The following is a 51,252-nucleotide window of genomic DNA, read 5'->3' on the forward strand; positions in this document are numbered from 1 at the left end:
AAGAACGGCATCAGCCAGCGTTCAAGTTCGTCTTCCCATCCCGGCATGGTCAGCCCTCCAAGAGCCGACCACCCATGAATCATTGAAAAATTGATTCGGGAATCCTATAAAACGCGACAAAATCAAAAATCTGCCAAAGTAGTGCTAGTTGCGTCGGATATGATCTTTCGCGCCGCGGAGCTTGGCCGCGTAGTCAAACGCGGCGCACTTCTCCAGAGAATTCCTCAACTGTTCAAGCTCGGCGAAGCGGGCGATGTCTTCGTTTATTTCTGGCACGGCGTGCTTGAAAGCATCGTAGGCAGCGCGCATCAGTTGCTCGCGCCGCTGATATTCCTGGAACCCTCCGCCCAAACTGGTTTGGTAGGTGCGGCACTCTGTATCGTCGCTATCGCTACCGCGGCAGCGAAGCATTGCGGCATGCATGTCGAAGCTGAAGTTCTGTTTGCTCGCATAGGTCAGGTGCGTGCTCGACAGGTGCTGCATCACCTCTTCGTTCGAGAACGGGGTATACTCAAGCAGCACATCGTCAAATTGGCCTGTTCCTTGTGATGCGCAGCTTGGCGCGAGCGGGCATTAGACCATTGAAGTAGGTGCCTTCATTTGTGAGGTTATCGACTTCCATCGGACGGGTTGTGAAATTGGTGTAGCTGTTTGCGAGCTCGCTGGTCAAAGTGAAGTAGCGTGTCGCGAATTTCTTGACCAGATCATCCATGAGCAAATTAAGAAACACAATGCGTTTGCGGAGGCAGCTGCGCAGGAAATCCTGGTATTCGCCTTTATCGATAAAGTTCATGAACTCGACGTAGTGAACAAACTTGGCAATGTTGCTGATCCTCGTTTCGGCCTCTGCGAGTGCGAAGAACTCGTCCCGGATCTTCTCGAGATCCTGCGGGAAAACGCGATGGGCAGAATTACTGACGAACTTCTGCATGTTTGACTCGATCAGCGCATAATGATCGTTCAGGCGTTCGTCGCGGACGATGTGTTGAATGGTCACAGGTAGGGCGTTCAAAGCATGCAGGATTGCTGCAGCTGTTTGATTTAGAGCGTCGAGCCGGTCACGAATATCGTTGAGCAGATCAATCTGTTGTCTGAGTAGAGCGCGTTCTTTTGCTGCATTGAACAACGACGCAAAGACACTGAAAGCTGTGCTCGCAGCGAACGAGACAGGATTGAAGTTTCCCGAGATCTTTAGAAGGCTCTCAACACTGACGTGGACGCCATCGACTTCAACATTGACGGGGATGCTGCCAATGTTGACGGAATTGCCGTTGAAATCAAACATGTTGCCCCTCACCTGAAATGTTTAAAGGTAAACTTTGGCCCGCCCGCTGTTCGGGTTGCGGATCGTCACTATGATCATTTCTCCGAGGGACCACAACTCCGGCGAGAGACTTGAGCTGCGATGATTGGGCGAAACGAAACCCGCTCGTTTCCGAAGCGGGGCATGATGTGATGACGTGCCGTTCAAATGGGGGCTGGTCTACGCCGCATGCTTGTCAACGTTCGGCACCTCCATCTGCTTGTCCGGCGCGATCGCGTAGTGCTACACGCCGGCTTCGCGGCGCCGCTCGATCGTCTCGCCTTTCTTGAGGGAGTCCCCCTCACCCGCATCGCATCTTCGATGCGCTGCAGCCTCTCCCCGCATGCGGGGAGAGGCGAAGGAAACACCGCCGCGCCCTGCTTATTTCTCCACCCCCTCACGCATCTTTGGCTTAGCTGCCGCGACCGATTGTCGCTAGAACTGTCCCTGCAACAACGCCCCAACAACAACACACAGGGAGAGACATATGCAAAAACTCATCGCCGCGGTTGCGGCCGGCCTCGCTCTCGCCGCCTCGTCAGGCGCGGCGCAGGCGCAGATTTCCGACGATGTCGTCAAGATCGGCGTGCTCACGGACATGTCGAGCCTCTATGCGGACGCGACCGGCAAGGGCTCGCTCGCCGCCGTCGAGATGGCGGTTGCCGATTACGGCGCCAAGGTCGCGGGCAAGCCGGTGCAGGTGGTCGCCGCCGATCACCAGAACAAGCCCGACGTCGGCGTCAACATCGCCCGCAACTGGTACGACAACGACAAGGTCGACGCGATCTTCGACGTGCCGACATCCTCGGTGGCACTGCCGATCTCGGCGCTGACGCGCGAGAAGAACAAGATCAACATCAACTCCGGCGGCGGGTCATCGGACATCACCGGCGTCGCCTGCTCGCCCAACACCGTGCACTGGACCTACGACACCTATGCCCTGTCGAACGTCGCCGGCAAGGCGATGGTGAAGCGCGGCGAGGACACCTGGTTCTTCGTCACCGCCGACTACGCCTTCGGCATGGCGCTGCAGCGCGACGCCGCCAACGTGGTCAAGGAGAGCGGCGGCAAGGTGCTCGGCGAGGTCCGCCATCCGCTCAATTCCTCGGACTTCTCGTCCTTCCTGCTGCAGGCCCAGGCCTCCAAGGCCAAGGTGGTCGCGCTGGCGAATGCCGGCGGCGATACCACCAACGCGCTGAAGCAGGCGGCCGAATTCGGTCTCGTTCAGGGTGGCCAGAAGATGATCGCGCTGCTCCAGGAGATCACCGACACCCATTCGCTCGGCATCAAGGCGACGCAAGGCCTGATCGTCACCGACGCGTTCTACTGGGACATGAACGAGGAGACGCGCGCCTTCTCGAAGCGGTTCAACGAGAAGGTCGGTCATATGCCGACCATGATCCAGGCCGGTCTCTACTCGGCGACCATGCACTATCTGAAGGCGATCGAGGCCATCAAGACCGACGAGGCGCCGAAGGTGATGGAGCAGATGCGCAAAACGCCGGTCAACGACTTCTTCGCCAGGAACGGCAAGATCCGCATCGACGGCCGCATGGTGCACGACATGTATCTGTTCGAGGTGAAGAAGCCGGAGGAGTCCAAGGGCGAGTGGGACCTCTACAAGCTGATCGCCACCGTCCCCGGCGACGAAGCCTTCCGTCCGCTCGACAAGGGTGGCTGCCCGCTGGTGACGCACTGAACGTCTTCTCCCTCTCCCCGCTTGCGGGGAGAGGTGAAAGACGAAAGACACGACAGCGCGCCCGGTGAAAACCGGGCGCGCTTCGTTTCGGCCGTCACGTGAGCAGCATTACTCCGAGTACTTGAACTCGGGCATGTTCTTCAGCTCGTCCTTGCTGGCATTGAACACGGCGTGGTCCGGATACCATTTCGACGTGGACGAGGCGGTCGTAGCCGTCGTCGTCGTGGTCTTCTCGGTGCCGGTCGCAGCGCCGGTGGTCGTGGTCGCCGCAGGCTTCGCGCCCGTGCCGGTGTAGGCGACGGCCTCGTTGACGAACTTCAGCTTCTCGTAGGGGACGGCGACCAGATGCTCGCCCATGCCGAGGAAGCCGCCGACGCCGATCACGGCAATCTTGATGTTGCCGCTCTTGTCCATCAGCAGGTCGTTGATCGAGCCAATGTTCTCGTTGGCGTCGTTGTAGATCTTCAGGCCCGACATCTTCGAGGCACGCCACTCGCCCGACGCAGTCGTCGTCGTTGTGGTGGTGGTGGTGGTGGCCGCGGGCGCTGCCTTGTCGGTGGTGGCGGTCGGGTTTTGCGCGAACGCAACGGTCGCAAGCAGTGCGGTGCCGGCAAGGCCGGCGGCGATCGATTTCATCAACATTGTTGTCCTCTCCTTCAGCAGAAAGCTTATGCGGAGAGAACAGCGGCGATCATCCGCAGTTCCTTTTCTGCGGCAATTTCGTCACGCGATGATGGCGCTGCGCTGCGATGAAAGTTCCTGCGTCACTCAGGAACGTTCGATGAGGAACGTTCCTGATGCACAGTTCCCCGCCGACGATCATGCGCCCTGGGTGAAGCACGATCGCGGCGAGGAACGCGCCGACCTGCGTCGCTCAGGTCAGCTCTTGAAGTCGATTAGAAGTGCGGAGAAATCCGAACCGCCGAATGAGCTGCCGTTGGCGCCGTAGGACGCGCTCGACGATTGCGACTGCTGGAGCGCCTGGAGGAATTGCTGGAGAATGTCCGCCGTGGTCGTGTTGGTCGACGTGCTGCTGGTCGAGTCCGTCGAGGACGAATCCGACGAGCTGTCATCCGGCGGCGGACCGGGCGGCGGTCCGCCCGCACCACCCGGACCACCGGGGCCACCGGCGCCGCCGGGCCCCTTGGCGAAAGCGGACTGAAACACGTTCTTCAGTTCGTCCGCCTGGTCCGAGGTCAGCGTCCCGTTCGACACTTCGTTGGCGATGAGATCGTCGATCTTCGACTTCATCTCGTCCTTGGAAGGACGCGTGCCGCTCGACTGATCGCTGGATCGGCTCGACTGCAAGGCGGTGTCGATATCGGTCAGCGCCGTCGAGAGCGCCGACTGGTCCGACGACGAGATCGTGCCGTCGGAAACGTCCGATTGCAATTGCTGCTGAAGCCGCTGCAGGGGCGACTGGTAGTTACCGGCGGAGGCCGCCGAAATCGAGGTCATAATGGCTCCGTGGCTTTTGCGGGGTTTCGTAAGCGACACCGCCACGGTATGGTTAGCGGCCTTAACGAGACCTTGCCGCTTCCCCGCCCGGGTATTGCCTGCTGTTGCGCCCGGACAGGCAGAAACAATCCGAAACAAAAATCTTCGCCTTTTGGCCCGAATCTTGGACAAACAAAGCGCATGGCCAATCCCAACATCCTGGTCGTCGAGGACGACCGCGAAACCCGGACGTTGATTGCAAAGTACCTGCGCAACAACGCCTGCAACGTCACCACCGTGAGCGATGGTCGGGAGATGTCGCGTGCCTTGGCCGATCACAGGGTCGACCTCATCATCCTCGACGTCATGCTGCCCGGCGAGGACGGCTTGAGCCTGTGCCGCAAGGTACGCTCGGAGGCGCAGACGCCGATCATCATGCTGACCGCGCGCGGCGAGGACGTCGATCGCATCGTCGGCCTCGAGATGGGCGCGGACGACTATCTGCCGAAGCCGTTCAACCCGCGCGAGCTGCTCGCACGCATCAACGCGGTGCTGCGCCGCCAGGCCGCAGCCCAGGCGGCAAGCTCGATCGAGGGCGCCTCCACGCTCGTCTTCGAGGGCTGGCGCATCGATCTGCGCCTGCGCGAATTGCGCAATCCGGAAGGCGCGCGCGTCGCGGTGACCAGCGCCGAGTTCGATCTTTTGCGGACGTTCTGCGAACGGCCCGGCCGCGTGCTGTCGCGCGACAGCCTGCTCGACCTCACGCAAGGGCGCAACACCGGCTCGTTCGAGCGCTCGATCGACGTGCTGGTCAGCCGCATCCGCCGCAAGATCGAGCCCAATCCGGCCGATCCCACCATCATCAAGACGGTGCGCTCCGGCGGCTATCTGTTCACGCCCAGAACCGAAGCGGCCGGGACTGAAGCAGCTGGCAATGAAGCGGTCGCGGCGACCCTGGGCAGTTAGTGGAGCGGTCGTCATGACGCCGTTCCGCTTCTTCCACCTCAAAAGCATCGGTGGACAGATCGCCGCGCTGGTGGTGGCGTCGATCGTCGCGCTGCATCTGATCCTCACCGCCAGCTTTCTGATCAGCCGGCCGGACCGGGCCGAGCCGCCGCCCGACGCCGCCCATCAGCTCGCGGACGCGGCGCTGCTGCTCAACGGCACGGATGCGAGCGAGCGGCCGCGCATCCTCGCCAATATCGTGCGTGCGTTTCCGAAGGCCGGCATCGAGCTCCTCGCGCCGGGGACCTTCTCCGTCGCCGACGACAGGGAGGGCCCGCATCTGCGCAACGTGCGCCGGCATCTCGGCCATCAGTACAAGGTGGTCGCGCTGCCCCCGAATTTCGGCGTGCACCGCGTCGCGGTCGAGCTTCCCGACGGCAGCGTGATCGCAGGCCGCGTCGAGCAGGGCCCGCATCCGCCGCGGTTCTGGGGCGGCCCCTGGATGATAACGCTGCTGTTCGCGCTGATCAGCGTCACGATGCTCGGCCTGTGGGCGGCCTACGCGCTGGCCGCGCCGCTGTCCTCGTTTGCCAGGGCCGCCGAGAATTTCAGCCTGGACGGGGCGGCCGATCCGCTGCCCGAGCGCGGCCCGGAGGAGATCCGCTCGGTCGCGCGCGCGCTCAACCRCATGCATGAGCGGATCGCGCGGCTGATGTCGGATCGCACCCGGATGCTGGCGGCGATCAGCCACGACCTGCGAACGCCGATCACCCGGCTGCGCCTGCGCGCCGAGTTCATCGAGGACGAGGGCAACCGAAGGCGCATGCTGATCGATCTCGACCAGATGCGCTCGATGCTGGAATCCGTGTTGTCGCTGCTGCGCAACGACCGCAAGATCGAGGCGGTGACGCTGGTCGACATCGCGAGCACGCTCCAGGTCATCGCCGACCAGTTCGGCGACATGGGCCATGTCGTGCACTATGACGGCCCCGCTTCGGCTACGGCCGCCGCGCGGCCCGACGAGCTGCATCGGGGCGTCACCAACCTCGTCGAGAACGCGGTTCGCTTCGGCGCCGAAGTGACGATCCGCCTCGACGTATCAGGCACCAGGCTCGTCATCGACGTCGAGGACGACGGCCCCGGCATCTCGGATGCGCGCAAGCAGGAGATGCTGGAGCCGTTCGCGCRCGGCGACGACGCGCGCACCATGGACGAGCACACCGGCTTCGGGCTCGGCCTGTCGATCGCGCGCGCCATCGCGATCGCTCATGGCGGCGAATTGTCGTTGCACGACCGCGCGCCGCACGGGCTGATCGTGCGGATGCAGTTGCCGGTATGGCAGCAGCCGCGGCGGGCGGCGTAAGGCACGCCTCAGGCGGCGAGCGGCGGATGCTCGATCGGGTGCTCATCGAAGATCGCCACCGCCTCAAAGCGGTAGCCGCAGGCGTGGCATTTCCAGAGATAGGAAACGCGGCCTTCGCCCGGCTCGATCCAGTCCGGAGACGGGATCGGTGCCCCACATTGCGCACAGGGGTTCTGCTTGGGGATGTCGCCGATGTCTGCTCGGGTCATGGACGTTCTCCCGAATTTTGAATAGCGATTTTTGGGCGAATGCACGAATAGACAGACCTGCTGTCGCGTAACGCACATCGCCAAGTGCAATCCTAACCTGGGTTTGAGTCGTAAAAACGACGGCCCCGCGAAAATCGCCGCTGGCGGCGTTTCGCCACATCATCGCCGTGTTCCCACGGCCTAACGCGCACGGGTGCAGGTTCGTTCTGCCGAGGAATAATTCAATGAAAATTTTGCGTATTGCCGTGGTCGCTGCGGCCGGGCTGATGTTGCCCCAGGCCGCATTCGCGGGCGAAGCCGAATATGCCGAGATGGTCGCGGCCCATGCCCGCGCCAACGGCGTGCCGGAAGCGCTGGTGCATCGCGTCATCATGCGCGAGAGCCGCTATCAGCCCGGCCTGATCGGTCGCGGCGGCACCATCGGCCTGATGCAGATCAAGCTCGCGACCGCCCGCGGGGTCGGCTACACCGGCGACGCCGCCGGCCTGCGCGATCCCAACACCAACCTCACCTACGCCGTCAAATACCTCGCCGGCGCCTATCGCGCCGCCAACGGCGACCACGCCCGAGCCGTGCGTTATTTCGCGGGCGGCTATTACTACGTTGCAAAGCGGCAGCGTCAGGAGGCCATGCAGGTCGCCAATATGGGCGACACCTGGCTCGAGCCGAACGGCAATCCGCAGCCGATGCTCGGGACGGCGCCGCATAAGAAGCTGGCCCAGCGCGTCAGCAATGCGCGGGCGCAGGTTCCCAACCACTAGCCACCGTCATTCCGGGGCGATGCGAAGCATCGAGCCCGGAATCTCGAGCTTCCCCGGTGCGCAATTGCGCACCCGGGGTTCGGTCCGGCGGACCGCGCCGGAATGTCAGCCCTGTGGCTAGCGCGTTGACCACCCCGTCCCGCTGGCATACATTAGAGCCGTTCCGAGGGGTGCTCCGAGGAGGAGCTGAGATACCGCTAAATGGGTCAGAAGGCCCAGGACCGCGGTGACCCTTTGAACCTGATCCGGGTCATGCCGGCGAAGGGACAGGGATGTTGCAGACCACCAAGCGACCGGATTCCCCGGTATCCATCATCGGCGCAGGCATTGCAGGTGCCTGGCAGGCGCTTTTGTTCGCGCAGGCCGGCCATGCCGTGACGCTACACGAGCGCGGTGACGCCGCGATGACCGATTCCACCAGCCATTGGGCCGGCGGGATGCTCGCGCCCTGGTGCGAGGCGGAGGTCGCCGAACCCATCATCTCCAGGCTCGGCCAGCGCTCCCTGGACATCTGGCGGCGCGAGCTGCCGGACACCCCCTTCAATGGCTCGCTCGTCGTCGCCCACCCGCGCGAGCGCAACGATTTCGAGCGCTTTGCGCGGATGACCGAAGGCCACCGCCGGCTAGATGCGACCAGCCTTGCCGAGCTCGAGCCGTCGCTGGAGGGCCGCTTCCGCGACGCGCTGTTCTTCCCGACCGAGGGCCATGTCGAGCCGCGCCGCGTGCTGCCGAAGCTGCACGAGCGCATCCGCGCCGCCGGCGGCATCATCAAGTTCTCCAGCGACGTCTCCGCCAAAGACCTCGACGGTATCGTGATCGACTGCCGCGGCCTCGGCGCGCGCGACGAGCAGCCGGAGTTGCGCGGCGTCAAGGGCGAGATGATTTTGATCGAGACCGGCGAGGTGCGGCTGGCGCGCCCGGTGCGGCTGATCCATCCGCGCTGGCCGCTCTACGTGATCCCGCGCGAGGACAATCTGTTCATGCTGGGCGCGACCTCGATCGAGGCCGAGGACACCGGCGTCAGCGTGCGCTCCGCGCTGGAGCTGCTGGGTGCGGCCTATGCCGTGCATCCTGCTTTCGGCGAGGCCCGCATCGTCGAATTCGGCTCGGGCTTGCGCCCCGCTTTCCCCGACAATCTGCCGCGCATCGGCATTCGTGGCGGCCAGATCAGCGTTAACGGGCTCTACCGCCACGGCTTCCTGATCGCACCGGCGCTCGCCGAGCTGACGCTGCAATACGTCCAGCGCGGCCAGATCGACAATGAGGTGATGCAATGCGCGTGATCGTCAACGGCGAGCAGCGCGAGGTGAATTCCGCAAGCGTCGACGCGCTGCTGGCCGAGCTCGACTACGAGGGCACCCATTTCGCGATCGCGCTCAATTACGACGTCGTGCCGAAAAGCCGCTGGGCCGAGACCCACCTCAAGGCCGGCGACGAGATCGAGATCATCACGCCGCGGCAGGGAGGGTGAGGGAGATGATGGCACGCTCTCTCCACTTGTCGTCCCCGCGAAGGCGGGGACCCATAACCACAGGGAGCGGTTATGGCGGCCGGTCTCTCCCCACGTGCCCCAAGAGAAATCACGCGGTATGGGTCCCCGCCTTCGCGGGGACGACAGTTGAACTTGAGGAGACACCTCGGACATGGTGACCTTCTACGGCAAATCCTTCCCCTCCCGCCTCCTGATCGGCAGCGCGCTGTATCCCTCGCCTGCGATCATGCAGGCGGCGATCCGTGCCTCCGGCTCGAACATCGTCACGGTATCGCTGCGCCGCGAAGCCGCCGGCGGCAAGACCGGGGACGCATTCTGGAATCTGATCCGCGAGCTCGACGTCAGCGTGCTGCCGAACACCGCCGGCTGCCGCAGCGTGCGCGAAGCCGTGACCACCGCAAAACTCGCGCGCGAATTGTTCGGCACATCCTGGATCAAGCTGGAAGTGATCGCCGACAACGACACGCTGCAGCCCGACGTCGTCGGCCTGGTCGAAGCCGCCACCATCCTGATCAAGGACGGCTTTGAGGTGTTCCCCTATTGCACCGAGGATCTCTCGGTCGCGAACCGCCTGGTCGATGCCGGCTGCAAGGTCGTCATGCCCTGGGCCGCGCCGATCGGCTCGGCCCGCGGCATCACCAACCGCGACGCGCTGAAACTGCTGCGCGAGCGCCTGCCTGATATCACGCTGGTGGTCGATGCCGGCATCGGCGCGCCGTCGCATGCGGCCGAGGCGCTCGAACTCGGCTACGACGCCGTGCTGCTCAACACCGCCATCGCTAAAGCCGCCGATCCCGTCGCGATGGCCAATGCCTTCCGTCTCGTCTGTGATGCCGGCCGCACCGCCTACGAAGCCGGGCTGATGAACGCCCGCGACTTCGCTTCCCCCTCCACCCCTGTCGTTGGGACACCATTCTGGCATGCCGTATCCTGATCGCTTCTATCCCGTCGTCGACAGCCTCAAATGGGTCGAACGCCTGACCAAGCTCGGCGTCGGCACCATCCAGCTGCGCGCGAAAGACCTCAACGATGCCGACGCGCTCCAGATCGTCACCGATGCGCTGGCGATCACGAAGGACACGCAGGCCAAGCTGGTCGTGAACGACTATTGGCGCGCGGCCGTCGTCGCCGGCGCAAAATATCTGCACCTCGGTCAGGAAGACCTGGCGGAAGCGGACCTCAAGGCCATCCGCGAGGCCGGCCTGTCGCTCGGCATCTCCACCCATGACGACGCGGAGCTAGAGACCGCGCGTGCCGCAGAGCCCGACTACGTCGCGCTCGGTCCGATCTTCTTCACCACGCTCAAATCGATGCGCTTCGAACCGCAGGGCATTCCGAAGATCACGGAATGGAAGAAGCGGATCGGCAGCATCCCGCTGGTCGCGATCGGCGGCATCAAGTTCGAGCACGCCGCGGAGATCTTTGCCGCCGGCGCAGATTCCATCGCCGTCGTCAGCGACGTCACCCAAAACGCCGACCCGGACGCGCGAGTCAAACAATGGCTTGGCGATTCCGCCAAAGCCGCCTGAACGAGAGATACAACGGAGGATCCCATGAACATCCGCTCCAACCCCGACAAGACCGTTCCCGCCGTCACCACCGGCCCGCTGCCCTCGTCGCGAAAAATCTTCGCGTCTCCGGACGCTGCGCCCGACATCCGCGTGCCGTTGCGCGAGATCATCCTCTCCGAGGGCGCCGGCGAGCCCAACCTGCCGGTCTACGACACCTCGGGCCCCTACACCGACCCGACCGTTACCATCGACGTCAACGCCGGCCTGTCGCGCAACCGTCTCGCCTGGGTCAAGGAGCGAGGCGGCGTCGAGGAGTATCAGGGCCGCGATATCAAGCCGGAGGACAATGGCAACGTCGGCGCCTCGCATGCCGCAAAGGCCTTCACCGCGCACCACAAGCCGCTGCGCGGCCTCGACGGCCACAAGATCACCCAGCTCGAATTCGCCCGCGCCGGCATCATCACCAAGGAAATGATCTACGTCGCCGAGCGCGAAAACCTCGGCCGCAAAAAACAGCTCGATCGCGCGGAGGCAGCGCTGGCCGACGGCGAAAGCTTTGGCGCCGAAGTCCCTGCCTTCATCACCCCGGAATTCGTCCGCTCCGAGATCGCGCGCGGCCGCGCCATCATCCCCTGCAACATCAACCACGCTGAGTTGGAGCCGATGATCATCGGCCGCAACTTCCTCACCAAGATCAACGCCAATATTGGCAACTCCGCCGTGACGTCGTCGGTGGAAGAGGAAGTCGACAAGATGGTGTGGGCGATCCGCTGGGGCGCCGACACCGTGATGGACCTCTCCACCGGCCGCAACATCCACACCACCCGGGAATGGATTCTGCGCAACGCGCCGATCCCGATCGGCACCGTGCCGATTTACCAGGCGCTGGAGAAGTGCGAAGGCGATCCCGTCAAACTGACCTGGGAGCTCTACAAGGACACGCTGATCGAGCAGTGCGAGCAGGGCGTCGACTACTTCACCATCCACGCCGGCGTGCGCCTGTCCTATATCCACCTCACCGCCAACCGCGTCACCGGCATCGTCAGCCGCGGCGGCTCGATCATGGCGAAGTGGTGCCTGGCGCATCACAAGGAGAGCTTCCTCTACACCCATTTCGACGAGATCTGCGACCTCATGCGCAAGTATGACGTCTCGTTCTCGCTCGGCGACGGCCTGCGCCCCGGCTCGATCGCGGATGCCAACGACCGCGCGCAGTTCGCCGAACTCGAGACGCTCGGTGAACTGACCAAGATCGCGTGGGACAAGGGCTGTCAGGTCATGATCGAGGGCCCCGGCCACGTGCCGATGCACAAGATCAAGATCAACATGGACAAGCAGCTCAAGGAGTGCGGCGAGGCGCCGTTCTACACGCTTGGACCGCTGACCACCGACATCGCGCCGGGCTACGACCACATCACCTCGGGCATTGGCGCCGCCATGATCGGCTGGTTCGGCTGCGCCATGCTCTGCTACGTCACGCCGAAGGAGCATCTCGGCCTGCCTGATCGCAACGACGTCAAGGTCGGCGTCATCACCTACAAGATCGCTGCGCACGCCTCCGACCTCGCCAAGGGCCACCCGGCCGCCCAGCTCCGCGACGACGCGCTCTCCCGCGCCCGTTTCGACTTCCGCTGGAGCGACCAGTTCAACCTCGGCCTCGACCCCGACACCGCCAAGAACTTCCACGACGAGACCCTGCCGAAGGAAGCCCACAAGGTCGCGCATTTCTGCTCGATGTGCGGACCAAAATTCTGCTCGATGAAGATCACCCAGGACGTGCGGGACTATGCGGCGACGCTGAACGACCCGAACAGCGTGGGCATGTCGATGAGCGGCACCGCCGAGGACGGCATGGCGAAGATGAGCGCGAAGTTCAAGGAGATGGGCTCAAGCGTGTATCTGGATGCGGAGAAGGTGAAGGAGAGCAATCGGGTGCTGTGAAGGATATCCCTACTCCATCGAACTCAGGGGCCGGGTGAAAGTCCGGCCCCTCTCATTATGAGACTATCTTGTAACTAGAGCCTCCTACCATCGCTCTTTGACCGAGCGCCTTCGCGGAACGGCTAGCCTTAGCGTCCGCTAGCTCAACTCCAGCGCCCGCATTAGAACTTGATTGGCATTCTCGAAATTTTGGCGTTGATCCCGAATTCCGTAGGCCCACTTTTCGCCGTGGAATAAATTATTCCTCAGCCGATACGTGATCAACAATAACGCCGCAATCATGTCCTTCGGAGTTGGCTGTTCTTGGCTCAGAGCCTCCTCGACCAACTTCCGGCAATCGCTCCGTCCAAATCTTAGTCCTTCGAAGAGATCACCGAAGGTTCCATTCAAGAAATAGCGAGACCTGAAATAGTGAAACGCACCTTCAAATGGATCGCGCTGGAGTCCTCTCGTCGAATCCCAATCCTCTACTTTCCTAACAAGACCCACAGCGTTTGCCCGCGCGTTCATTACCTGTAACTCAAACAGGCCCCATAGAAGAGAAAAGTGCGCAATGGCAGCCCGTTCTCGCTCATTCAGTTGAGCGTAGCCAAGAGCACGATTTGCGAGCCAATTTTCGGGATCAATCACGTTAAGCACTCCAGTCGAGTTAGCAAGCGCAGCCCGGATGAGCGCAGCGATATCCGGGGTCTTTGCTTTCCCGCATATCGCTCCGCTCATGCGGGCTACAACAGCTCAAGCTAAGAATTCGGTATCRAAGACTCATCGAATGGAGACGTACTCGGCTAGGTTAACTCCCTTTCGAATTTCGGTTCCGTACGATTCGTGGATGCCAGCTCTGATAGCGACCTCCTTACAAGATATTCCTTCGAGTTGACTCGCCCACCGAATGCCGAACAGATGAATAGCTATCACTTTCTTGCCTTCTTCGGCGGTGTCATAGTCTTGGCGCAACTGATCCGCCAACTCTTGAACGATCACGGAGAGCTCCCTCTTAATCTTTTAGTGCGCTTGTTGGTGTCACGGGTTGAATGGACGCATTTGTGACCGGCTGAGCTTTCTTATGCAACTGGCAAACCTAGAAGCTGTCGACTTGCCTGAAATCCCCCACCGCCTCCCCGATCAGCTCCGCCCCAACCTCCGCCTCGTCTTCGTCGGCACCGCCGCCAGCACGCGCTCGGCCGCGGTCGGACACTACTACGCCCATCCCGGCAACCGGTTCTGGCGCGCGATCCATGAAGCCGGCATCACGCCGCGGCGGTATCAGCCGGGCGAGTTCGCCATGCTGCTCGAACTCGGGATCGGCTTCACCGATCTCTCCAAGTCGGGCGCCGGGATGGATCATCAGATCGCGACTGAAACGATCGACGTGCCCGGCTTCAGGGCCAAGATCGAAACATATCGGCCGCGGACGATTGCGTTCACGAGCAAGAAGGCCGCGAGCTTGTTTTACGGCAGGCCGTCGAGTGGGATCGCGCTGGGGCGGCAGCCGCGCGAGGAGAAGCTCCCCGACGTGTTCGTGCTGCCCTCGCCGTCCGGCGCTGCGTCCGGTCACTGGACGCTGGAGCCTTGGCGGGAGCTTGCGGCGTGGATCGCTGCGTTGGACGCTCAACCCCCACAGACCTCATCCTGAGGAGACCGCGCAGCGGTCGTCTCGAAGGATGGCCGCAGGCGACATCCGGGCCTGCATGGTTCGAGACGGCGCTTCGCGCCTCCTCACCATGAGGAGTTAGAACACCCGTTGCCGCCCTAAAGATCGAAATTGGTCGGCAGCATGACCACGTCGCGAATGGTCATGCCGCGCGGCCGTGTCAGCATGAACATCACGACCTCAGCCACGTCACTGGCCTCCAGCAGGCTACCCGTTTCCCTGGCTTCCTTCAGCTTCTCCGGCGGCCAGTCCGCGAGCAATGAGGTGACGACCGGGCCGGGCGAGATCGAGCCGACGCGAATGCCGTGCTTGAAGACCTGGCGCCGCACCGTCTGGACGAAGCAGTTGATCGCCCATTTGGACGACGCATAGACCGGCTCCCAGGGCGTCGGAAAATGCGCCGCCAGCGAGCTCGTGACGATGATGTCGCCGCTCCGGCGCGCGATCATGTGCGGCAGCACGTCGTGCACGTTCTTCATCACGACGTTGACATTCAGGTTCAGCATCCGGTCGATGGCCATAGTGTCGGCATCGACCAGATCGCCGCCGACATAGGTGCCAGCATTCGCATGCAGGATGTCGAGCTGGCCTGCCTTCTCCAGGACGCGCGGCAGCAACGATGCGCAGTCCCTGGGATCCAGGAGGTCGACGACCAGCGGGATCACGGCGTCGCCATGCCTGTTGCTGAGCGCCTTCAGCGCGGCCTCGTCGCGGTCGACCATCACCACGCGCGCGCCCGCGGCCAGCATTGCTTCAGTGCTCGCCAACCCGATGCCCGACGCGGCCCCGGTCACGGCAGCAACCTTGCCTTCCAATTCGTTTCCCATGGGATCACCATCCTGCTGATGGTCGTCAGTATAGCGATGCAAGGCGAATTGGCGATGCGGATGGTTGGCTTCGTAGGGTGGGCAAAGGCGCTCTTGCGCCGTGCCCACCATCTCTCAACAAATCCGGAAGAACGGTGGGCACGGCGCGCGAAGAGCGCGCCTTTGCCCACCCTACGGCACCGTCACCCCGCATACGCCCTATCGAGGTCCGCGATGATGATCTTCCGCATCTCCATCATCGCCTGCATGACGCGGTTCGCTCTGGTACGGTCGGGATCGCCGAGGTAGCGGCCGAGCGCCGACGGGATCACCTGCCAGGACAGTCCAAATTTGTCCTTGAGCCATCCGCATCGGGATTCCTCGCCACCGTCGGCAGTGAGGCGGCTCCAGAAGTAGTCGACCTCGGCCTGCGTCTCCACGCTGATGAAGAACGAGACCGCCTCGGTGAAGCGGTATTGCGGCCCGCCGTTGAGCGCGTGGAAGCGCTGGCCTTCGAGTTCGAACACCGCCATGAGGTCGCTGACGGTCTCGACTTTTGCGTTGGGGAACACCGCTTTGTAGAAGGCGACGGCTTCCTGGACGTTGTTGGCGAACCAGAGGAACGGCGTGATTGACGTCATGAAATTGTATCCTTTCGTCTTGGACCGGACGCGCGACCATCGCTGCAAGGACGAGCGGCGGAACGGTGTTCCGACACGGGCGCCGGACTTTTTACGGCGCCCCTGTCGGAACCCGAGCCGGCCGTTCGTCCTTTGAATGCAACGCCGATCACCCCGGAGCCGCCAGATGCCCACCATCACAGCCTTCGAAAACTCACCCGACCGCGGCAAGGGGCAGGCGCGCGACATGCGCGTTCGCTGGGCGCTCGAGGAAGTGGGCCTGCCCTGCGACGTCCGCCTCGTGTCGTTCGCGGCGATGAAGGACCCCGCCCATCTTGCGCTGCATCCGTTCGGGCAGATTCCGACCTATGAGGACGGCGATCTCGCCTTGTTCGAGTCCGGCGCGATCGTGCTCCATATCGCCGAACGCCATGATGGATTGTTGCCAAAGGATGCGAATGCGAGGAGCCGCGCGATCGCATGGATGTTTGCCGCGCTCAACACGCTGGAGCCGCCGATCGTCGAGTTCGGGATGACGATGCTGTTCGAGCGCGACAAGGGCTGGTACGAGGAGCGGCTGCCGGTCCTGAAGGATCGGGTCCGTATCAGGCTCGGCGAATTGTCGCGTCGCCTCGGCGAGGCCGAGTGGCTCGACGGCGCGTTCAGCGCCGGCGATCTCATGATGGTGACGGTGCTGCGCCGGTTGAATGCATCTCGCCTGCTGGAGGAATATCCCGACCTCTCGGCCTATGTCGCCCGCGGCGAAGCGCGGCCTGCATTCCGGCGGGCGTTCGATGCGCAACTGGCGGTGTTCACCGCCGCATCGACCAGCAGATAGAGGCCGCGCCTCTCACTGAAGCGGTACATCACCCCGAATTAATACGTCGAACGGGCGACGCCGGGCGTCCTCCGATCGAATGACGCTGCGCACAATGCGCAAGGACAGTTGCCAGCCCGTCGCTCCGGCGATACGACTTGAGGTGGAAGAGCCTGATATCAACCGGCCCGCAGGAAGGCACCGCCATGAGCGACGATCTCTCCGGCGTCTGGGATGGCAGCTACATTCAACCGGGCACCGGAATGGTCACCTTCACCGCAACTCTGGTCGAAACCGGCGGCGCGCTCAGCGGAAGCGTGACCGAGCCCTGCTCGAACCCGCGATGCCCGCTGCGCACCCACAACGCCTCGATCGCGGGTCAGCGCTCCGGCAACGCGGTCTCGTTCGTCAAACACTACGAGCCGCCCGGCCACGGCTACGACACGGTCCATTACGAAGGCACGGTGAACGCCGAGGCGACCGAAATCGACGGGCGCTGGCAGCTGCAGGGCTCTTCCGGCGCGTTCCTGATGATCCGCGCCAGCAAGGCCGCGCAAGCGGCCACGACGGAGCAACACGCCAAGGTGCCATCGCGCTGAAGGGAGCGACCATGCTGACCCTCTATTCCTATCCGGAACTGTTCGGCGTCGCCGACAACAACGGCTACGGCCTCAAGGTCTACGCGTTCCTGAAGCTAGCAGGCGTGCCGTTCGTGCACGAGCACGTCTTCGATGCCTCTGCCGCGCCGCGCGGGCAGCTGCCTTACGTCGTCGACGACGGCGAGACCATCGGCGACAGCGAGACAATCATTGCGCATGCGATCGCCAAATATCGTCTGAGCATCGATGCCGCGCTGTCGCCGGACGCACGGCGGACCAATCATCTCGTCACCCGCATGCTGGACGATCTCTACTGGGTGATGTCGTATTCGCGCTGGAAGGACGATCGGTTCTATCCGGCATTCCGCGACGCCTTCATCGCGCAGCATCCGCAGATCGACGCGGCCGGATTCGAGAAAGCCAAGGCCTACAACGCGCAGCGCTATTATTACCAGGGCATCGGCCGCTACACGCCCGAACAGGCCTACGCGCGGGGGCTTGCCGATCTGCAAGTGCTGGCCGAGATCGTGCCTACGGCAGGCTTCGTCCACGGCGCAGCGCCGACCAGCTGTGATGCCGGCATCTACGGCTTCATCGCCAACATCTATTATTTTCCGATCCCGACGCCGCTGAAGGCCTTCGTCGATGCGCACGCCAATCTCGTCGCGCATTGCGAGCGGATTCATGCGGCGGTGAGTTCGTAGTTCGTAGGGTGGGCAAAGGCGCGCTCCTTGCGCGCCGTGCCCACCATGCATCCGCATTTGCGGTACGAATGGTGGGCACGCTTCGCTTTGCCCACCCTACGCCTCGCGCCTTACCGCATCGTGATCGCGAGCCCGCTCAGATCCGCATTCGCCATCAGGCCGGTCTGGTAGCCCGACAGCTCCAGCACCGCGCCCTTCTGGTTGGTCAGCACGATGGCGCGAGCGCCACGGCCGACGGCAAGACCGGCACCGGCCGCGCCATAGACGCCGGCGACGTCGGAAGGACGGTTGATGTTGGAGACGCGGCCACGCAGCACGGTCTTGGAGCCGCCGAACACGAGGCCGTAGTCGAGCCCGCCGGTCGAGAGCCCATACGAGCGACCGCGGAAGTTCAGCACGCCCGAGCCGCCCGAACCGCCGATGATCCAGCCCGCCTTGTAGATCGTCAGCACCACGGTGCCGCCGTCGGCCAGCGCCGAGGTCGAAAGGCCGGCCAGAGCGGCAATGGCGACCAGCGCGGCGCGGAAGGTGGTAGCGAGCTTCATGGGGCGTCTCCGGGGGCTATTTTTCAAGGGAGGATTCGAATCAGACGCAGCGAATGTATCCGATGGATCGCGGCGGCAACATGATGGAGCAGCCGTGAGGCGTCTGCCGCAGCAGCGCATTCAACTGTCATCGCCCGGCTCGACCGGGCGATCCAGTACGCCGAGACGGCAATGAGATGCGAAGAAGCCGAGGCGTACTGGATGCCCCGCCTGCCGCCTACGCTAAAGCTTCGGCGCCCCTGGACCTCAGCCCCGGCGAAGCCTTGGCGTAGCCGGGTCGCGGGGCATGACGGCGGAGTTTGAGGCCGCCTACCGGCACCACCGCCATGATGCCATTCTGCCCCTGTTTTGCCCGACGGAGCAAGCGAATTGTTCGGCTATACCGAATTTGAAACGCTCCCGATTTCTACGGTGCATGGGGTTGTTTTCGCGTTTTTGTTTTACCAGCCTTCCCCAATGCCGATTGCAACTCCCCCGCATGTCGCTACGCTCGTGTGGGCGACGCGACCGTTCCATCCGAGGTGATCCCATGTCGATCCAGCATTTCGCACCCCCGCCGCACGTCAAGGCGCCGCCGCTGTCCTTTGCCACGCGTGTCGGCGATCTCCTGTTCGTCTCCGGCATTCCCGGCTTCGACGGCAATGGCGCGCTGCCGGACGGTTTCGAGGCGCAGTTCGCCAACGTCGCCGTCAACATCAAGCGCGTGCTGGACGAGGCCGGCGCGACGGTCCGCGATCTCGTCAAGGTCAACGTGCTGCTCACGCGCGCTTCCGACGTCGCCGCGATGAACGCACTCTATGCCGGCGCGTTCGGCCCGCCGCCCTACCCGGCGCGCACCACCTGCGTCGTGCAGGCCCTGCCCGACCCGAAAATGCTGATCGAGATCGAGGCAATTGCATCACTGGCGAAGTGAGCCACGCTTAGCGTATGTGTCTTGGCGCATGTGTCTTGGCGTATGAGTCTTGGCGTATGTGTCTTGTCGGGCACTCGGCCGAACCAAGTGCACGGCTCCCTCTGACATATCCGTGAAACGGCCGCCCCTCGGCTTGCCAAGGACCTGCTTTTACCGCACGGATTTTCGGGTCCCACATCCCCACAAGGAGATTTTTCATGCGTCGCGTTCTCGCCCTCTGTGCCGTTGCCGGCATCGCCACCTCCGTGTTTGCCGTGCCGGCGTCGGCGGCGGTCGGCTATTACGTGATCCGCTGGGACAACACCGGCATCTGCCAGGTCTGGAACGAGGACCTGAAGTACAAGCCGTTCCAGTGGGGCGCGTCGACCTACAAGGTCGTCAGCAAGCCGGTCCCGACCTTCACCGCGGCTTCGGATCTCCAGATCAAGCTGCGTTCGGAGCGCCGCTGCACGCTCTGAGCGTCACGCGACCAATTTGATTTTGAGGGCGGGCCGCGCGAGCGACCCGCCCTTTTCCTTTGCAGGCGCGCGCTGGTTTTCCGGCTCAAATGACGCATTTCCTGCGCGCACGCTTTGAACCTGATCGGCCGGCGGAGCTACTCACAACTTGTCCGGGGCGCATCCCCAAAAGCGCCCCACACCATGCCTCCCCGTCATTGTCGGGAGGCGCATCACATCTTTCATTTGAGGAGCTGATCATGCGTCGTATTTCCGTGCTGTGCGCTGCTGCCGGTCTTGCCGTCACTGCCTTCGTCGCCGCGAGCCCTGCCGAAGCCAGCTATCACCTGATCCGCTGGCAGGACACCGGCTTCTGCCAGATCTGGGACGAGAGCATCCCGACCGCGCCGTGGCCCTCCGACTACGCCCGCGTCAGCACGACCGTGCCGACCTTCGTCGACGCACTCGTGCTGAAGGATCACGCGTTGAAGAGCGGTCACTGCACCTGGTAAGATTTCGATCGGCGGATCGACGAGCGGGCAAGGGCGCGACGCGTTCTTGCCCGCTCTTTTTTTGCCTGCACAGAGCGGACCGACGAGGCGCAGCGACAGCGCGCCCTCACGCGTCCTTGTGCGCGCCGGGATGGATCAGGATGTCGCGCGCAGCGGCGAGGTCGATGAAGGCTTGCGCGCTTCCGCCCTGGTCGGGATGCTTGCCCTTGGCGGCGCGACGGTAGGCCTGGTTGATGTCGTCGCAGGTGAGCTGCACGGCAAGCGGCAGGCCGAGCATCCTGCGGGCACGATCTTCGCTCGAGAGCTTCTTCGGCATGGCGTTGCGGCGGCCGAAGCGTGGCGCGGTGAGATCATGGACGACCTCGAGGATCACGCCGATGCGGCGCTGGGCCGCCAGCGTGACGCTGTGATCGTCATTGTCCACGGCCTGGCGCAGCACCGGAAGCGCCTGCTCGGCCGCCTGGCGCAGCGTGGCATCCGTGCTCATGCGCACGATCTCGGCGACGAGCCGGCCCGCCTCGGCCCAGCCGGCCGGCTGCGCCGACCGCAGGCGTTCGAGAGCGAGTTTCCAGGATTCAAGCCGTCCCATCATGCGCGCAACGTTTAGCAATGAAGATCAGTATGCCAAGGCGGCCGTTTCCGACCCCTTAATTTCGAGTTAGCCTTTCATGAAACTTCGAAACGAATCCAGGGGGAAATTGTCATGGCATTGCTCGCAAACCATATCGCCGTCGTCACGGGCGCCGGATCCGGCATCGGCCGGGCGATCGCGGCCGGCTACGCCCGCGAGGGCGCGCGAGTGGTGCTGCTCGACGTCAACGCCGACACGGTCGCGGAGGCCGCGCAGGAGATCCGCAAGGCCGGCGGCAAGGCCGAGAGCTTTGCGCTCGATGTCACCAAGCGTGACGACTGTTTTGCGCTCGCCAGGCAGGTCGCCGACAAGGTCGGGCAGGTCTCGATCCTCGTCAACAATGCCGGCATCACCCGACGCAACGCCTTCACCGCGGACACGGAGACGGTGGCGAAGGACTGGAACGACATCATCTCGCTCAACCTCAACGGCGTCTTCAACGTGACGCAGGCGTTCCTCGCGCCGCTGCGGGCCGCCAGGGGCCGCATCGTCAATATCGGCTCGATCCAGTCCTTCGTGCATCTGCGCACGCCGAGCTCGGCGGCGTATACGACCTCGAAGCACGGCGTGCTCGGCTTCACCAAGGCGCTCGCGGCCGAGCTCGGCAAGGAAGGCGTGCGCGTCAATGCGATCGGGCCGGGCTTCATCGAGACCAACATCAACGCCAACGTGCGCGCGACCAATCCGGCGCTGGTGCAGGCCTTCGTCGATCACACCCCGCTGGCGCGCACCGGCAAGCCCGAGGACATCGTGGGCCCCGCGATCTTCCTGGCGTCGGATCTGTCGGCCTATGTCACGGGGACGATCGTGATGGTGGACGGCGGGTACCGGACGGTGTGAGCGGGCGCGCAAAATCGGCCCGCATCGCTATGCATCCCGTGCCAATCGCGGCACCTTCGCGGCAATCCCAAGGTCAATTGGTGCGATCGTCCGCGATTAACCACTCGTTAACCAAACCCGCCCACCGTAGATCTACGGCTAGGGGGCCGTTGGTTCTCGATCGCTTCCAAAGATGGAAGCGGGCGTTGATCGGGAGGTGTGTTGATGACCACTGTTCATGTCGCTGCGTCCGATCCGGGCGCGCAATTTCTTGCCCCTAACCAAATCGTTCCGCTGCTGATCGGCGCGACCGTCGACGAGGTCGAGCGCGAGCTCGTGCTCCAGACGCTCGCACGCTGCGACGGCAACCGCACGCGCGCATCGCGCGTGCTCGGCCTGTCGGTGCGCACGTTGCGCAACAAGATCAGGATCTATGCAGCGTCCGGCATCGACGTGCCCGCGTATCACGACTAGCACGCGGGCACGATTGGTGTTGATCAAGCCCGGCGCAAGGCGTCGGCGGAATTGCTGCTGTCGTCAAACGCCGCTAAGTAGCTTGCTTCCGGTCAAGGGAGCAGCGGCGTGGCAGACGAACAGAAACGGCAGGGACCGCAAGGTCCGCGCGGACGGCAGGGCGAACCCGGACGGCCAGGGCCGCAGGGGCATCCCGGCCGGCGCGGCCCAGACGGCCAGCGCGGCAAGCCGGGACCGCAAGGCAAGCCCGGGGCGGCCGGAAAGGCCGGAGCGCAAGGCAAGGCCGGCCTGCCGGGCAAGCCCGGCGAAGCCGGTGCTCGGGGCGCGGCCGGGCCGCAGGGGCCGCAAGGCCCTCGCGGCGAGCCCGGACCGCCCGGCCAGCTGCCGTCGATCGAGCAGGTGCTGCCGTGGCTCGATCAACTCTTCGACGCCTGGGACGAGCGCCGCCGTCAGCGCGAGCGTGAAGCTGCCGAACGCGAGGCGCTGGAAGCCGCCGTGCACGAGGTTGAAGAGGCGATCGTCGATGACGAGGCCGACGACGGCGAAGGCGAAGGCGAAGGCGACGATCACCGGAAGAAGAAGAAAAAGAAGAAGCACGGCCACAAGGACTAGCCGGGCGGAAGTTGCTTCGACGCCCCGGAGGACTCATCCTTGCGCGGCAGCATGCCCATGCGCTCGAACTGCCAGCGCATGGCGCGGTACCAGAGATAGCCGACCAGCGTGCCGAGCAGCGTCAGGATGACAAGGTTGACGCTGCTGTAGGAGCCGCTCCACCACATCATCCATGCGGTCCACAGCACGGTGAAGGTGACGGCACCTGCTCTGAGAGGAATAAGGGGGCGGCTCATGGTCGTGCTCCGGGCTGTCAAAACCCCGGCGGACGTCATCGCAATTTGAGGCCGCTCTCACCGTGAGCCAGATCACGGAATGGACGCAGGACCGCCTAACCGAACCGCAGCCGCGAACGCTCCTTGGCCTTCTCCGCCTCGATCTCACGGTCGCGCGCCGGCGCATGGGTATGCAGTGAGGTCAGGAGCTTTCGCGCAGTCGCCGACACTTCCGCRACCGCAAGCTCGAAGGCCTCTTCATTGGCCTGAGACGGCTTGTTGAAACCGGAAAGCTTGCGCACGAACTGGAGCGCGCTGGCGTGGATCTCGTCCTCCGTCGCGGGCGGCTCGAAGTTGAACAGSGTCTTGATGTTGCGGCACATGCAGGCTCTCCCGTAGCGGTGTTCCCCTGAGGACGATTGGCGAGGCCGAAATCCTACATCCCGGGCGCAGCCGTGTCATAGGCAGGACCAGCCATATCTGATCCGCAATTATTCCCCTTGCGCGCCGCACCATCGGGGAATGTTTTTCGGGGGGCGATGATGGGTCCGGTCTCGATCCTCCGTGACCAGCTGATAAGATCGCGTCCAACGCGGCCGACCATGAGCCGCATGGGGAGAGAAACATGAAAACGTCTTGCGCGGCGCTAGCGGCCATCCTGCTGTCCATCGCAACGCCGGTTATGGCCGCCGATTATCCAGCGCCGAAGCAAGGCGACTGGATCGCCAAGGACTTCAAGTTGCACACCGGCGAGACCATGCCGGAATTGAAGCTGCACTACACCACTGTCGGCGAGCCCTCTGGCCAGCCCGTGCTGGTGCTGCACGGCACCGGCGGCTCGGGCGCGAGCATGCTGTCGCCCGCCTTCGCCGGCGAGCTGTTCGGTGCGGGACAGCCGCTCGATGCGTCCAAATATTACATCATCATCCCCGACGCGATCGGCCACGGCAAATCGTCAAAACCGTCCGACGGCATGAAGACGAGCTTCCCGAAATACAATTACGACGACATGGTCGAGGCGCAGCATCGCCTCGTGAAGGAAGGCCTCGGCGTCAAACATCTGCGGCTCGTGATCGGCAATTCGATGGGCGGCATGCAGACCTGGCTGTGGGGCGAGAAATATCCGCAGGAGATGGACGCGCTGGTGCCGATGGCCTCGCAGCCGACCGAGATGGCCTCACGCAACTGGATGATGCGGCGGATTATGCTCGACACCATCAGCAACGATCCCGACTACAACGGCGGCAACTACACCAGCCAGCCGCGCATGATGAAATACGCCATCACCGCCTACGGCATCGCCAGCATCGGCGGCACTCTGGCCTATCAGCAGCAGGCGCCGACCGCGGCCAAGGCCGACAAGATCGTCGACGAACGGCTGGCGACACTGATCACGGCGGATGCCAACGACTTCCTCTACCAGTGGGGCTCCTCGCAAGACTACAATGCCGGCGACAAGCTCGAGCAGATCGAGGCGACGCTGCTGCTGATCAACTCCGCCGACGACGAGCGCAACCCACCGGAGACCGGGATCACGGACGCGGCAATGAAGCGGGTCAAGAACGGCAAGCTGTATCTGATCCCCGCGAGCACCGAGACGCGCGGCCACGGCACCACCGGCAACGCGAAATTCTACGTCGAGCAGGTCAGGCAATTGCTGCAAACCGCGCCGCAGCGGACGATGTGAGCCGAGCAGCAAGACCGCATGTCGAACGCTCGCTTTCGCAAGGCTGCGCTGGCGCTTCCCGGCGTCATCGAGGGCGCACATCACGGCCATGCCGACTTTCGTGTCGGCAAGCGCGTGTTCGCGACGCTGGGCTATCCCGATGAAAAATGGGGCATGGTGAAGCTCACTCCCGACCAGCAGGCCGTGCTTATCGACGCGGAACCGGAGATGTTTCGTCCGGTCCCCGGCGCCTGGGGCAGGAGCGGCAGCACGAATGTGAAGCTGGCGAAGATCGATCAGGTCACGTTGCGGAGCGCACTCGAGATGGCATGGCGCAATGTCGCGCCTAAGTCGCTGCTTGCATCGCTTGAGACGCGATAGGAAGGACCGTACGTGCAGGTTCGCACTGTGCGCCTGGCTGGCCGCCCATACCGCAACGCATCATATGCGGCGCCTCTCGCGCCGCATATTATTTGAGCATGCATTGCGCTGACAGCTCGGGCTTAATCGCATCAACGATACGAATCGAACGCGACGCGATCGCGCGCAGTCGGCGCGCGACGCAGGGAGGAGTTCGCATGCACAGGCTCGCGCTGTGCGTTTGGTTGGCCGCGACGATGGCGCAGACGAGCGCCGCGTTCGCGTTCGACAACGGCCAATACGACCACGTGCCGCCCGACATCCGCGCCTGGTTCAAGAGCGTGATCGCGCCGAACGGCGTGCCCTGCTGCGACATCTCCGACGGCCATCGCACCGACTACGATGTGCGAGGCGGCACCTATTGGGTACCGATCGAGGGACAGTGGATGGAGGTGCCCGAGCGCGCCATCATCCGCGATCGCGGCAATCCGGTCGGCCAGGCCGTGGTGTGGTACGTCCACCATCGCGGCGCGATCATCATCAGTTGCTTCGTGCCGGCCGATGCGGTGTAGGCCGCTCAGGCCTTGAGGTCTCGCCTGGGCGAGGCCTCGACATATTCGATGTCATCGCCGAAATCGTCGAGCGCGGCACGAACGGATTTGGCGTCGGCCTCGGCGACGGTGAAGATCGCGGCCAGGTTTTGCCGCTTCTGTCCCGGAAACAGGCTCTCGGCGGCGTAGCCGGCATCGCCTAGGGTCTTGATGATCTTGCGCCGCCGGCGCTGATCGACATGGTCGTGGAATTTGAATTGCACGGACATGCTCAGAAGCTAGCCGTTCGCCGCACCCATTCAAGGTCGCAGAATCTATTTTTGCCTCTTTCGCGCCGGCTTCGCCTTTGCAGTTTTCTTGGCAGTTTTCCTGCCCGATTTCTTGGCCGCTTTCGCGCGGCCGAGTGCAGCGGCAACATCCAGCAGGCCGGCGCCGTATTCCGGCGTAAAATCCTTGCCTCGCATCGCCGGCAATTTGATCGCTGTCGCGATCAGGCGCCTGGCGACCGCAAGCCCGGACGCCCTGGATTTCGGCTTGTTGATGTAGACGAGCGCGGCGGCGCCCGTCACATGCGGTGTTGCCATCGATGTCCCGGGCCAGGAATCGTAGCTGGTATGGTCGGCGAAGCTTGCCTTCACCCGGGGCACCGTCGACAGGATGTTGACGCCCGGCGCCACCAGCTTGATATGCTTCCCCGAATTGGAGAACGAGGCGCGCCGATGGGACTCGTCGACGGCGCCGACTCCGATCGTGTCCGGGTAGCCCGCCGGGTATTCCTTCGGATTGCCGTCCTCGAACTCGTTCCCCATCGCGGTGGAGATGATGACACCGGCCTCGATCAGTTCGGCGAAGGCCGTCGCTTCCGTCTTTGAATGGTCCTCGCCGCCAATGCTGAGGTTGATGACCTTGATGTTGGAATCGAGCGCGGCCGCAAGCGCCTTGCTGTAGAAATCGAAGTTGAAATTCTCGTCGTCGCATGCGCGCTTGGGATCGTCGAACACCTTCCAGCAGTGCAACCGGCAATTGGCCAGGCCTGCGATACCGACCGAGTTATTGACCACGGCCGCGATCGTGCCGCTGACATGGGTGCCATGACCGAGAAAATCACGCGGTCCGTTGCCGTCGTGCCTGTAGTCCTCGATCGCGTCCACGAGATCGGGATGTCCGGCGTCGACGCCGCTATCGAGCACAGCGACATGAACCCGCCCCGCACCTGGCCGCGGTCGATCGAACCATCTGATGGCGCGAAGGCCCCACTGCCGGATCTTCATGGGATCGGCGGCGGCACTGAGCCACCGGTTGGGAACGGGTTCGACCAGATCCACCGCCCTGGAGGCGCGCAGGCGCTTCAGGATGCCTGCATCGACCTTCCCGTCCTTCAACTGCACGATCTGAAATCCGGCCAGAGCCTCCCGCGGCGGCGCCGTTGCGGAGCGTGCTATCGAGCGATGGACCGCGGCCAAAGCCATCGCCTGGGGCTGCGCGGGCGCCTCATCGTCGCCGACCACGAACAGCGGCTTCATCGACTGAAGCCCGAAATTGTCGCGCAGGAAATCGATCGGACCTCTGACGTCATCGGGCATCGCAGCCATCAGCGCGCGTGACGTTGTCGCCTGAAGCGAGGCTGCCGCGATCTGCCGGGCAGCGGCCGGCTTCAACCGAACGATCAATTGTCCCGGGACATGCTTGCGACGGCGTGGCCGATCGCCCGCGACCCGCATTGCCTGCGTTGGGGCCATGACGAATTCCTCGCTTGAAAAGCAACAAAGTACGACACCCGTTATAAGCGAAATTTCTGGTCTACGCCACCTGCGTCATGCCGTGGCTACACCGGGCCGCACCTGCTATTTCGGGGATAGCGGTCGAGCCGGAGAATGCTATCCTGTGCCCCTCAATCAGGGAGACCTTCGTGACCGATCTCTGCGCCGAAGACCTCGCCACCATCTATGCCAAGCCGAGCCCGCGCGTGATCGCAAAGGCGCGTCCCGCGATCGATGCGCATGCGAAGAAATTCATCGAGATGTCGCCGTTCTGCGTGCTCGCTACGTCAGGCGTCGACGGCAGCGTCGATGCATCGCCGCGCGGCGGAGGGGTTGGCTTCGTCCATGTCGCCGGCCCCAACCAGGTGCTGATGCCTGACCGTGCCGGCAACAACCGGATCGACAGTTTTCGCAACGTCGTCGAAGGCTCGGGCTTCGTGCATCTGCTGTTCTTCGTCCCCGGCATCGACGAGACGCTGCGTGTCGGCGGACGCGGCACGCTCTCGGCCGATCCGGACCTGCTCGCATCGATGGTGGAATTCGGCAAGCCGCCGCGCGCGGTCCTGAACGTCGCGGTCAGCGAAGTCTATTTCCACTGCGGCAAGGCGCTGATGCGCTCGAAGCTGTGGTCACCGGAGAAGGTGCAGCGCTCGGTGATGCCCAGCATCGGCCAGGTCATTCACGACCAGACGGGCCTGGGGGAGCCGGAGAGCCAGGAGATCGTGGAAGAGCGCTACAAGACGCAGTTGTAGGTGAGAGCGTTCGCCGCTCGAAAGAACCGTCATGCCCGGGCTAGACCCGCCTGCGCGGCCGAAGTCGCTTCGGCGAGGCGAAGGCCCGGGCATCCACGTCTTCGTCGCGCGGCCAAACGTGGATGGCCGGGACAAGCCCGGCCATGACGAAGGAGAGAGCCGGTGCCGGAGCTTAGTGGCCCTCGCCCTCGAGCCCGCCGACGTGCTTCTGCGTGTAGAGTTCGAGGCCGATGCGGCCGATCAGGTCGAGCTGGGTTTCGAGGAAATCGATATGGTGTTCCTCGTCGCTCATCAGCTTCTCGAACAGGTCACGGGTGACGTAGTCCTTGGCGCCGTTGCAATAGCCGGCGGCCTCCTGGTAGAGCGCCCGCGCGCTCATCTCGGCGGCGAGATCGCACTCGATGATCTCCTTGACGTTCTGGCCGATGCGCAGGGGGTCGAGCACCTGCATGTTCGGGAAGCCGTCGAAGAACAGAATCCGCTCGGTGAGCTTGTCGGCGTGCTCCATCTCCTCGATGGACTCCTTGCGCCAGACCTTGGCCATGTCCCGCAGGCCCCAATTGTCGAGGAAGCGGTAGTGCAGCCAGTATTGGTTGATTGCAGTCAGCTCGTGGCGCAGCGCCTTGTTGAGATAGTCGATGACTTTTGCGTCGCCCTGCATGATGCACTCCAAATCTTGCGTCCAAATCGGCCCTAACCGACTTTAGAACGCTTCTAAATCAGTTTAAGGACGAGAGCAACCGGCCACGGGGACGCAGCCGGGGAAAAGCTCAGCCGAAATTGCGGAAGTTTTCAGCAGGCCGCGAGGGCGAACCGGGGGAGTTCCGCCGTCTCGTCATTGGCGGCCACGGTGTGGCTGTGCGGGCAGCCCGAGCAGCAGGACTTGGCGCAGGGGCCAAGAGTTTCGTCGATGATGGTCTTGATGGTACGGGCGCAGCGGCCGCATTCGGCGCTACAGCCGAGGCATCCATAGACCTGCTTGGCATGACGTACGGCGTCGTCGGACTCGGCGACCGCGGCGCGGATGTCGTCATCGCTCAGCACGTTACAGGAACAAACGATCATGGAAGCGGCAGGCCCTTCGGTGATGCGTCATCATCGATATTTAAGGGGCCGTCCGGATGCAAAGGGAAAAACCGGTATTTGAAGCTATTCCAAACTAGCCCGGAAACAGCCTAGAACGGCTCTAAAATAGGGAGTTGCACTGGATCAAGATCTTGGCGGACCTAGTCACCGCCACCGCCTCCACCACCATCGCCGCCACCTCCGCAATCCCCGCCACTGCTACCGCTATCGCTGCTGGAACAGCTGTCGCTCGAGCTCCCCGAGCTGTCGCTGGAAAACCAGCTCCCCAGCGAGAAGCCGTCGCTGGCCGCTGAATAGCCGTCGCCGCTACTCCCTCCGTCACTACCAGCACCCGCGCGCGAGCGCCGGCCGCGGTTCTGGAGATGGGCGAACCAGCCATAGCCAATCGCGAAAATGACCCCGGCAGCGATCAAAGTATTCATCATCGCGTTGCCCATCGTCGTCTCCCTCGCGGACCTGCGATCCATTAATTGGTCGTCCTCGGCGAAGGTGCCGTTCATTGATCATTCAAACGAAGTATGGAACTTTACCCCCAAAGAGTTCCCGCCTGTTTGTGCGAAAGGTCACGCCAATGAAGAAGTTCTTACTGACGGTCGCCGCCGTCGCCACCCTGGCCCTCACGGCCGGGACACCGGCCCACGCTCAGCGTGGTGTCGCCGCCGGCGTGGCCGCCGGGATCATCGGTGGCGCCATTGTCGGCGGCGCGCTGGCTTCTCCGTATTATTACGGACCCGGTCCGGGCTACTCCTATGGCCCCGGCTACTACCCGCCCCGCTACTACGCGCCGGGTCCCGGCTATGTCGCGGACGACTACTACGGTGACGGCTGCGTCTGGCAGAGGCAGCGCTTCTGGGATGGCTACGCCTGGCGCACCCGCCGCGTCAGAGTCTGTGGCTGAGGCGCGCTGAACCGGTTCACTACGGACGCGCCGTTCATCTCCGGGCCTGAAAAAGACCGCTTTTTCTCGTCACAGCTCCGTGCGCGTTTACCGTGGATTGACCAATTGCGCGCTTCCTAGCTGCACGGTCGATTTCATCAGAGTGTGCGTGAACCTTTGAAACCCGGGCGCTCCTAACAAGGGACGTCCATCTCCCAGGAGAGCCAAGAGCATGAAGAAGACTTTTGTTGCCGCCCTCACGGTTGCGACGATCGCCGGTTCGCTGGTGACCGCCACTCCGTCCGCGAAGGCCCATGACGGCGTCGGCGCCGGCATCGCAGCCGGCCTGATCGGTGGCGCCATCGTCGGCGGCGCCATCGCGTCGAGCCGTCCCGCCTATGGCGGACCGGTCTACATTGCCGAGCCCCCGCCGCCCGCGCCCTGCTACTGGCAGCGCCAGCGCTATTGGGACGGTTACGGCTGGGTCGTCCGCCCGGTTCGCGTTTGCTACTGATCTGATCGCAAGATCCGATCGCATGGCGCATCCGCGCCGCGATCGAAGCCCGGCCGAGCACCTCGGCCGGGCTTTTTCTTTGGCGAAGAGTTAAGGCCGCTACCGCGCCGCCTGGATCGAGCRCAGCACCTCTTCGCTCGGCCAGCAATCGACCTTGAGGCCTGCCGACTTCTGGTAGGCGCCGAGCGCCGCGCGCGTCTGCATCCCGGCCTTGCCGTCGATCTTGTCCTTGTAGAGCCCAACGCGCGTGAGCCCGCGCTGCATGGTCTCGACGTCCTTGGTGCGCAACTGCTTGGAGGCCACCCATTGTGTCGCGAACGGCAGCGGGCTCGTCATGCGGTCGCCGAGATGGCCGACGAACAGCACGTAGAGGTCGGAGAAATTGTACTCCTTGATGACGAAGTAGTTCTTCGTCGTCAGGAACGATGGGCCGTAAATGCCTTCCGGCTGCAGCAGCGAGGCCGGCTGCGCCTGCTCGGCAGCGCTCAGCTTCTCGCCACGCACCGGCACAAAACCTTCGCGCAGCCACTGGCCGATCGGCTTCGTCACCTCGGGCACGCCGCTGGTGCAATCGACCTTGGCCGGCGCCTGCACCTCGTAAGCCCAGCGCACGCCGCTCTGCCAGCCCTTGTTGACGAGCTGCTGCGCGGCCGAGGCCAGCGCATCCGGCACCGAATGCCAGATGTCGATGCGGCCGTCGCCGTCGAAGTCGACACCGTGCTTGTAATATTCGGACGGCAGGAATTGCGTGAGCCCGGTGGCACCCGCCCAGGACGAGCGCATGTCCTTGCGCGTCACCACGCCCTCGCCGAGGATCTTCAGCGACAGGATGAACTCGTTCCGATAGGTGTCCTTGCGTCGCCCGACATAGGCCTGCGTCGCCAGCACGCGCACGAGATCGTAAGGCAGCGTGTAGCGGCCGTAATCGGTCTCGCGGCCCCAGATCGCGAGCATGATGGTGGCCGGCACGCCGGATTTCTTCTCGATCTCGCTCAGCGCCGGACGATATTTTTGCAGCAGCCGCTGCCCCTCGCCCGCAAGCCGCGCGATCGAGGCTTCCTTGACGTAGTCGGCCGGCACCTGCACGAACTCGGCCTGCGACGGTGCGCCGGTCGCGGGCCGTCCGGGCAGGATCAAATCGGGCAGCTTGTAATCAGGCTCGAGCCCGCGCGTCTGCTCATCGAATGTCGCGCGCGACACGCCGGCGGCCTGCGCCTCCGGCCAGAGCGAGGCGATGAACTGCGTGAAGGCGGCATCGGCGGCGCGGGCGGGCGACAGGCCGCAGATGATAGCGATCACCGCAGCTATGAGCGCCCGCCGCATCATGCCGAAATCACCGCGTCAGCTTCTTGTACTTCACGCGGTGCGGAATGATGCTGTCCTGGCCGAGACGGCGCATCTTGTCCTTCTCGTAGTCCTGGAAGTTGCCTTCGAACCATTCGACGTGGCTCTCGCCTTCGAAGGCCAGGATGTGGGTTGCGATGCGGTCGAGGAACCATCGGTCATGGCTGATGATGACGGCGCAGCCGGCGAAATCTTCCAGTGCCTCTTCGAGCGCGCGCAGCGTATCGACGTCGAGATCGTTGGTCGGTTCGTCGAGCAGCAGCACGTTGGCGCCGGACTTCAGCATCTTGGCGAGATGCACGCGGTTGCGCTCACCGCCGGAGAGCGCGCCGACCTTCTTCTGCTGGTCGGCGCCCTTGAAGTTGAACGACGAGCAATAGCCGCGCGAGTTCACTTCCTTCTTGCCGAGCAGGATCAGCTCGTTGCCGCCGGAAATCTCCTCCCACACGTTCTTGTTGCCGTCGAGCGCGTCGCGCGACTGGTCGACATAACCGAGATGCACGGTCTCGCCGACCGTGATGGTGCCCTTGTCCGGCGTTTCCTGCTTGGTGATCATCCTGAACAGCGTGGTCTTGCCCGCGCCGTTGGCGCCGATCACGCCGACGATGCCGCCAGGCGGCAGCTTGAAGGTAAGATCGTCGATCAGCAGGCGATCGCCATAGCCTTTGCTGAGCGTTTCGAAATCGACGACGTTGGCGCCGAGCCGCTCGGCAACTGGGATGATGATCTGCGCGGTCTGGGTCTGCTTCTCGCTCGCCTGCTTGAGCAGATCCTCGTAGCGCTGGTAGCGCGCCTTGGATTTGGCCTGACGCGCCTTCGGCGAGGACGCGACCCATTCCTGCTCGCGGGCGATCGTCTTCTGATGCGCAGCGTCTTCACGGCCTTCCTGCTCGAGCCGCTTCTGCTTCTGCACCAGCCAGGACGAGTAGTTGCCCTCGTAGGGAATTCCCTTGCCGCGGTCGAGCTCGAGAATCCAGCTCGTGACGTTGTCGAGGAAGTAGCGGTCGTGGGTGACGATCAGGATCGCGCCGGGATAGTTGCGCAGATGACCTTCCAGCCACGACACGGACTCGGCGTCGAGATGGTTGGTCGGTTCGTCGAGCAGCAACAATTCCGGCTGATCGAGCAGCAGTTTGCACAGCGCGACGCGGCGGCGCTCACCGCCGGAGAGTTTCGTCACATCGGCATCGTCGGGCGGACAGCGCAGCGCGTCCATCGCCTGGTCGACCTTGCTGTCGAGATCCCAGAGGCCCTGGGCCTCGATCTCGTCCTGCAGCTTGGTCATCTCGTCGGCGGTTTCTTCCGAATAGTTCATCGCCAGCTCGTTGTAGCGATCGAGAATGGCCTTCTGCTTGGCGACACCCAGCATGACGTTCTCGCGCACGGAGAGCGCCGGATCGAGATGCGGTTCCTGCTCGAGATAGCCGACGCGGGCGCCCTGGGCGACCCAGGCCTCGCCGTTATACTCCTTGTCGAGGCCAGCCATGATCTTGAGCAGCGTCGACTTGCCCGAGCCGTTGACGCCGAGCACGCCGATCTTGGCGTCCGGGTAGAACGACAGATGAATGTTATCGAGCACCTTCCGGGTCGGGTAGCTCTTGGTCAGGCCCTGCATGAAATAGATGAACTGGCGCGCCATCGGTCCCGTGAAACCTTCGATTTGAGGAAATTTGCTTGCCGCCGATGTAACGATCCCGCCCCCAAAGGGCAATGTTTTCCCTCCGTTCACCACGGTTGAATACGGGATGGACACCATCCGGCCGCCGATCCGGACAATTGAAACCATTTTTTAATAAAGTGGGCCAAAGCTCGTCATGGCGCCGAAAAAGACGCCACCCGCGGCAGAAGCGACGGGGAGAACAGCGAGGCCACATCATGGCTCTGATCGAGACCAATTCCATCGCCGTTCCGGCACGAGCCGGTAGCGCTTCCGGACTCGTCACGGAGATCAAGGGCTTCTGGAAGCGTTTCTTCGCTACCGCTTTCAACCCTTACCGCCCCGAGCTGCACTACATGCGTGGTCCCGGTCCCGCCTGGCGCGCCAAGCACGGCATTGATACGCCGTTCCGCCTCAAGCAACGCGACCTCTGAACCCTTCCCCCCTATCGGATCTCCTATCGGATTTTTGAACACGTCAGCTGCTTGCGCGCAGGCGTGATTGCGCGCAACCATGGCCAGGTTCCGACGATGGCGCTCCCCGCCTGGCGCCGTCACCTCTCGCCATGGATGAAAGCTGATGACGCGGCTGCGCTGTGCAATTCTCGACGACTATTTCAACCTCGCCCTCGACGTCGCCGACTGGCAAAAACTGTCCGATCGCGTCGACGTCACCGTGTTCAGCCATCCCTTTGCCTCGGAGCAGGCCGCGGCGAGCGCGCTGGCCGATTTCGAGATCATCTGCGCGATGCGCGAGCGCACGGCGTTCCCCAAGAGCCTGTTCGCGTCGCTGCCGAAGCTGAAGCTGCTTTTGACCTCCGGCATGCGCAACGCCTCGATCGACATGGAGGCTGCGAAGGCGCAAGGCGTTGCCATCGGCGGCACGCAATACTCCCGCGATCCGACCGCGCCGCTGACCATGGGCCTGATCCTCGAACTGACCCGCGGCATCGGCCGCGAGAACGCGCGCATGCATGCCGGCGAGCCCTGGCAGAGCTTTGCCGGTGTCGAGATCGAGGGACTGACGCTCGGCGTCGTCGGGCTCGGCAAGCTCGGCAGCAAGATGGCGGGCATCGCGAAAGCATTCGGCATGAACGTGATCGCCTGGAGCCCGAACCTCACGCCGGAGAAATGCGCGGCGGCCGGCGTCGGCTACGCCACCAAGGAGGAGCTGTTCGCCAAGGCCGATATCATCACCATCCATGTGGTGCTGAGCGATCGTTCGCGCGGACTGGTCGGGGCTGCCGATCTCGCGCGGATGAAGCCGACGGCCTTCCTCGTCAACACCGCGCGCGGTCCGATCGTGGACGAGCAGGCGCTGCTCGAGGCCTTGCAGCAGCGGAAGATCGCGGGCGCCGGCATCGACGTATTCTCGGTCGAGCCGCTGCCGGTCGACCATCCCTTCCGCAAGCTCGACAATCTCGTGCTGACGCCGCATCTCGGCTACGCCACCGAGGACGGCTTGCGCATCCATTACGGGCAGATGGTCGAGGCGATCGACGCCTTCACCGGGGGTCGCGAGCTGCCGCGCAAGCTGGCCTGAAACGAAAAGGGCGTGCCGACGGCACGCCCTTCACTGATCTGAATTGTCTCGTAGCGCTTAGCGCACGGTGACCGGCGCGGGCAGCGGCGGCACCACCGTCGGCTGGGTGCCTGGGACGGGGCCAGCCTGGGCAGCCATCGGAGCCGGACCGGCAGCGCCCGACGTCGGCGCAGCGGAGGCGGTCGCCGTTCCTGGCGGCGGGCCACCCGGCATCACCACCACGCGGGTGCCGACTTTGACGCGGTCGAACAGGTCGGAGACGTCCTCGTTCAGCATGCCGATGCAGCCCGACGACACGAACTTGCCGATGGTCGAAGGCTGGTTGGTGCCGTGGATGCGGTAGACGGTCGAGCCGAGATACATCGCGCGTGCGCCGAGCGGATTGCCGGGGCCGCCGGCCATGAAGCGCGGCAGATAGGGCTGACGCTCGATCATCTCGGTTGGCGGATGCCAATCCGGCCACTCGGCCTTGCGGGTGATCTTCTGCACGCCGGTCCAGGTGAAGCCGTCGCGGCCGACGCGGACGCCGTAGCGGATCGCACGGCCGCCTCCGAGCACGTAATAGAGGTAGGTGTTCGGGGTATCGACGATGAGCGTTCCAGCCGGCTCCTTGGTCGCCAGCGAGACTTCCTGGCGGCGCAGGTTCGGCGACAACTGCGCGGGAGCAGCGTCGGGCTGCTCCTCGGGCGGCAGCGAAGCGATCGCCATCGGCCGGCCATCGTTGCCCACGGGCGGCTGGCCGGACTGAACCGTTCCGGTCGCGGCGGGACCACCGACGGCCTCCGGCGGACGCAGGCCGTCCCTGCCGGGTGCCTGACCCGGGCGATCGGCATAGATCACCGCGGGCGGGCCGGCGGGGCGGCCATAGCGGGGATCGTCGGGCGACATCACGGGGCCCTGCGGCGGCGCCGCCGAATAGACCGGCGGAGCGCCAGCCGGACGGCCATAGCGCGGATCATCGGGCGACATCACCGGCCCCTGCGGCGGGGCGGCGGAATAGACCGGCGGAGGGCCAGCCGGGCGGCCGTATCGCGGATCGTCGGCCGGACCAGGCGGCGGCAGCGACGCCTGCGGCATCGCGTCGTCTTCATCGTCCAGCGAGTCGAAATTCGGCGTGCGGTCGCCGGGGCGATATTCGGCCGGAGCGCCATAGCTCGGCGCCTGCTGGACCGGATAGCTCTGAGCCTGTGCGAGCGAGGTTCCCGCCGCAGCGACTGTTGCGGCAGCGCATATCGTCAGAAAATGTTTGATCATCATCGCTCTTGTATAGTCCCCGAGCCCATCCGGACCGTTAACGGCCAGATGACCGAAGATAGCGGCACATTCAAGACATTACAGGCTGATTTGTGCCTGAGTTAGCGATTTGTGATGCAGGCACACACAGTTGCCTCGTTGCATCAGGGGGCGGAAATCGCATCGGGCCGCAGATTGCCGGAGTCTCCGGCCCCGAATTTAAGGGAACGGCGCGGAGGCGTTGCGATATGTTCGAATCAGCCTGATTCGCCTCCGCTCTGAGCTTCTGTCCCTGGCGAACGGCAATCAGTACCGTCACCGCGTTCAGATGGCTCTTGGGTCCCGGCCGCCACCCGCCGGGGCGGAAATTCGTAACCCGTCCGATGCTTCCCGGCTTTCGCTTCCTGTTTGCCGCGATCCTGCTGTCAACCTCCATCCTGGTGTTCGGCCTAGGTGTCGCCGCGCTGCTGCGGGCCACCCACGAGCAGTATGTCAGCAACCCCTCCTGGCGGAACGGCCCACAGGAGAAGGTGTTTGCGCAGGTTTCCGAGCCGGCCCAGCCGGTGCTCGCGGCGCTCCGCGCCGAGCCTGAGGCGGCCGCCGAGCCCACGCCATCGCTGCGCGACCGGGTGCCGACCATCGGCTTGCCGGCGAACGAGCCCGAACAGGTGGCCGCCCTGACGACCGAGCCCGACGTGCCGCCGCAGGTCCCTGAGGCCGCGCCTCCGGTCGCCGAGCCGGTGCAGGCCGAGGCCACGACGGAAGCCATCGCGCCGGCTCCTGCCGACACACTCACCCGGGCCGACACCACGGCATCGATCCCCGAGGCCACGCCTGCCGTGACCGCCAGCGAACCGGCGCCGGCTGATCCCGGTGAGGGCCTTGCCTCCCCGGCGCCCGACATTGCCCCGGCCAAGGTGGCCGCGCTGAACGATCCGGCGGCGCCGGCCTTGAAGGATGCGCCGGCGAAGGCCAAGGGAGACGCGAAGACGGACAGCAGCGCCCCGGACAGCAAGGCGGCCAAGCGCCAGGCGAAGGCGAAGAAGCGGCACCGCATGGTGCAGCGTCCTCCGCCCCAGCAGTTGCGGCAGAGCTATGATCTGTTCGGCCAGCAGCAGATGCTGGCGACAACGGCCACGCGCACGCGCCAGTAAGGCTACGCCGGCCCGGTCGCGACCGGCGGGCCGCCGGCCTGGCCCCATTCCGACCACGAGCCGTCATAGAGCGCGGTGTCGGTGATGCCGAGGCGATAGAGTGCGAGCGTCAACACGCCGGCGGACACGCCCGATCCGCAGCTCGTCACGATCGGCGCATCGAGCTTGACGCCGGCGTTCGCGAAGGCAGCGCGGAGATCGTCGAGCGGCTTCATGGTGCCGGTCGCGGCATCGAACAGCTGATTGTAGGGCACGTTGCGCGCGCCCGGGATGTGGCCGGAGCGGATGCCCGCGCGCGGCTCGGGCGCGCGGCCCTCGAAGCGGTCGGCGGCGCGTGCGTCGATCACCTGCTCCTTGCTGCTTTCGACGTTGGCGATCAGCTGCTGCATGCTGCGTACGCGTTTTGAATCGTAGCTCGCCCTAAACGTCGCGGGCTTCGGCCTCACCTCGCCGCTCTCGACCGGACGCCCCTCGGCGCGCCACTTCTTCAGCCCGCCATTGAGGATGCGCACATTGCTGTGGCCGAAGGCCAGGAACATCCACCAGGCGCGGGGAGCAGCGACCCAGCCGCCGGCATCGTAGAGCACGACGGTGTCGGCATTGGAGATGCCGAGATTGCCCGCGTCACGGCCGAACTGCTCGGCGCTCGGATACATGTGCGGCAGCGGGTTTGAATGATCCGACACCGCGTCGACGTCGAAGAACACGGCGCCCGGCAGATGCGCGGCGAGATAGTCGTCCTTCGGCAGCGGCAGCACGCCCGGCAGCTTGAAGCTGGCGTCGAGGATCTTGACGTTGGCGTCGTCAATGTGGGCGGCGAGCCATTCGGTGGAGACGAGGGGGTCGGTGGCGGTCATGCGAGGTCTTTCTTGTCATTCCGAAGTTGAAGCAATGCGCATCAAACTCCGCTGTCATCGCCCGGCTTGACCGGGCGATCCAGTATTCCAGAGGCGGTTGTGATTGAGTCGAGAAGCTGCGGCGTACTGGATTCCCCGCTTTCGCGGGGAATGACAGCGGAGATTGGCGCGACAGCGCAGCACTTCTCACCCCTTCTTCTTCGGCTCCCACTGCTCCACCGGACCGCCGGCATCGCGCCAGGCGGCATAGCCGCCGGCGATGTGGGCGACGGGCTTCAGGCCCATGTCCTTGGCGGTCTTCGCCGCGAGCGCGGAGCGCATGCCGCCGGCGCAATGGAAGACGAATTTCTTGTCCTGCTGGAAGATCGGCTTCGCATAGGGGCTCTGCGGATCGATCCAGAATTCGAGCATGCCGCGGGTGCAGGCGAACGCGCCGGGGATGCGACCGTCGCGCTCGATCTCACGGGGGTCGCGGATGTCGACGATGACGACGTCACCGTTCTTGGAGATCTCGATGGCCTCCTTGGCGTTGAGCGTCTCGATCTCGGCATTGGCCTCGTCGATCAGCGCCTTGATGCCGCGGGTGATGGTCTGGGGCATGTGGTTCTCCCTCTTGTCGGCCTCTGCGCGGCCGTCCGGACTGACGGCGCGTGCAGCTAGTGCGTCAATTCCTTCATCGCACCCTCAAGACCCTCGATCGTGATCGGGTACATGCGGTTGGCAAAGATGCGTTTGATGATGGTGGTCGATTCCGAATAGTCCCAGTGCTTCTGCTGCACCGGATTGAGCCACACCGTATGCGGATAGGTGCGGATGATGCGGTCGAGCCAGACCGAGCCCGGCTCCTCGTTGACATGCTCGACCGAGCCGCCCGGCACCATGATCTCGTAAGGCGACATCGATGCGTCGCCGACGAACACGACCTTGTAGTCGTGCGGGTATTTGTGCAGCACGTCCCAGGTCGGCGTGCGGTCGGTGAAGCGGCGCTTGTTCTGCTTCCACACGCCCTCATAGAGGCAATTGTGGAAGTAGAAATACTCCATGTGCTTGAACTCGCTCTTCGCCGCCGAGAACAGCTCCTCGACCTGCTCGATATGCGAATCCATCGAGCCGCCGATGTCGAAGAACACCAGCAGCTTCACCGCATTGCGCCGCTCGGGCCGCATGTGGACGTCGAGATAGCCGTGATTGGCAGTCTCGCGGATGGTGGTGTCGAGATCGAGTTCGTCAGGCGCGCCGGTGCGCGCGAACTTGCGCAGGCGCCGCAGCGCCACCTTGATGTTGCGGATGCCGAGCTCGACATTGCCGTCGAGATCCTTGAACTCGCGCTTGTCCCACACCTTCACGGCACGGTTGTTGCGGTTCTTCTCCTGGCCGATGCGGACGCCTTCGGGATTGTAGCCGTGGGCGCCGAACGGCGAGGTGCCGGTAGTGCCAATCCACTTCGAGCCGCCCTGGTGCCGGCCCTTCTGCTCCTCGAGGCGCTTCTTCAGCGTCTCCATGAGCTTGTCCCAGCCCATGGCCTCGATCTGCTTTTTCTCCTCCTCGCTGAGGTATTTCTCGGCGAGCTTCTTCAGCCACTCCTCGGGGATCTCCGCCTTCTCCATGGCGTCGAGCAGGCTTTCCAGCCCCTTGAACACCGTGCCGAAGACGCGGTCGAACTTGTCGAGGTTACGCTCGTCCTTCACCAGCGAGGTGCGCGACAGATAGTAGAAATTCTCGACCGAGTAGTCCGACAGATCAGCGTCGAGCGCCTCCATCAGCGTGAGGTATTCGCGCAGCGTCACGGGGACCTGCGCATCGCGCAGAGAAGTGAAGAATTGCAGGAACATGGGTGACAGATTGCCCGTCGGGGGGCGAACGTCAAGGGGCGCAGCCCGGCGCGGGACGCTGGACCGGTCGGCTTTTTGCTCTAGAATTGACCGTCTCACGGGGTTGTTTTGGGGACGTTTGCAATGGGAATTCTCGCGGCGCTCATCATTGGCGCGATCGCCGGCTGGCTTGCCGGCAAGATTGTCCATGGGGCGGGATTTGGGCTGATCGGCAACATGGTGGTCGGCATCATCGGCGCGCTGGTGGCGAGCTGGGTGCTGCCGCAACTGCATATTGCGCTGGCCACCGGCACGATCGGCGCGATCGTGGACGCCACCATCGGCGCGGTGATTGTGCTCGTCATCCTTTCGCTGATAAAACGGGTCTGAAAGCCTGACCGAACCAGGAACGGCCGCCATGAGCGGCCGTTCCGTTTGTTGGACCAGGGCGATGCCCGGCCGACGACCAACAAGGACGCGCGATGAAATTTACCGGCACCAAGGACTATGTTGCGACCGACGATCTCAAGGTCGCCGTCAATGCCTCAATCGTGCTGGAGCGGCCGCTGCTCATCAAGGGCGAGCCCGGCACCGGCAAGACCGTGCTGGCGGAGGAAGTGGCGAAGGCGCTGAACGCGCCGCTTTTGACCTGGCACATCAAGTCCACCACCAAGGCGCAGCAGGGCCTCTATGAATACGATGCGGTGTCGCGCCTGCGCGACAGCCAGCTCGGCGATGCCCGTGTCTCCGACATCAAGAACTACATCAAGCGCGGCAAGCTGTGGGACGCCTTCACCGCCGAGCAGCGCCCGGTGCTCCTGATCGACGAGATCGACAAGGCCGACATCGAATTCCCGAACGACCTGCTGCTCGAGCTCGACCGCATGGAATTCCATGTCTACGAGACCGGCGAGACGATCAAGGCGAAGCAGCGCCCGATCATGATGATCACCTCCAACAACGAGAAGGAGCTGCCGGACGCCTTCCTGCGCCGCTGCTTCTTCCACTACATCAAGTTTCCCGACGCCGACACGATGGGCCGCATCGTCGACGTCCATTTCCCCGGCATCAAGAAGCGCCTGGTCGAGGAAGCGCTGCGCATCTTCTTCGAGGTGCGCGAGGTGCCAGGTCTGAAGAAGAAGCCCTCAACCTCCGAGCTGCTCGACTGGCTCAAGCTGCTGCTCAACGAGGACATGAGCGTCGAGCAACTGCGCGAACGCGACCCGCGCAAGCTGATCCCGCCGCTGCACGGCGCGCTGCTCAAGAACGAGCAGGACGTGCACCTGTTCGAGCGGCTGGCGTTTTTGAGCCGGAGGGAGGTTTGATCTGCAAGCGCGCAGAGACAACCTGACCGCAATTCCTACCGCTACTCTGGGCCGCGCTTCCCCGCGTCATCTCGGATTCGGATGACCGTCAAGGCGGAGCTGATAAACGAAATAGGTTGGGGTACAGAACCCGATCTTTCGGCTTCTCAAGTTATTCAACGCCGGGGCACTGACGTTGAACCTTACACTCGAGACAAAATCCGGCATCTGCTGGCAAATATAGTCCTCGCGGCAAAACCGCGACGGCGAGCATGTGTTCAGGAGGCCGCGGCCGACGCCAGCGGCGAAAATGCCGCTGTCGAAATATCCCTTGGCCATCTGCTCAAAGCCCTTGCCTCCGACGATCGCGCAGATTTCCTCGGGCACGCTGCCCGGCCGGATCACCGCCAGCGACGCCTCCTCGGGCTTGCAGGGACGCGTGACGCGGCCCAGCGGCACGCCGATCTTCGTTGGACGGCAGTTGTAGCCGTAGCCGCTCAATTTTCCTTCCGACAGCTTGTAGACGAGTTCTTCCTTGCTGACGCGGTCGCTGAACGCGCGCAGGTTGAAGCCGAGCGGGTTGTTGGCGGCGGTCTTCGCTGTGGAGTCCTCGATGACGTTTGAGCGGCAGCTCAAACCGGCGGCGACATTCTGTGCCGCGGCCACGCATTGGCCGAGATTGGAGGAAGTCGCAGCGTTCGTCACCAACGCCTGACAAGTGAGGTTACGCGTGGCATTGCAGCTCCATTTCGCGGCCTGCGCCAGATCCGCATTCAAAGGGCACGGCATGTTGTCGCCGGCGACAACATAGGCCGGATTTCCGCTCTCCCAGGCCGCCGGGGGCGCCGAAGGATGCGGGCGAAAACTGTTCGGCGCCTGACCGAGCGAAACCCGCTCGACATAGTCCTTGCGGCGAACAAGTTCCGCGTAGACATGGGGCGAGAACGGCAATTGCAACTCGTTACCGTCAAGGGCGTTTCTGATGGCGTCCGCGTCGCGGCCGAAATCGAACCGGTCCACGCCGAGAAAATGGAATCCGGCGGTCGAGGATGATTGATGGCAGCCCATGCAGGACGACGTGTTCAGGCGTTCGAGCAGACCCGCGCCGGATTGCACGAATTTTGGTGACCTCCCGGGGACACCCGCCGCCGCGACGATCCGTGCCGCCTGCTCGCTGCCGATTGCGAGATCGAAGGGACGATTGGCCATGCGCGCGCTGCCGGCAGTGGAAAAACTCAGCGCGATATCGGCCTCCAGGCTCTCCGGTATCCTGAAGGTGCCGTTGTCGATCTCGGCGATGTGGCCTGCGAGATAGTCCTGCAACTGCTTCTGTTTGGCGGGATCCTTCAGGATTGCCTGCACATCGGGCGTATTTTCCAGCCGTGTCGGCTGAAACTTGCCATCCCTCAGCGCGAAGATCCGCATCCAGTAGATCGCCTGTCCGGCGAATTTGCGGTTCTCCATGTTTTCGAGGTCTGATGGGAAGCGCACCACCTGCGCATTGATCTCCATCTGCTTGAAGATTAGTCGCGAAAAATCCAGCGGCCCCTGCAGCAGGCGTTGGGCAACCACTGCCGGATCGTCAGTATCGATCCCGGCGACGCGCCAGAGCGAGGCGACGTTCTGGCAATTCCTGCCGTCATCCGCGTAACTGAACACCATGTTCACGGTGAACGGCATGCGCGACGCGTAAGTCTTGCCGTTCATCCTCACTTCGTAGCCGAGCCGGTAGATGAAACGCAATTCGCCGCAATGCGCGGAATTGAAATCGCGGCGGTCCATCCGATTGACTACGCCCGACAGGAGGAACAATCCGTCGCTGGAACCGAGCCATCTCTCGTTAAACACGCGCGCAACATTGCCATTCAGCCGCAGCGTCTTGCCAGCGTCCGTTTTGGCCGACTTCGGGTCGTAGGTTTTCAGGATCTCCTTTTCCCAATCGATGCCGAGTCCCGCTGTGATACGCGTGATGTCGGCGGACATCACGGCAGCAAACTGCGCGTAGGTCCCACTGAATTGAGACAAATCGCTCGCCCGCGTCGGGCCGTCCGCGACCGCCGGCTGCGGCAGCTTTTGCGCGGCGTGAATTTTCCTGAACAGGGTCACCAGCGAAAGCGCGGATGAATTGTCATGATCGAGCACCGCGAGCAGAGGCCCCTGGCTGATCAGGGTCGTCACCTCTGCGGAAGCCCGGGGAGACTGGGCAAAGCAGGGAGAGATCGTGAGAATCAAGAGGCAGAGTATTGAGATGAAGCGCATCTGCTGTTTCTACTACGTCAAGGCGCATCCCGCAATTTAAGGGTGAATGTCCCGAGGAGCCCGCGCTCGAGGAAAGAGGGAAAGCGCACACTCTCCACATCGTCATTGCGAGCGCAGACGCGCCGCAGCATCCTCGCGGCGCATTTCGCCCGAGCTTTGCTGTCTCCGTTACGCCCTCCAGGAAAGAGGGCGCAGGGAAGGCCGGGTGCCGGCTGGCACCCACGGTCCGCTGTGCGAAAGCACACGCAGAAGAACTGCACAGCGGCATACAGGTGAAGCCAAACACACGGCCTTCCCTGCGCAGTGGTCGGACGGCGTATGCCGTGCTCTCCCGGGAGCCGAGTTCGTTCTGGCCTCCCTCACCCCTGCGAAAGTCGCCGACACCGCGCCGGTTGACGCAAATGCCGCATCCGCAAGAGCTTGACCGTAGCAACGACGGCCAGGACCACACGATTTTGCCGTACGCACACAGCGCCGCTCGTCCGCACGAAGCCTCAGGGCTCACGGAGAGCAATCCGCCCTGCCCTTAGCCTCTCGCGCCCGACGCTGCCGCGTCCACCGCAACCCGGCCCGCGTTTCGAACGACTCGCGAACCGCCCCTCTTCCTCGGACCGGGCTGTTTCGATCTATGCCGCAATTCCGAATTTCGGTAAAGTGGAATATTTTTGTGGGAAGGGATTGACGGGTGACGGGGTGTTTTGCCCGACGGGCTAAACCACCGCGACATGCAACGCTCTCGGTGTCCCGGACGCGCTGCAGCGTGCAACGCTGCTGCGCAGAGCCGGGACCCACGCGTACGATCGCGCTCTCGGTCACATGGGCCCCGGCTCTGCAGTGCACCGCATCGGACGATGCTTCGCATCGCCGGGAGCGCTGCGCAGCGTCCGGGGCATGAGACCTTCCTACGCCACCCTACGCCACTGCGGCGTCCGGAATCCGCGCGGCTTCTATCGGCTGCTTGCCGCGGATCAGGTCCGAGGCACGATCCGCGATCATCATGGTGGAGGCGTTGAGATTCGCCGAGATCATGCGCGGCATCACGGAGGCGTCGATGACGCGGAGGCCCTCCAACCCGTGGACGCGGAGCTGGTCGTCGACCACCGCCCACGTGCTGTCCGCCGGGCCCATGCGGCAGGTGCAGCCGGGGTGGAAAGTGGTGGTGCCGCGTTCGGTGGCGGCGGCGAGGAATTCGTCGTCGGTGTTGATGTTGGGGCCGGGGAAATCCTCGTAGGCGTAATAGGGCGACAGCGGCGCACTCTTCAAAAGCCTGCGCGCGAGCTTCATGCCGCCGACGATGACGCGGCGGTCGAGCTCGGCGTCGAGATAGTTGGTCTGGATGATCGGCGGCGCGAACGGATCGTTGGAGCGGATGCGGACATAGCCGCGGCTCTCCGGGCGCTGCTGCCAGGACGCCACCGTCATGCCGGGCTCGTCCTCGAGCTGGCCCTGCACGCCTTCCTTGTAGCTCGCCGGCGTGAAGGTGAGTTGCAAGTCGGACGAGTCCGCGCTCTCGCCGGAGTGCCAGAAGCAATAGACCATGGTCGGCGACAGCGAGAGCAGGCCGCGGCGCGCGGTCGCCCATTTCAGAGCCTCGATCCACAACGAGAAGCCGCGGCGGAGCTCGTTGATGGTCTTGATGTCCTTCACGCGCGCTACGGTGCGCGGGGCGTAATGATCCTGCAGACCTTCGCCGACCGGCAGCGCATGGCGCACCGCGATCCCTTGCGCGCCGAGCAGATCGGGTGAGCCGATTCCGGAGAGCTGAAGCAGCTGCGGCGAATTATAGGTGCCGCCGGACAGGATCACTTCCTTGTTGGCGCGCACTTCGACCGGCGTGCCGCCGCGGCCGCCCTTGCTGTAGCGCACGCCGACGGCGCGCTTGCCTTCAAAAATGATCTCGGTCGCGTGCGCGTGGGTGTGCACATGCACGTTCGGGCGCTTCATCGCGGGCTTGAGGAACGCGGTCGAGCCGGAGACGCGCAGGCCCTTGTCGATGGTGCGCTGGCAGTAGGAGACGCCTTCCTGCTTAGCGCCGTTGTAATCGGGGTTGCGGGGAATGCCGAGCGAGACCGCGCCTTCCATGAAGGCCTCGCAGAGCGGATCGCGCCAGTCCATGGTGGTGACGGTGAGGTTGCCGTCGCGGCCGCGATAGGTGTCCTCGCCCTCGCCGACCCGCTTTTCCAGCCGCTTGAAGTAAGGCAGCACGTCGGCATAACCCCAGCCGCGATTGCCCATCTGCGCCCAGGTGTCGAAATCCATCCGCTGGCCGCGATTGTAGATGTGGCCGTTGATCGAGGACGAGCCGCCGAGCGTCTTGCCGCGCGGCGCATAGATGCTGCGCCCGCCGGTGTAGGGCCCCGGCTCCTGCTGGTAGGCCCAGTTGATGCTCTTCATGTGGAAGGTCTTGATGAAGCCCGCCGGCAGATGGATGTAGGGATGCCAGTCGCTCGGGCCCGCCTCGAGCACGCAGACGCTCACGTTCGGATCTTCGCTGAGCCGGCTGGTCAGTACGCAGCCGGCGGAGCCCGCGCCGACGATCACATAATCGAATCTGTCCATGGTGCCTCGGCCGCTCAGCGCGGCTTGTCGTTGAGTTGATAGTTCAAATGCGTCTGCACCGTCGGCCATTCGGCGGCGGTGATGCTGTAAACCACGGTGTCCCGCAGCGTGCCGTTCGGCGTGACCTGGTGGCTGCGCAGAATGCCGTCCTGCTTGGCGCCCAGGCGCTCGATGGCGCGGCGGCTCTGGTGGTTGAAAAAATGCGTGCGGAATTCGACCGCGATGCAGTTCAGCGTCTCGAAGGCGTGGGTCAGCAGCAGAATCTTGCACTGCGTGTTGAGCGGCCCGCGCTGCGCGCTCTTCGCATACCAGGTCGAGCCGATCTCGACGCGGCGGTTGGCGGCATCGATGTTCATATAGGTGGTCTGGCCGACGATCTTGCCGCCGGCATCGAACACGGTGAACGGCAGCATCGAGCCTGCGGCCTGGAGGCCCAAGCGGCGGTCGATCTCCTTGGCCACGTTCTCCGGCGTCGGGATCGCGGTGTACCAGATCGTGTAGAGCTCGCCGTCCTTCACGGCCTCCACCAGCCCCTCGCGATGCTCTTTCGACAGCGGCTCGAGACGGGCGTGCTGCCCACGCAGGGTGACGGGATCAGGCCAGGGCATTTCTCTCTCCATAATGACTGCCGTCCTTCCGAGGCGCGACGACGTCGCGAGCCCGGAATCCATAATCACCGCTCGGGGTTATGGATTCCGGGCCTGCGTGCTGGCGCACGCATCCCGGAATGACGACCGACGCATCGGCACGGCTGCTCAGATACATTCACTTATTCAGAAAGTTCAACGGCAAACCGCAGCGCGGCCAGTCCATGGCGATCAGTTCGCCCTTGCCTGAGAGCGTGATGTAGGCGGTCTTGAGCTCGGGACCGCCGAAGGCGATGTTGGTGGTGACGCGATCGCCGGTCGGGACCTGCTCGACCAGGGTCCCGTCAGGCGCGATCACCGAGATGCAGCCGGAGACCAGGGTGGCGACGCAGACATTGCCGTTCGCCTCCACCGCGAGCGAGTCGAACATCTGGTAGCCGCCGAGGCCGCAGATCGGCTTGCCGCGCTCGCCACGGTAGATCACCTCGCGCGGCTTAAGCGTGCCGGGCGCGGACAGCTCATAGGCCCAGAGCCGCCCCGTCGGGGTCTCCGCGATGTAGACGGTGTTCTCGTCCGGCGACAGGCCGATGCCGTTGGCCGGCAGCACGCCATGCACGACCTCGACGATCTCGGTCATGCCGGGCTTGAGATAATACATGCCGCCGACATCCATCTCGCGGGCGCGGCGCTTGCCGAGATCGGAGAACCAGAGGCCGCCATGCTTGTCGAAGACGAGGTCGTTCGGCCCGCGCAGATCGTGCTCGCCGCATTTGGTCACGACGGTCTCGACCTTGCCCGATTGCAGATCGACGCGCTGGATCGAGCCACCGAGATAGCTGTCCGGCTGCGGGCCGGGCATGATCATCTTGCCGGTCGGAATCCAGGAGAAGCCGCCATTGTTGCAGATGTAGATCTTGCCGTCGGGGCCGAGGGCTGCGCCGTTCGGGCCGCCCGGCACCTTGGCGACGACCTCCTTGCGGCCGTCGGGATGGATTCGGGTCAGGCGCTGGCCGCGAATTTCCACCAGCACGACCGAGCCGTCCGGCATCACCACCGGCCCTTCGGGAAATTCGAGGTCGGTGGCGAGAATGCGAACGTTGGACATGGGGACCCTCCCGGCTGCTTGTTATGGCTTGCACGGGATGTCCGGCACGGGCCCCACACGCAAGATTTGCCTGCGGTTATGACAAAGTCGCCGGGGCTTGCCAAGCAAGCGGGATGGTATGCCAGCGTTGCAACGTAAAGCGCGATGACATATCGCGCTTTAGGTCTTGCTTGAGCATGATCTCTTCGGAAAACCGCTGCGCACTTTGCGCGAACGCGGCCCTTCGGGTCCGGATCGTGCTTACTCCCGCACTGGTATCCAAATCTCGAAGCCGCCATTGCCGGTCGCGGGATCGAATTTCTCGTCATAGCGCTCGAAGTTCGGCGCATCCGCGGCCTTCAGGCCGGACGCCGGCAGCCACTGATTCCAGATCGTGTTGACGGTGCGGCGGATCGAGGCGACGTGCTCGGTGTGGGTGAACACCGCGTAGCGCTGCTCGGGAATGCGGATGCGACCGAAGCGGCGCGGCAGGTCGGAGAAATCGGCGACCTCGACGCCGGCGATGTAGTCGAAATTGCCGGAATCATCGCCGTTGCAGCAGACGCCATAGGCGACTTGAGATTTTCCCTGGCCGACGCGCGCGGGAACGTCGGCGACCTCCTGATGGAAGCGGTGCCACAGCCCCGGAATGGCGGCGCCGTTGTCGCAGGAGATGCGCTCGGCGGGGCCGGCGACGAGGAAGGCCTTCGCGGTTTCGAAACGCGGCGGGACGAGGTGGTCGAGCATGGTGGAGTCCATGAGGATCGGCTCCTGAAGCTTGAGTTTGTCGAGGCGCGTTGCCGCCCGCACCGCTTCGGGTGTGGTGCCAAACTGGTCGCGGAACGCGCGGGTGAACGCTTCGTGCGAGCCGTAATCCGCCTCCAGCGCCAGCGACAGGATGTCCGGCGCGCCGTTCGCAAGACTGCGCGCCGCTTCCGTCAACCGCCGCGCGCGCACGTAGCGCATCACAGGAAGTCCGGTGGCTGCGGCAAACGCCCGCACGATGTGGAACCGCGACACGCCAGATATCGCAGCAATCTCGTCGAGCGTCATCGGCTCGGCCAGATGGCTCTCGATATACCAGAGCGCGCGCTGGGCTGGGTTCATGCGTCAAGGGCCCTCGTTCGAAGCCTGGCGATGATGCGCTGACGGCCACCGCCTCGCTTGATCGGCATTGCTGTCCTTGCATGAGAATAGTTCCGGAATAGCCACTGGCAACGCCCCGGCATTCGCAGCTACACTCATCGCAACCGCTCACCAGAAAGAGGAACCGCGTCATGGAAATCACCGATGTGCGGGCGCACCATATCCGCATCCCCTATGACGCCGGTGTCGCGAGCTTTCGCCAGGGCGCGTCCGCAATCTCCGCGCTCGACATGGTGCTGGTCGAGGTCACGACCGATGCCGGACTGACCGGCTGGGGCGATGCCTTTGCCTATGTCTCCCCCCGCACCACGCGAAGCGCCGTCGAGGAGATGATCGCGCCGCAGGCCCGCGGGCTGAAGGTTCCCGATGCCGCCGGCATTCCCGCGGTGATGGAACAGATCCAGCGCAACCTGCATCTGTTCGGCCGCTACGGCATCACCATGTTCGCGATATCAGGGCTCGACATCGCGCTGTGGGACCTGGCTGCGAAGATCGAGGGCGCGCCGCTGCATCGCCTGCTCGGAGCAAGCAAGCGCTCGAACATCCCCGCCTATGCGAGCCTGCTGCGGATCGGCTCGCCTGAGAACATCACGGGCGAATGCAAGAAGGCGCTCGCGCTCGGCTATGGCGCCATCAAGCTGCACGAGACCACGACGCCGGCGGTGTTTGCCGCGCGCGAGGCCATTGGGCCCGGCATCCCGCTGATGGTCGACATGAACTGCCCGCTCACAGGCGAGCAGGCGATCGCATTCGCGAAGGCGTGCGAGGACGCGCAGCCGATGTTTCTGGAAGAGCCGGTCTGGCCGCCGGAGGATTTTACCACGCTCGCCGAGGTCCGCCGCAAGGGCGGGCTCGGCGTCGCCGCCGGCGAGAACGCCTGCACGGAGTATCAATTCCGCCAGATGATGAATGCAGGCGCGGTGAGCCACGCCCAGCCGTCGGTGACCAAGGTCGGCGGCATCACGGAATTTTTGAAGGTCGCCGCACTCGCCGATCAGCTCGGCGTCAAGATCGTTCCRCACTCCCCGTATTTCGGTCCGGGCCTGCTGGCGACATTGCACCTGCTGGCGACGCGTGACGACGGGTTGGTCGAGATGTTCTATCTGAAACGCGAAGCGTGTCTGTGGGGCGGCCGCGCCGATGTCGATACCACCGGCCACGTCGCGGTGCCCTCGGGACCCGGGCTCGGCTATGAGCCCGATCGCGGCGTGATGGAGCGCTACCGCGTGGCGTGACGGCGACGCCTATTTCGCCGCATCCTTCGGTGGCGGCGCGTCCTGCTTCTTCTTCAGATCGTCCGCGATCTTCACCTGTGCAGCCTGGAGATCGCCCAGCGTCTTCTGCAGGCCGGCCACAGTCGTCTTCAGCGCGTCGATCTGGCGGTTGGCGGCATCGAGCTTCTGCTGATGATCGAGCGTCAGCTTGGTGATCGTCTTCTGCAGGAAGTCGACGTTGCTCTGCAGGCAGCTCGTGCGCCGCTCCATGGTCTTCTCGACGGTACAGATCTCGATGCCGGGCACGTCTTGCGCGCGGACCGGCGCAATCGCCAGCGTGGCGAGCAACAACATCGCGAAACAAACGCCGGCACTTCGAAGCGACATGCAGGTTCCTCGTCCAAATCAATCACGGCAATGTGCGCTTTTTGCTCGCCGACGCCGGAGGCTACCACACTCGTACCGCATTCTCGCGTTGAGCTTGGCTTGTTCCCTTGGACGGGGAGCAGTGAACCGTGCGCGGAAGAAAGTGGGCGCTCTTTCCGCGACTTTGATTAGGGGAGATTTTTGGAATGGCAACGCGCGATAGACGTCTGGCGGAATTCGATGGCGCCGGCGAACCGCCACCTGGCCTGCCGGTGGAGGTGCTGTGCGAGGACCACAGCGGAACGTATCAACTGCCGTTCGCCTGCCGCTATGTCGAGGGCCGCTGGCAGAACGACGCGGCCGGCGTCCCGGTGGAAGCCACTGTGATCGGCTGGCGCGTGCCGCGCGCCAAGCACTCGGGCTTCGCCTAACGAGCGGCGTCTGTCTCAAAATGCAACGGGGCCGCGCTCTGCCTTAACGAACGGAACGCGGCCCGAACGAATCACGTCCGAATCAGCCGGAACGCCGTGTACGCAGCTGTTCACGGCTAGAT

62 protein-coding genes and 1 riboswitch are annotated in these 51,252 nt (G+C 63.9%); of the genes, 32 read left to right on the plus strand and 30 right to left on the minus strand.

Going from position 1 to position 51,252, the window contains the following annotated elements; genetic code table 11:
- Window positions 1-144 precede the first annotated feature (144 nt).
- A complete protein-coding gene (locus AB4Z51_RS32655) occupies window positions 145-483 on the minus strand; it encodes a hypothetical protein (protein ID WP_167768048.1) in 339 nt (112 codons plus the stop codon).
- A gap of 43 nt (window positions 484-526) precedes the next feature.
- Window positions 527-1,285 (minus strand): hypothetical protein, encoded by a 759-nt coding sequence (locus AB4Z51_RS32660; protein WP_135214815.1) that lies wholly within the window; start codon window positions 1,283-1,285, stop codon window positions 527-529.
- A gap of 505 nt (window positions 1,286-1,790) precedes the next feature.
- On the opposite strand from AB4Z51_RS32660, the gene AB4Z51_RS32665 reads away from it, so the two are divergent.
- On the plus strand, window positions 1,791-3,002 hold the full coding sequence (locus AB4Z51_RS32665; protein WP_085405136.1) for an ABC transporter substrate-binding protein: 1,212 nt from the start codon (window positions 1,791-1,793) through the stop codon (window positions 3,000-3,002).
- A 108-nt stretch (window positions 3,003-3,110) separates the two neighbouring features.
- Here the strand turns inward: AB4Z51_RS32665 and AB4Z51_RS32670 are convergent, their stop codons facing one another.
- Both AB4Z51_RS32670 and AB4Z51_RS32675 read right to left on the minus strand, forming a co-directional pair.
- The gene (locus tag AB4Z51_RS32670; RefSeq protein ID WP_085405137.1) at window positions 3,111-3,644 is read right to left on the minus strand and encodes a PRC-barrel domain-containing protein; all 534 of its coding nucleotides are present in this window, start codon (window positions 3,642-3,644) and stop codon (window positions 3,111-3,113) included.
- Between the two features lie 237 nt (window positions 3,645-3,881).
- Window positions 3,882-4,460, minus strand: a complete 579-nt coding sequence (locus AB4Z51_RS32675) for a hypothetical protein (RefSeq protein ID WP_085405138.1) — start codon at window positions 4,458-4,460, stop codon at window positions 3,882-3,884.
- A gap of 180 nt (window positions 4,461-4,640) precedes the next feature.
- Here AB4Z51_RS32675 and AB4Z51_RS32680 point away from each other — a divergent pair, with 180 nt between their 5' ends.
- On the plus strand, window positions 4,641-5,405 hold the full coding sequence (locus AB4Z51_RS32680; RefSeq protein WP_085405139.1) for a response regulator: 765 nt from the start codon (window positions 4,641-4,643) through the stop codon (window positions 5,403-5,405).
- Window positions 5,406-5,418: 13 nt separating this feature from the next.
- Entirely contained in the window at window positions 5,419-6,747 is a 1,329-nt protein-coding gene (locus tag AB4Z51_RS32685; protein ID WP_441498791.1) for an ATP-binding protein, read from the plus strand.
- A gap of 8 nt (window positions 6,748-6,755) precedes the next feature.
- On the opposite strand, the gene AB4Z51_RS32690 is transcribed toward AB4Z51_RS32685, so the two are convergent.
- Window positions 6,756-6,956 (minus strand): hypothetical protein, encoded by a 201-nt coding sequence (locus tag AB4Z51_RS32690; protein WP_028153771.1) that lies wholly within the window; start codon window positions 6,954-6,956, stop codon window positions 6,756-6,758.
- Window positions 6,957-7,180: 224 nt separating this feature from the next.
- Here AB4Z51_RS32690 and AB4Z51_RS32695 point away from each other — a divergent pair, with 224 nt between their 5' ends.
- The 6 genes from AB4Z51_RS32695 to thiC all read left to right on the plus strand — a co-directional run bounded on the left by AB4Z51_RS32695 (window position 7,181) and on the right by thiC (window position 12,661).
- Window positions 7,181-7,717, plus strand: coding sequence for a lytic transglycosylase domain-containing protein (locus AB4Z51_RS32695; RefSeq protein WP_085405141.1), 537 nt, complete (start codon window positions 7,181-7,183; stop codon window positions 7,715-7,717).
- A 156-nt stretch (window positions 7,718-7,873) separates the two neighbouring features.
- A riboswitch (TPP riboswitch) is annotated at window positions 7,874-8,002 on the plus strand.
- Window positions 7,990-9,000 carry an FAD-dependent oxidoreductase gene (locus AB4Z51_RS32700; protein ID WP_085405142.1) on the plus strand — a complete coding sequence of 337 codons (1,011 nt, stop codon included), beginning with the start codon at window positions 7,990-7,992 and terminating at the stop codon, window positions 8,998-9,000. Its footprint overlaps the riboswitch before it by 13 nt.
- Entirely contained in the window at window positions 8,991-9,188 is a 198-nt protein-coding gene (thiS, locus tag AB4Z51_RS32705; RefSeq protein ID WP_028153774.1) for a sulfur carrier protein ThiS, read from the plus strand. Before AB4Z51_RS32700 ends, thiS begins: the two co-directional genes overlap by 10 nt.
- Before the next feature lie 172 nt (window positions 9,189-9,360).
- Window positions 9,361-10,143, plus strand: a complete 783-nt coding sequence (locus AB4Z51_RS32710) for a thiazole synthase (protein ID WP_441498792.1) — start codon at window positions 9,361-9,363, stop codon at window positions 10,141-10,143.
- Window positions 10,130-10,738 carry a thiamine phosphate synthase gene (locus AB4Z51_RS32715; RefSeq protein WP_085405144.1) on the plus strand — a complete coding sequence of 203 codons (609 nt, stop codon included), beginning with the start codon at window positions 10,130-10,132 and terminating at the stop codon, window positions 10,736-10,738. Before AB4Z51_RS32710 ends, AB4Z51_RS32715 begins: the two co-directional genes overlap by 14 nt.
- Before the next feature lie 24 nt (window positions 10,739-10,762).
- On the plus strand, window positions 10,763-12,661 hold the full coding sequence (gene thiC / locus AB4Z51_RS32720) for a phosphomethylpyrimidine synthase ThiC (RefSeq protein WP_085405145.1): 1,899 nt from the start codon (window positions 10,763-10,765) through the stop codon (window positions 12,659-12,661).
- 138 nt (window positions 12,662-12,799) lie between these two features.
- On the opposite strand, the gene AB4Z51_RS32725 is transcribed toward thiC, so the two are convergent.
- Entirely contained in the window at window positions 12,800-13,291 is a 492-nt protein-coding gene (locus AB4Z51_RS32725; RefSeq protein ID WP_135214818.1) for a hypothetical protein, read from the minus strand.
- 132 nt (window positions 13,292-13,423) lie between these two features.
- Entirely contained in the window at window positions 13,424-13,642 is a 219-nt protein-coding gene (locus tag AB4Z51_RS32730) for an HTH-like domain-containing protein (protein ID WP_085405147.1), read from the minus strand.
- An 82-nt stretch (window positions 13,643-13,724) separates the two neighbouring features.
- Between AB4Z51_RS32730 and AB4Z51_RS32735 the strand changes: the two genes are divergently transcribed.
- Window positions 13,725-14,294 (plus strand): mismatch-specific DNA-glycosylase, encoded by a 570-nt coding sequence (locus AB4Z51_RS32735; protein ID WP_094184514.1) that lies wholly within the window; start codon window positions 13,725-13,727, stop codon window positions 14,292-14,294.
- Between the two features lie 116 nt (window positions 14,295-14,410).
- On the opposite strand, the gene AB4Z51_RS32740 is transcribed toward AB4Z51_RS32735, so the two are convergent.
- Together AB4Z51_RS32740 and AB4Z51_RS32745 are read right to left on the minus strand one after the other, a co-directional pair.
- Window positions 14,411-15,139: an SDR family oxidoreductase gene (locus AB4Z51_RS32740; protein ID WP_085405317.1), complete on the minus strand. Its 729-nt coding sequence runs from the start codon at window positions 15,137-15,139 to the stop codon at window positions 14,411-14,413.
- A 182-nt stretch (window positions 15,140-15,321) separates the two neighbouring features.
- The gene (locus AB4Z51_RS32745) at window positions 15,322-15,759 is read right to left on the minus strand and encodes a VOC family protein (RefSeq protein ID WP_085405148.1); all 438 of its coding nucleotides are present in this window, start codon (window positions 15,757-15,759) and stop codon (window positions 15,322-15,324) included.
- A gap of 166 nt (window positions 15,760-15,925) precedes the next feature.
- Between AB4Z51_RS32745 and AB4Z51_RS32750 the strand changes: the two genes are divergently transcribed.
- The 3 genes from AB4Z51_RS32750 (at window position 15,926) to AB4Z51_RS32760 (ending at window position 17,858) form a co-directional block, all read left to right on the plus strand.
- Window positions 15,926-16,576 (plus strand): glutathione S-transferase family protein, encoded by a 651-nt coding sequence (locus AB4Z51_RS32750; RefSeq protein WP_085405149.1) that lies wholly within the window; start codon window positions 15,926-15,928, stop codon window positions 16,574-16,576.
- Between the two features lie 185 nt (window positions 16,577-16,761).
- Window positions 16,762-17,154, plus strand: a complete 393-nt coding sequence (locus tag AB4Z51_RS32755) for a hypothetical protein (protein WP_085405150.1) — start codon at window positions 16,762-16,764, stop codon at window positions 17,152-17,154.
- 11 nt (window positions 17,155-17,165) lie between these two features.
- Window positions 17,166-17,858, plus strand: coding sequence for a glutathione S-transferase family protein (locus tag AB4Z51_RS32760; protein WP_085405151.1), 693 nt, complete (start codon window positions 17,166-17,168; stop codon window positions 17,856-17,858).
- A 110-nt stretch (window positions 17,859-17,968) separates the two neighbouring features.
- Here the strand turns inward: AB4Z51_RS32760 and AB4Z51_RS32765 are convergent, their stop codons facing one another.
- Window positions 17,969-18,403, minus strand: a complete 435-nt coding sequence (locus AB4Z51_RS32765; protein WP_085405152.1) for a hypothetical protein — start codon at window positions 18,401-18,403, stop codon at window positions 17,969-17,971.
- Window positions 18,404-18,932: 529 nt separating this feature from the next.
- On the opposite strand from AB4Z51_RS32765, the gene AB4Z51_RS32770 reads away from it, so the two are divergent.
- The 3 genes from AB4Z51_RS32770 to AB4Z51_RS32780 all read left to right on the plus strand — a co-directional run bounded on the left by AB4Z51_RS32770 (window position 18,933) and on the right by AB4Z51_RS32780 (window position 20,265).
- Window positions 18,933-19,316: a RidA family protein gene (locus tag AB4Z51_RS32770; RefSeq protein WP_085405153.1), complete on the plus strand. Its 384-nt coding sequence runs from the start codon at window positions 18,933-18,935 to the stop codon at window positions 19,314-19,316.
- Between the two features lie 197 nt (window positions 19,317-19,513).
- Window positions 19,514-19,774 (plus strand): hypothetical protein, encoded by a 261-nt coding sequence (locus tag AB4Z51_RS32775; RefSeq protein WP_085405154.1) that lies wholly within the window; start codon window positions 19,514-19,516, stop codon window positions 19,772-19,774.
- 239 nt (window positions 19,775-20,013) lie between these two features.
- Window positions 20,014-20,265 carry a hypothetical protein gene (locus tag AB4Z51_RS32780; RefSeq protein WP_085405155.1) on the plus strand — a complete coding sequence of 84 codons (252 nt, stop codon included), beginning with the start codon at window positions 20,014-20,016 and terminating at the stop codon, window positions 20,263-20,265.
- A gap of 106 nt (window positions 20,266-20,371) precedes the next feature.
- Here the strand turns inward: AB4Z51_RS32780 and AB4Z51_RS32785 are convergent, their stop codons facing one another.
- Entirely contained in the window at window positions 20,372-20,857 is a 486-nt protein-coding gene (locus AB4Z51_RS32785) for a molecular chaperone DnaJ (RefSeq protein ID WP_085405156.1), read from the minus strand.
- Window positions 20,858-20,968: 111 nt separating this feature from the next.
- Here AB4Z51_RS32785 and AB4Z51_RS32790 point away from each other — a divergent pair, with 111 nt between their 5' ends.
- The 3 genes from AB4Z51_RS32790 (at window position 20,969) to AB4Z51_RS32800 (ending at window position 22,801) form a co-directional block, all read left to right on the plus strand.
- Entirely contained in the window at window positions 20,969-21,736 is a 768-nt protein-coding gene (locus AB4Z51_RS32790; protein WP_085405157.1) for an SDR family NAD(P)-dependent oxidoreductase, read from the plus strand.
- Window positions 21,737-21,940: 204 nt separating this feature from the next.
- On the plus strand, window positions 21,941-22,189 hold the full coding sequence (locus AB4Z51_RS32795; protein ID WP_071910270.1) for a helix-turn-helix domain-containing protein: 249 nt from the start codon (window positions 21,941-21,943) through the stop codon (window positions 22,187-22,189).
- 108 nt (window positions 22,190-22,297) lie between these two features.
- Window positions 22,298-22,801, plus strand: a complete 504-nt coding sequence (locus AB4Z51_RS32800) for a collagen-like triple helix repeat-containing protein (RefSeq protein ID WP_085405158.1) — start codon at window positions 22,298-22,300, stop codon at window positions 22,799-22,801.
- On the opposite strand, the gene AB4Z51_RS32805 is transcribed toward AB4Z51_RS32800, so the two are convergent.
- Both AB4Z51_RS32805 and AB4Z51_RS32810 read right to left on the minus strand, forming a co-directional pair.
- A complete protein-coding gene (locus AB4Z51_RS32805) occupies window positions 22,798-23,037 on the minus strand; it encodes a hypothetical protein (protein WP_028152311.1) in 240 nt (79 codons plus the stop codon). The two genes, AB4Z51_RS32800 and AB4Z51_RS32805, sit on opposite strands and share 4 nt — an antisense overlap.
- Window positions 23,038-23,132: 95 nt before the next feature.
- Window positions 23,133-23,399 (minus strand): DUF2277 domain-containing protein, encoded by a 267-nt coding sequence (locus AB4Z51_RS32810; protein WP_085405159.1) that lies wholly within the window; start codon window positions 23,397-23,399, stop codon window positions 23,133-23,135.
- Between the two features lie 242 nt (window positions 23,400-23,641).
- Between AB4Z51_RS32810 and AB4Z51_RS32815 the strand changes: the two genes are divergently transcribed.
- From AB4Z51_RS32815 to AB4Z51_RS32825, 3 genes are all read left to right on the plus strand, one after another.
- Window positions 23,642-24,703, plus strand: a complete 1,062-nt coding sequence (locus AB4Z51_RS32815) for an alpha/beta fold hydrolase (protein ID WP_085405160.1) — start codon at window positions 23,642-23,644, stop codon at window positions 24,701-24,703.
- 18 nt (window positions 24,704-24,721) lie between these two features.
- On the plus strand, window positions 24,722-25,063 hold the full coding sequence (locus AB4Z51_RS32820) for an MmcQ/YjbR family DNA-binding protein (RefSeq protein WP_085405161.1): 342 nt from the start codon (window positions 24,722-24,724) through the stop codon (window positions 25,061-25,063).
- A 197-nt stretch (window positions 25,064-25,260) separates the two neighbouring features.
- Entirely contained in the window at window positions 25,261-25,614 is a 354-nt protein-coding gene (locus AB4Z51_RS32825) for a hypothetical protein (RefSeq protein WP_028152315.1), read from the plus strand.
- Window positions 25,615-25,619: 5 nt separating this feature from the next.
- On the opposite strand, the gene AB4Z51_RS32830 is transcribed toward AB4Z51_RS32825, so the two are convergent.
- Together AB4Z51_RS32830 and AB4Z51_RS32835 are read right to left on the minus strand one after the other, a co-directional pair.
- Window positions 25,620-25,862, minus strand: a complete 243-nt coding sequence (locus AB4Z51_RS32830) for a hypothetical protein (protein WP_085405162.1) — start codon at window positions 25,860-25,862, stop codon at window positions 25,620-25,622.
- 45 nt (window positions 25,863-25,907) lie between these two features.
- Window positions 25,908-27,332: a S8 family peptidase gene (locus AB4Z51_RS32835; protein WP_085405163.1), complete on the minus strand. Its 1,425-nt coding sequence runs from the start codon at window positions 27,330-27,332 to the stop codon at window positions 25,908-25,910.
- A 170-nt stretch (window positions 27,333-27,502) separates the two neighbouring features.
- Here AB4Z51_RS32835 and AB4Z51_RS32840 point away from each other — a divergent pair, with 170 nt between their 5' ends.
- Window positions 27,503-28,105 (plus strand): pyridoxamine 5'-phosphate oxidase family protein, encoded by a 603-nt coding sequence (locus tag AB4Z51_RS32840; protein WP_028156299.1) that lies wholly within the window; start codon window positions 27,503-27,505, stop codon window positions 28,103-28,105.
- Window positions 28,106-28,277: 172 nt separating this feature from the next.
- Here the strand turns inward: AB4Z51_RS32840 and bfr are convergent, their stop codons facing one another.
- The 3 genes from bfr to AB4Z51_RS32855 all read right to left on the minus strand — a co-directional run bounded on the left by bfr (window position 28,278) and on the right by AB4Z51_RS32855 (window position 29,628).
- Window positions 28,278-28,766 (minus strand): bacterioferritin, encoded by a 489-nt coding sequence (gene bfr, locus AB4Z51_RS32845; protein ID WP_014492874.1) that lies wholly within the window; start codon window positions 28,764-28,766, stop codon window positions 28,278-28,280.
- A gap of 131 nt (window positions 28,767-28,897) precedes the next feature.
- Entirely contained in the window at window positions 28,898-29,170 is a 273-nt protein-coding gene (locus AB4Z51_RS32850) for a (2Fe-2S)-binding protein (protein WP_063981474.1), read from the minus strand.
- A gap of 161 nt (window positions 29,171-29,331) precedes the next feature.
- Entirely contained in the window at window positions 29,332-29,628 is a 297-nt protein-coding gene (locus AB4Z51_RS32855; RefSeq protein WP_085405318.1) for a hypothetical protein, read from the minus strand.
- A 134-nt stretch (window positions 29,629-29,762) separates the two neighbouring features.
- On the opposite strand from AB4Z51_RS32855, the gene AB4Z51_RS32860 reads away from it, so the two are divergent.
- On the plus strand, window positions 29,763-30,089 hold the full coding sequence (locus AB4Z51_RS32860; RefSeq protein WP_063981473.1) for a hypothetical protein: 327 nt from the start codon (window positions 29,763-29,765) through the stop codon (window positions 30,087-30,089).
- 211 nt (window positions 30,090-30,300) lie between these two features.
- Window positions 30,301-30,582, plus strand: a complete 282-nt coding sequence (locus AB4Z51_RS32865; RefSeq protein ID WP_071910256.1) for a hypothetical protein — start codon at window positions 30,301-30,303, stop codon at window positions 30,580-30,582.
- Window positions 30,583-30,681: 99 nt separating this feature from the next.
- Here AB4Z51_RS32865 and AB4Z51_RS32870 read toward each other — a convergent pair whose 3' ends face one another.
- Window positions 30,682-31,908: a lytic murein transglycosylase gene (locus AB4Z51_RS32870; RefSeq protein ID WP_441498793.1), complete on the minus strand. Its 1,227-nt coding sequence runs from the start codon at window positions 31,906-31,908 to the stop codon at window positions 30,682-30,684.
- 7 nt (window positions 31,909-31,915) lie between these two features.
- Window positions 31,916-33,565, minus strand: a complete 1,650-nt coding sequence (gene ettA / locus AB4Z51_RS32875) for an energy-dependent translational throttle protein EttA (protein ID WP_085405165.1) — start codon at window positions 33,563-33,565, stop codon at window positions 31,916-31,918.
- A 236-nt stretch (window positions 33,566-33,801) separates the two neighbouring features.
- Here ettA and AB4Z51_RS32880 point away from each other — a divergent pair, with 236 nt between their 5' ends.
- Both AB4Z51_RS32880 and AB4Z51_RS32885 read left to right on the plus strand, forming a co-directional pair.
- Window positions 33,802-34,017, plus strand: a complete 216-nt coding sequence (locus AB4Z51_RS32880; RefSeq protein ID WP_085405166.1) for a hypothetical protein — start codon at window positions 33,802-33,804, stop codon at window positions 34,015-34,017.
- A 145-nt stretch (window positions 34,018-34,162) separates the two neighbouring features.
- The gene (locus tag AB4Z51_RS32885; protein WP_085405167.1) at window positions 34,163-35,125 is read left to right on the plus strand and encodes a D-2-hydroxyacid dehydrogenase family protein; all 963 of its coding nucleotides are present in this window, start codon (window positions 34,163-34,165) and stop codon (window positions 35,123-35,125) included.
- A gap of 57 nt (window positions 35,126-35,182) precedes the next feature.
- On the opposite strand, the gene AB4Z51_RS32890 is transcribed toward AB4Z51_RS32885, so the two are convergent.
- A complete protein-coding gene (locus AB4Z51_RS32890) occupies window positions 35,183-36,379 on the minus strand; it encodes a L,D-transpeptidase family protein (RefSeq protein ID WP_071917197.1) in 1,197 nt (398 codons plus the stop codon).
- Between the two features lie 362 nt (window positions 36,380-36,741).
- On the opposite strand from AB4Z51_RS32890, the gene AB4Z51_RS32895 reads away from it, so the two are divergent.
- Entirely contained in the window at window positions 36,742-37,512 is a 771-nt protein-coding gene (locus AB4Z51_RS32895) for a hypothetical protein (RefSeq protein ID WP_085405168.1), read from the plus strand.
- 2 nt (window positions 37,513-37,514) lie between these two features.
- Here AB4Z51_RS32895 and sseA read toward each other — a convergent pair whose 3' ends face one another.
- The 3 genes from sseA to AB4Z51_RS32910 form a co-directional block, all read right to left on the minus strand.
- Complete coding sequence (gene sseA / locus AB4Z51_RS32900; protein WP_085405169.1) at window positions 37,515-38,369, minus strand: 3-mercaptopyruvate sulfurtransferase; 855 nt, start codon at window positions 38,367-38,369, stop codon at window positions 37,515-37,517.
- 186 nt (window positions 38,370-38,555) lie between these two features.
- Window positions 38,556-38,969 carry a rhodanese-like domain-containing protein gene (locus tag AB4Z51_RS32905; protein WP_085405170.1) on the minus strand — a complete coding sequence of 138 codons (414 nt, stop codon included), beginning with the start codon at window positions 38,967-38,969 and terminating at the stop codon, window positions 38,556-38,558.
- A gap of 56 nt (window positions 38,970-39,025) precedes the next feature.
- On the minus strand, window positions 39,026-40,201 hold the full coding sequence (locus AB4Z51_RS32910; RefSeq protein WP_441498794.1) for a vWA domain-containing protein: 1,176 nt from the start codon (window positions 40,199-40,201) through the stop codon (window positions 39,026-39,028).
- Window positions 40,202-40,324: 123 nt separating this feature from the next.
- On the opposite strand from AB4Z51_RS32910, the gene AB4Z51_RS32915 reads away from it, so the two are divergent.
- Together AB4Z51_RS32915 and AB4Z51_RS32920 are read left to right on the plus strand one after the other, a co-directional pair.
- The gene (locus AB4Z51_RS32915; RefSeq protein ID WP_028152331.1) at window positions 40,325-40,570 is read left to right on the plus strand and encodes a GlsB/YeaQ/YmgE family stress response membrane protein; all 246 of its coding nucleotides are present in this window, start codon (window positions 40,325-40,327) and stop codon (window positions 40,568-40,570) included.
- Between the two features lie 92 nt (window positions 40,571-40,662).
- The gene (locus AB4Z51_RS32920; RefSeq protein WP_085405171.1) at window positions 40,663-41,505 is read left to right on the plus strand and encodes an AAA family ATPase; all 843 of its coding nucleotides are present in this window, start codon (window positions 40,663-40,665) and stop codon (window positions 41,503-41,505) included.
- 66 nt (window positions 41,506-41,571) lie between these two features.
- Here AB4Z51_RS32920 and AB4Z51_RS32925 read toward each other — a convergent pair whose 3' ends face one another.
- From AB4Z51_RS32925 to AB4Z51_RS32945, 5 genes are all read right to left on the minus strand, one after another.
- A complete protein-coding gene (locus tag AB4Z51_RS32925) occupies window positions 41,572-43,662 on the minus strand; it encodes a hypothetical protein (protein ID WP_135214820.1) in 2,091 nt (696 codons plus the stop codon).
- Window positions 43,663-44,655: 993 nt separating this feature from the next.
- Window positions 44,656-46,302 carry a GMC family oxidoreductase gene (locus AB4Z51_RS32930; protein ID WP_085405174.1) on the minus strand — a complete coding sequence of 549 codons (1,647 nt, stop codon included), beginning with the start codon at window positions 46,300-46,302 and terminating at the stop codon, window positions 44,656-44,658.
- Window positions 46,303-46,316: 14 nt separating this feature from the next.
- A complete protein-coding gene (locus AB4Z51_RS32935; protein WP_441498795.1) occupies window positions 46,317-46,910 on the minus strand; it encodes a GNAT family N-acetyltransferase in 594 nt (197 codons plus the stop codon).
- Window positions 46,911-47,067: 157 nt separating this feature from the next.
- The gene (locus tag AB4Z51_RS32940) at window positions 47,068-47,994 is read right to left on the minus strand and encodes an SMP-30/gluconolactonase/LRE family protein (protein WP_085405175.1); all 927 of its coding nucleotides are present in this window, start codon (window positions 47,992-47,994) and stop codon (window positions 47,068-47,070) included.
- 240 nt (window positions 47,995-48,234) lie between these two features.
- Window positions 48,235-49,080, minus strand: coding sequence for an AraC family transcriptional regulator (locus AB4Z51_RS32945; protein WP_085405176.1), 846 nt, complete (start codon window positions 49,078-49,080; stop codon window positions 48,235-48,237).
- Between the two features lie 170 nt (window positions 49,081-49,250).
- On the opposite strand from AB4Z51_RS32945, the gene AB4Z51_RS32950 reads away from it, so the two are divergent.
- Window positions 49,251-50,354, plus strand: coding sequence for a mandelate racemase/muconate lactonizing enzyme family protein (locus AB4Z51_RS32950; RefSeq protein WP_085405177.1), 1,104 nt, complete (start codon window positions 49,251-49,253; stop codon window positions 50,352-50,354).
- A gap of 9 nt (window positions 50,355-50,363) precedes the next feature.
- Here the strand turns inward: AB4Z51_RS32950 and AB4Z51_RS32955 are convergent, their stop codons facing one another.
- Window positions 50,364-50,720 carry a hypothetical protein gene (locus AB4Z51_RS32955; RefSeq protein WP_085405178.1) on the minus strand — a complete coding sequence of 119 codons (357 nt, stop codon included), beginning with the start codon at window positions 50,718-50,720 and terminating at the stop codon, window positions 50,364-50,366.
- 185 nt (window positions 50,721-50,905) lie between these two features.
- Here AB4Z51_RS32955 and AB4Z51_RS32960 point away from each other — a divergent pair, with 185 nt between their 5' ends.
- The gene (locus AB4Z51_RS32960) at window positions 50,906-51,130 is read left to right on the plus strand and encodes a hypothetical protein (RefSeq protein WP_041953164.1); all 225 of its coding nucleotides are present in this window, start codon (window positions 50,906-50,908) and stop codon (window positions 51,128-51,130) included.
- The last annotated feature ends 122 nt before the right edge of the window (window positions 51,131-51,252 follow it).

Source organism: Bradyrhizobium sp. 2TAF36, from assembly GCF_052114925.1.
Taxonomy (GTDB): domain Bacteria; phylum Pseudomonadota; class Alphaproteobacteria; order Rhizobiales; family Xanthobacteraceae; genus Bradyrhizobium; species Bradyrhizobium barranii.

Coding starts and splice junctions, on each gene's coding strand:
- AB4Z51_RS32655 (WP_167768048.1), bottom strand. CDS start 483: ATGCAGCACCTGTCGAGCACGCACCTGACCTATGCGAGCAAACAGAAC.
- AB4Z51_RS32660 (WP_135214815.1), bottom strand. CDS start 1,285: ATGTTTGATTTCAACGGCAATTCCGTCAACATTGGCAGCATCCCCGTC.
- AB4Z51_RS32665 (WP_085405136.1), top strand. CDS start 1,791: ATGCAAAAACTCATCGCCGCGGTTGCGGCCGGCCTCGCTCTCGCCGCC.
- AB4Z51_RS32670 (WP_085405137.1), bottom strand. CDS start 3,644: ATGTTGATGAAATCGATCGCCGCCGGCCTTGCCGGCACCGCACTGCTT.
- AB4Z51_RS32675 (WP_085405138.1), bottom strand. CDS start 4,460: ATGACCTCGATTTCGGCGGCCTCCGCCGGTAACTACCAGTCGCCCCTG.
- AB4Z51_RS32680 (WP_085405139.1), top strand. CDS start 4,641: ATGGCCAATCCCAACATCCTGGTCGTCGAGGACGACCGCGAAACCCGG.
- AB4Z51_RS32690 (WP_028153771.1), bottom strand. CDS start 6,956: ATGACCCGAGCAGACATCGGCGACATCCCCAAGCAGAACCCCTGTGCG.
- AB4Z51_RS32695 (WP_085405141.1), top strand. CDS start 7,181: ATGAAAATTTTGCGTATTGCCGTGGTCGCTGCGGCCGGGCTGATGTTG.
- AB4Z51_RS32700 (WP_085405142.1), top strand. CDS start 7,990: ATGTTGCAGACCACCAAGCGACCGGATTCCCCGGTATCCATCATCGGC.
- thiS (WP_028153774.1), top strand. CDS start 8,991: ATGCGCGTGATCGTCAACGGCGAGCAGCGCGAGGTGAATTCCGCAAGC.
- AB4Z51_RS32710 (WP_441498792.1), top strand. CDS start 9,361: ATGGTGACCTTCTACGGCAAATCCTTCCCCTCCCGCCTCCTGATCGGC.
- AB4Z51_RS32715 (WP_085405144.1), top strand. CDS start 10,130: ATGCCGTATCCTGATCGCTTCTATCCCGTCGTCGACAGCCTCAAATGG.
- thiC (WP_085405145.1), top strand. CDS start 10,763: ATGAACATCCGCTCCAACCCCGACAAGACCGTTCCCGCCGTCACCACC.
- AB4Z51_RS32735 (WP_094184514.1), top strand. CDS start 13,725: ATGCAACTGGCAAACCTAGAAGCTGTCGACTTGCCTGAAATCCCCCAC.
- AB4Z51_RS32740 (WP_085405317.1), bottom strand. CDS start 15,139: ATGGGAAACGAATTGGAAGGCAAGGTTGCTGCCGTGACCGGGGCCGCG.
- AB4Z51_RS32745 (WP_085405148.1), bottom strand. CDS start 15,759: ATGACGTCAATCACGCCGTTCCTCTGGTTCGCCAACAACGTCCAGGAA.
- AB4Z51_RS32750 (WP_085405149.1), top strand. CDS start 15,926: ATGCCCACCATCACAGCCTTCGAAAACTCACCCGACCGCGGCAAGGGG.
- AB4Z51_RS32755 (WP_085405150.1), top strand. CDS start 16,762: ATGAGCGACGATCTCTCCGGCGTCTGGGATGGCAGCTACATTCAACCG.
- AB4Z51_RS32760 (WP_085405151.1), top strand. CDS start 17,166: ATGCTGACCCTCTATTCCTATCCGGAACTGTTCGGCGTCGCCGACAAC.
- AB4Z51_RS32765 (WP_085405152.1), bottom strand. CDS start 18,403: ATGAAGCTCGCTACCACCTTCCGCGCCGCGCTGGTCGCCATTGCCGCT.
- AB4Z51_RS32770 (WP_085405153.1), top strand. CDS start 18,933: ATGTCGATCCAGCATTTCGCACCCCCGCCGCACGTCAAGGCGCCGCCG.
- AB4Z51_RS32775 (WP_085405154.1), top strand. CDS start 19,514: ATGCGTCGCGTTCTCGCCCTCTGTGCCGTTGCCGGCATCGCCACCTCC.
- AB4Z51_RS32780 (WP_085405155.1), top strand. CDS start 20,014: ATGCGTCGTATTTCCGTGCTGTGCGCTGCTGCCGGTCTTGCCGTCACT.
- AB4Z51_RS32785 (WP_085405156.1), bottom strand. CDS start 20,857: ATGATGGGACGGCTTGAATCCTGGAAACTCGCTCTCGAACGCCTGCGG.
- AB4Z51_RS32790 (WP_085405157.1), top strand. CDS start 20,969: ATGGCATTGCTCGCAAACCATATCGCCGTCGTCACGGGCGCCGGATCC.
- AB4Z51_RS32795 (WP_071910270.1), top strand. CDS start 21,941: ATGACCACTGTTCATGTCGCTGCGTCCGATCCGGGCGCGCAATTTCTT.
- AB4Z51_RS32805 (WP_028152311.1), bottom strand. CDS start 23,037: ATGAGCCGCCCCCTTATTCCTCTCAGAGCAGGTGCCGTCACCTTCACC.
- AB4Z51_RS32815 (WP_085405160.1), top strand. CDS start 23,642: ATGAAAACGTCTTGCGCGGCGCTAGCGGCCATCCTGCTGTCCATCGCA.
- AB4Z51_RS32820 (WP_085405161.1), top strand. CDS start 24,722: ATGTCGAACGCTCGCTTTCGCAAGGCTGCGCTGGCGCTTCCCGGCGTC.
- AB4Z51_RS32825 (WP_028152315.1), top strand. CDS start 25,261: ATGCACAGGCTCGCGCTGTGCGTTTGGTTGGCCGCGACGATGGCGCAG.
- AB4Z51_RS32830 (WP_085405162.1), bottom strand. CDS start 25,862: ATGTCCGTGCAATTCAAATTCCACGACCATGTCGATCAGCGCCGGCGG.
- AB4Z51_RS32835 (WP_085405163.1), bottom strand. CDS start 27,332: ATGGCCCCAACGCAGGCAATGCGGGTCGCGGGCGATCGGCCACGCCGT.
- bfr (WP_014492874.1), bottom strand. CDS start 28,766: ATGCAGGGCGACGCAAAAGTCATCGACTATCTCAACAAGGCGCTGCGC.
- AB4Z51_RS32850 (WP_063981474.1), bottom strand. CDS start 29,170: ATGATCGTTTGTTCCTGTAACGTGCTGAGCGATGACGACATCCGCGCC.
- AB4Z51_RS32855 (WP_085405318.1), bottom strand. CDS start 29,628: ATGGGCAACGCGATGATGAATACTTTGATCGCTGCCGGGGTCATTTTC.
- AB4Z51_RS32860 (WP_063981473.1), top strand. CDS start 29,763: ATGAAGAAGTTCTTACTGACGGTCGCCGCCGTCGCCACCCTGGCCCTC.
- AB4Z51_RS32865 (WP_071910256.1), top strand. CDS start 30,301: ATGAAGAAGACTTTTGTTGCCGCCCTCACGGTTGCGACGATCGCCGGT.
- ettA (WP_085405165.1), bottom strand. CDS start 33,565: ATGGCGCGCCAGTTCATCTATTTCATGCAGGGCCTGACCAAGAGCTAC.
- AB4Z51_RS32880 (WP_085405166.1), top strand. CDS start 33,802: ATGGCTCTGATCGAGACCAATTCCATCGCCGTTCCGGCACGAGCCGGT.
- AB4Z51_RS32885 (WP_085405167.1), top strand. CDS start 34,163: ATGACGCGGCTGCGCTGTGCAATTCTCGACGACTATTTCAACCTCGCC.
- AB4Z51_RS32890 (WP_071917197.1), bottom strand. CDS start 36,379: ATGATCAAACATTTTCTGACGATATGCGCTGCCGCAACAGTCGCTGCG.
- AB4Z51_RS32895 (WP_085405168.1), top strand. CDS start 36,742: ATGCTTCCCGGCTTTCGCTTCCTGTTTGCCGCGATCCTGCTGTCAACC.
- sseA (WP_085405169.1), bottom strand. CDS start 38,369: ATGACCGCCACCGACCCCCTCGTCTCCACCGAATGGCTCGCCGCCCAC.
- AB4Z51_RS32905 (WP_085405170.1), bottom strand. CDS start 38,969: ATGCCCCAGACCATCACCCGCGGCATCAAGGCGCTGATCGACGAGGCC.
- AB4Z51_RS32910 (WP_441498794.1), bottom strand. CDS start 40,201: ATGTTCCTGCAATTCTTCACTTCTCTGCGCGATGCGCAGGTCCCCGTG.
- AB4Z51_RS32915 (WP_028152331.1), top strand. CDS start 40,325: ATGGGAATTCTCGCGGCGCTCATCATTGGCGCGATCGCCGGCTGGCTT.
- AB4Z51_RS32920 (WP_085405171.1), top strand. CDS start 40,663: ATGAAATTTACCGGCACCAAGGACTATGTTGCGACCGACGATCTCAAG.
- AB4Z51_RS32930 (WP_085405174.1), bottom strand. CDS start 46,302: ATGGACAGATTCGATTATGTGATCGTCGGCGCGGGCTCCGCCGGCTGC.
- AB4Z51_RS32935 (WP_441498795.1), bottom strand. CDS start 46,910: ATGCCCTGGCCTGATCCCGTCACCCTGCGTGGGCAGCACGCCCGTCTC.
- AB4Z51_RS32940 (WP_085405175.1), bottom strand. CDS start 47,994: ATGTCCAACGTTCGCATTCTCGCCACCGACCTCGAATTTCCCGAAGGG.
- AB4Z51_RS32945 (WP_085405176.1), bottom strand. CDS start 49,080: ATGAACCCAGCCCAGCGCGCGCTCTGGTATATCGAGAGCCATCTGGCC.
- AB4Z51_RS32955 (WP_085405178.1), bottom strand. CDS start 50,720: ATGTCGCTTCGAAGTGCCGGCGTTTGTTTCGCGATGTTGTTGCTCGCC.
- AB4Z51_RS32960 (WP_041953164.1), top strand. CDS start 50,906: ATGGCAACGCGCGATAGACGTCTGGCGGAATTCGATGGCGCCGGCGAA.